Here is a 55,339-nt window from a genome sequence, read left to right on the forward strand (position 1 = left end):
GCAAAAAATTTGTAATTCCTCTTTCAACCAATAAAAATCTCGAAATTCATTTACTTTTAATTTTTCATCTAATTTTGGTCTCACTTTATACATTCCCCCTGTTTTATATGCTATTATAATACCAGATTTATCTAAATAGTAAGCAGCTTTCCTTTATACATTCTATACAAAAAAGACGCAAAGCCCTTCTGCATAGGGATTTGCGTCTTTTGTAAATTACTTATTCATCATTTTCATGAACTCTCGCATCAAGCCTGGCAAATCTGGCCATGCGTGACCTGACACTAGATTGCCTTCTGTGTGAAGATCTTTTTCGATATAAGTAGCACCTGTTGCAGTGACATCCGGCTTGCAAGCGATGTATGCTGTGTACTCTCTGCCTTTCATCAGGTCCGGGATGACGGATAAAACCTGTGCAGCGTGACAGACTGCTGCCACCGGCTTGTTTTCTTCGAAGAAGTGACGTACAATTCCCGGCAGCGATTCATCCAGACGAATATACTCCGGTGCCCGACCGCCCGGGATAATGAGTCCATCGTAATCAGCGGGATTCACATCTGCAAAAGCAATATGTGAATCCAGACCATATGCCGGTTTTTCCACATATGTCTCCATCCCATCAATAAAGTCATGTGTGACCGTGTACAACTTTTTCACAGACGGTGAGGCAATCGCAGTCTCAAATCCTTCTTCTAAACAGCGATAATACGGATAGAAAATCTCCAGCGCTTCTACGGCATCTCCGCCGAGAATCAACACTTTTTTACTCATCCACTTTCCCTCTCTCTCAATTCAGAATAATTTCACTACTTTACCTTTATTCGACATTTCGACGGCGAATCCTCCTTCTTTCAATGAAAACTCTATTGATATACATTTTTTATACAGAATAAGCCATATTACATGCATGAAGGAGGAATCAGCGATGAATAACCAAGTGCGTGAATTATTTCATAAGAATCAGCGAAGTGAGGAAATGGGTTTAGAGTTCGAAGCAAATATTGCAGAAAAGATGCGGGCCCGTGAATATGCGACCGGCAAAGATTATCGGGACGCAATTAAAGAAGCCTATCGTGCATCAGTGAAAAAAAGGAGTGAGTAAAATGGAAAAGAAAAAGTACACGGTGGCAGGTACCGATATCGAGGAAGTGAAACGGCTGAATGCGGAATCAGGGCCGTCTTATAATGAAATCAACGAGATGCTCACCCGGCAGATCATAGAAAAAGAAAAGAACAGCCAGGTAAAACGCCTGAAGTGAATGACTGTAGGCTGCCCGAAAGTCAGTGATATACGGCTTTCGGGCAGCTTTACTTTGTTCTGATTAGCGAATGTTGGGAAAGGTGCGGTGAACGACTGTTTTGGTTCGTTCAATTAACGGTTTGGTGCGATATGGAAATGGTTCGTCGCCTGCTCAGTTACGTTCGGACGCCCTGCTTTTTGGTGCGGCGCAGGATGTTTTTGGCGCGGTACAACGTGACACGGCACTACTCGATGCGGCACATGCAGAACCGATTCCCAGGCTAGTTACTCGCTCGTTTCCTGCTCCGGTATATCATGAACTGTTCAATTAGTATTGCCAGAATAGTACCGGTAATCAAGCCATTGGATAGCGTAGAAGCAACAATGGCGGGAAGCTGCGATAAACTTTCTGCCGGCACGAACATTGTCCCGACTCCGACCATTAAGCCGAATGCAACAGCCTGGCGTGCGCGTTCTTTTTCGGGATCTGCATCCAGTTCATTGAACGCCATAGATACCATCTTGGTGAAAATCGCGAATGTCACCGCATAGGCAACCGGCGCGGGAAGTGCGGCAAATACAGCCATGACACTCGGGAAAAGAGTGATAAGCACTAAAAATGTGCTTCCTATCATAAATGGCTTTATGGAAGGCATCCTCGTCGTGCCGACAAATCCGGCAGAACCCGATATCGGCACCGACCCGATCGCTGAAAACAAACCGGCAATAAGATGGTTTACACCTGACGCAAAGGCCCCCTGCCGCAATCGGTCAGGCGGTGTAATTTGGAAAGAATGCTTCAATAAATGTTCCATCACTCGAATCGAAGCCAGCATATTGGCCACTAATAAAAATGTAATGAAAATAGCGGTCACCAGCACACCGCTGTCCCAAACCGGCGGGCCGTAAACAAACATCTTGGGCAGCTGAATAAATTGATCAGACACTTTGGCGACTGCAGGCGTTTTGCCGAGCAGCAGGAAAATCCCCCAGCCGAGTCCAATCGATATCAGCACGGCATATTTGGACACAGACGGGCGTTTATTGGCCATTGCCGCAAATGTAACCAGCAATACCAGCAGGCTCCCGCCCAAAACGGCAGGATCCAGATAATCTCCTGCATTTTCCACACCGATCATTCCGGTAATGAAAGTTCCGCTCAACTGCAAAATCAGCAGCAATAAATACGTAAAAGTGATGGCCGGGGTGAATAGCGCCTTCATTTTCGTGATGACACCGGTCGCTGCCAAAATAATAAAGAGAATACCGCTGTACAGCATGCCACTCTGCAATGCCTGCAGTGCATCTGCAGCGGTGGAATAAAATATGCCGACCATGCCTGCGTATACTACATAAATTCCCCACCATAATCCGGCGGGTCCTTCATTGATCGGCATGCGGTGGCCGAAGAACGCCTGTATCAGACAGGCTACGCCGAGTACGAAAATCGTCCGCTGCATAAAGAGTGATGTCGCAACGGGATCCATCCCGAATACGTGTGCAATTGCGATAGGTGCGGCAATCGATGAGGCAATGAGGAAAACTGTCCATTGAATGCCGCCTGCTAGATGTTTCATTGGATAATTCCTCCGATAGTTTTGTACCAATTTGATGTCTTTTAGTATACCACGCCAGTTGGCTGAGCATGTAAAAAAACAGACAGCCGCAGCTGTCTGTTCCGATTACTTATTCCCTGTTGCTTTCAAGGTCAGCATTCTGCCGTTTTCCACTTCGTCGGTCAGGACAGTCTCATGGAAATCACCGCGTGCCCAGTCTTCTGCCTGGTCGTGGAACCATTTGGATTTCATATGTCCGCTCTGTCCCGGCCCTACAATATGGTAGGTTTTCGACAAATCATTTAAATCGGCAACGAACCGCCAGGAAGCCCCGTGATTAACGGATCCGTCATCTTTAAACGCGGAAGCCTGGACCGTAATATTCGATCCGCCGATCGCCTGCTTTTTCGGATTGAAAAATTTCTCGAAAATAGGCGAAGCGCTTGCCAGCGGATGCGGGAATGTCAGCTGGTGGAAGTCGCCCCATTTCCACTTCACCTGATTAGAACCAAAGCTGTCTTCCATATCCTTCATTGAATTGACGAATGAAGAATACACCCACTGATCGATGCCTTCCTTTTCATCCAGCCAGACGCTCTTCTTGCCGCTGTATCCAGTACGAAGCAGCTGATCGACCAGCTGCGCCTTACCCGGCATCAGTTCATAGACATCTTTCGGCATTTCTTCCTTAAACATATCGCTCTGCAGCTGCCTGATCCATTTATGGAAAACAAGCGGCGCACCGCTGTCTGGCGAATCATACTGATCCCAGTCTTTCATCGTCTGTATTGTCTTACTGTATTCTTCGTTCTTATCTAATTTTTCTACTGAACCAAGCAGATCATCCAGGAATTCCTCAGCCTGAAGATTTTTCTGATCCATTTGCAATTTCATCATGTCTTCTGCTGTGAAATCATCGCGTTCCCTGAGAACTTCCGCAATCCGTTCAAAACGATACGGCTGTGCCCAGAACTTCGTAATATGATACGGATATTTCTCGTCGATGACTTCATTATTCGCGGTTGCGATGAAGCCTTCATCCGGATTGACGACACGCGGCAGTTCGTCATACGGAATATAGCTTTCCCAGCCGTAGTCCGATGAATCTCCCGGTACCGCCAGCTGTGCGTCTCCTTGCTTTCTGATCGGAATCCGTCCGTTTGCCTTATAGGCAATTGTTCCGTCCTTGGATGCGAACACAAAGTTCTGTGCCGGCGCATGGAAATTTTCAAGCGCCGTTTCAAAACTGTCCCAGTCCGCCGCTTTATTCATCTTCATAATGGCTTCGAGTTCAGTAGTCGGTTCAAGCGCCGTCCACTGCATCGAAAATAATGCTTCAGGATCTTCATCCTTATACATTACATCTGAAATAATCGGGCCATGCCTTGTGACGATCACTTCATACGGCACATCCTCGCCGTCTTTCACTTTAATCGTCTCGTCACGGATTTCCGCTTCTTCCCACTCGCCGTCATAGCGGAATTTCCCTTTTTCACTCGGATGAGGTATTTCAATATAAAGATCCTGCACATCCGGACCAACGTTTGTGACACCCCAGGCAATTTCTTCATTATGCCCTAAAATAATTCCCGGAATGCCTGCAAAAATGACTCCGCCGACATTTTGTTCAGGCGACTGCAGATGCATCTGATACCAGATCGAAGGCGTGCTCAGCCCGAGATGTGGGTCATCAGCGAGGAGCGGCATGCCGGAAGCTGTCTTCTCTCCGGATACCACCCAGTTATTACTTCCGTTAAATTCAGGTGGTGAATACTCAGGCAGAAATTTCCCCGCCACTTCGACCTTGTTTTCTTTATTCGCCGTCATAATCGATTCTGCGTTTTCCGGATAGGTGATGAATAATTCCTTGGCTTTGTCTTCCGGATAGGCATTGAGTGCCCAGTGGCGGAATGCCTGCGGCTGCCATCTGCCGCCCAGATCATAGGCCATATATTTTCCGATGGTCAATGAATCCTGAGGCGTCCATTTTTCCGGCTCATAGCCAAGAAGCTTGAACTCATATGACAGCTTACCGTTGTCTTTTACTTCATCAATGAACGCGTTGACGCCCTGTGCATACCAGTTCAGCACATCTTTCGCCTCATCGCTGTAGCCGTCATAAGAAGCTTCGGCTGCCGTGCGCAGACTGAATGTCCGGAACAGTTTATCCGTATCCACCGCTGCCCCGCCGATTACTTCCGCCAAACGTCCACTCGCCTGTCTGCGCGCTAAATCCATTTGGAATAAGCGGTCCTGCGCTTGCACATAGCCCTGCGCTTTATACAGATCTTCATCGGACTGCGCCTTGATATGCGGCACTCCCTTCTCATCCCTTGTGATGATCACATCACTTTCCAGTATGGAAACTTTCTGCTCGCCGGCGGTCACCGGCTTTGATTTCATTATGTAAGCGTTTGCAAATATCGCCAAAGCGACAGCAATTACAGACAAAATACTTACTGTCCATAACGTAATTTTTCTGCCTCGCCCCATCATTTCTCCCCCTTTGAATATCATTCTATAGTATTCTAGAATTACATAGATATTCCTCTTTTCCATCAAAAAACACACTGCTGACAATAAGCAGTGTGCGTTGAGGTTAACGAATTTCAAATACTTTTTGGATGATTTGATCGTTCTTCATTTTACCGAAGTTCTTATGCTGACAGCTTTCAGGTTTCTCGGAAAGCACCGAAGAAAAACTTTTAGCCAATTCCGCCTCGCCGGCTACATGGATTTCCTTCCAGCCGCGCTTTTTCTTCATTTTCCCTACGACAGAACCCATTTGCTTATAAAATCGGTCCAGGTTCTCTTTCAGTCGCTGGTCAAACTCGTCGGTATGCCCGCCGACGCCACGCTGAATCGAAGACTTTACACCTTTTTGCTCTTTCCAGACATCCAGTCCTGAATCAAATTCATACACTGTTTCATCGCGGACCCTTCCCATCGCAGTGTCCAAGATGCGAACATCGCTGTACCCAGGGAGTATAATTCCGGCTTCCGGGTATGCTTGTAGCATAGACTCCAATTCCTTTGTAACCGGATGATTTTCCCAATGAAAACTTGTCTTGACTGCCACCTGAACATAGTGAACAGACCAGATTTCAGGTTCAGCCGCCGCAAAAATAACAGCACCCTTCGCCAGTTCGTTTTGATTGTGCTCAATTTCTTTCATCACTTTGTCCTTCACCAAGCGATAGGCAGTCAGCTCTTTTTCATCATTTGAGGCAACGATATATTCATCCAGCCGTTTCAGTCCCGACTTCAAATGAATTCTCCAGGCTGCCTGCTGCTGATCCGGATCGGCAGGATTCGTATTCAAGTAAACGGACAGTACGCAACGGTCGTCACAGCGAAATGCCTTCAGCTCTTTTACCTCTTCGCTCATGCTCATCCAATCATCCTCCTCGTCATTCCTCACAAGTAGCATGCCCGTTGAGCAGAAAATTACAAGAGGATGGGAGCTGTGAAATTCTTCAAAAGTGTTTTGAAGCCTAGTGGAAAAAAATTTGACCAACCGCATGGTCACTTCACTTTCATTTTCATGAGCAGTTCTTCTATCTGCTCATTGAGCCCATCAACATCTACTTCCTGATGTAATTCATCATTCAGCTCATATATTTGTTTCAATGTGAGAATTCGTTCCACACTCTGATTTATTCGCTTTTCCGGAAGTTCACCTGACGACACCGCCGCTTTTAACGAAGCCAGCACATCCTTAACAGGCGTATAGCCGTGTCCAATAAGCAGGATATCTCCACCGGCCTGAATGGATTTGACTGCTGCATCACCAATGGGATAATAATTTTCAATCGCTCCCATAATCAGATCATCTGTAATCACCACACCGTCAAAATGCAATTGTTCGCGCAGCAATTCAGTGATCACTGCCTTAGAAAACGATGCCGGCGTCTCCCGGTCATACGCATTCACTATCAAATGGCCGACCATTACAGCATCTGCACCACTTTCAATTGCTTCTTTAAATGGCCTGAGTTCCACTTTCTGCAGCCTTTCTGCACTGTGAGGGATAACCGGCAGATCAATATGCGAATCTACGCTGGTATCACCATGGCCAGGAAAGTGTTTGATGACCGGCACCACATACTTTGATTTCATGCCTTGTATCTGCTGCACACCCATTTCGCCTGCTAGCTGAGCGTCGGGTCCATATGATCTGTCCCCGATTACAGGATTTTTCGGATTGCTGTCCACATCAAGCACGGGCGCAAAATCCATATTGATGCCAAATGAATCGAGCTTCTCACCGAGCAGTTCTCCTATCTGGAATGCAACATCCCCATCTGCCAGGTTGCCGATCTGCCGATTTGAAGGATTCTTCACTAATTCTTCTGGCAGCCTGGTAACGCGTCCGCCTTCCTCGTCCACACCAATCAATAAAGGGGCTTTGCTGCTTTTATTCGCCTGTTTCATTTCATTGATTAAATTCACTGATTGTACGATGTCGATAAAATTTCGCTTAAATAAGATGACGCCGCCTACATGCTGTTCTGCTATAAAAGCTTTTGCCGCTGAATCCAGCTCAGCTCCTTCGACACCCATTATTATAAGCTGTCCCAGTTTTTCTTCCATAGACATGCCAAGCACATCCTTCTGAATCTCAGCACTCGGTTTATGGACAACAGACAGGTGATCTATTGTTGCTGTCTCATCCGAAGACAAAAATACAAATTTCATTTGGAACTCCTCATTCAGTTCATATACAAGGATATCCTGCTCGTCCACATGACGAATTTCAGCTGGAACTCCCACTATTTTTTCAGTCTCTGCACGGGTAATCTTTTGCAACTCAGGCGCAGATGAACGCAGGTCAAACACCCGGTTATTCTCCGTCATTCCAATTGCTGCATCATGATCTTCATATACTGCATACGTCCCGTCGCCTGCCCTATCTTTTCGGTCTGGATCACCTAAGCTTTCGTTTACTTCCTGAAATTTTGTGATGCCCGCAAACCATCGCTCGTCCGGAATTTGTCCGTGCCCGGCCAACTCCTGAACCTCAGCCAGCGTTCTCTCAGCCTGATCTTCTTGTTCTTTATTTGAACATGCAGCCAGCAATAGAAATAACATACTGACAATCAGCAGCCGTATGGCGTTATCTCGTTTCTGCAAAAATTCACCCTCTTCATTTTAAAATAGGTCTCATCGCCATAACATGTGCTTAATATTGTGCATAGAAAGCAGTTTGGAGGTAAAGGTAAGTAGAGAGAAACCGTTCCCCTGCGTTCCAGGCGGACGCGTGTCTTGCGGGCCCGCGGTGAGCCAACTTGGTCGCAAGTTGGCTCACCTGTCGGGCTGATCCTCACAGAGTCGCCTAAAACCAGTGCTCCTAACGCTGCGCTTTTACTCGCAAAAGCCGTTCTTCATGACGGCTTTCACTCCGGTACACTGGCTGGTTTTTCAGGAATTTTTATATGAATAGCAGTCATGAGCATGCTATTTGAGTTTATTACGTAAGGTGTGGTGTTTCATGCAATACTTAGCATTCTGCAAAGGCTTAGATTCTTGTGTTGAATGCATTTGCAAAGTCGAGAAACGGGAACACCACCAACTAAATCCACACTCTGCAAAAAAGCAACATGTTATACTTTCCCCAAATCAGCGAAGGCGCAACTGCGGGGTAGGCCGTTGCTATGAGACAACTGGCACGTTCTTTGCCAGCTGGCTCATAGCGTAAGGCAATCCCCCAGCGCCGAAGCGGGTTTAAACTGCAGCATGATTTTGGCAACACATACATGATAAGTTATCAAGAACAGATTTTGGTGCAGACCCTATATTTTGTTATTGATTCACGCTATCATACCATTCTTCAGATAATGGAAGAACTCACAAGCCGCAGAATAGAATAAAATATGAATTAGCGGCCATAGTAAGTTGCAGGAGGTGTTTCATCATGAGTAATAAAAACAATAAACAAACGATGAATGAAAGAACCCACAATCCATTTGATACTTATCAAAACAAAAGTAAAGATGCCAGCAACAGCAATAATAATAACCCGAACGATAATTTTCAGGAAGAGTTTTCTGCAGAGTTTGATGCAAAAGTGAAAAATAAGAATAATAAAACTAATCACGATAAAGACCAAACTTCCAATAAAAGAAAATAAAAAACAGCCGCTTAGTTCTGACCATCAGAATAAGCGGCTGTTAGTTTACGTTTAATCTTTTATTCCAATTTGGATTCCCCTTACCTTACTCTTCATTTCTTTCGGATCATGGGAAATGATAAACGCCTTGGAAAATTGGTTGTAGTAGTCCGTATCATGTGCTTTTGGAGAGAGAATAATCAATTTTCTCTGCAATTTACTGGCGTACAACTGAAAGACTGTTGCTTTACGGCTTTCATCCAACGCACTGTCGAACTCATCGAGCACAATAAAGCCCGACTGATTTTCCAGATTCTGAAGCAGTGACAGCGCAAATAATAGAGAACTCAGCGACTCTTCGCCGCCTGAAACCCCTTTACCCACACGTCCACCTCGTGCTTTCAAGCTGACATCTTCGAATTTCCCTCGATGGCCTTCTTTCCGCACATAAATAAACAATTTGAAGATGGGCCGATTTTTCTTATCCATAAGTTTTTCAAATTTGATTAGGCCTTCAAACTGAAATTCACCCATATACTGCTGAAAGAGCAAATTGATTTTTTGAACTTGCATTTCAATAGCAGTTTCCAAACGGCGTTCATTTTGGATTGCCCGCTCTTCGTTTTCTTCCAGCAAATTCTTTGCCGAATGAAGCTCTTCTTCTTTACGTTTAACTTCCTGCTCAAGTGTATAAAAGTTTTCAACCGCATTGGAGTCAATATTCTCTTCGTTACGAGCATTTTCAAATCCGACCATCGCCTGATTCTGTCGTATCAATAGATCTTGTCTTGATTGTACTGCTGGCGGTTCCAGCAAAGCCTGCTCTACCAATTGAGGGACAAGCTCCCGAAGATCGTTTACTATTTCTTTTTGTGCTGCTTCATCTTTAGACAGAGCAATTCGTTCATCCTGTTTTTCAGATAGCTGATTCCTAATTTGTATGATCATCCGCTGATTAACTTCCTGTTGATCCGCTGCATCCATAATATCTCGCTGCTGTTTACGTAAGAGATCTTGAATATCATCCAATTCATCTTGCTGCTTATCTATATACCGGCGCAGCGAACTGAGCTCTTGTTTCAGTTGTTTCATGAACAATTGCTGTTGCTGCAGGCGTTCAATTTTTTCAGAGTGCCTGCTGAATTTTTCATATACCTTCAAATAGTCTTGCAAAGCAGCAGCTGTTTTCTCTTCCTGACTTTTCTCTTTCCAAATCTCCTGCGATTCCGTTTCATATTCTTTTTTCTCTACTTTTAATTGAAGCTGCTCCGTCTTCAATTGGACAAGCTGTTCTACGCGATACTGTTGCTCTGCTTTTGAAGAAAGAAAAGCCTCCGCTTCCCTTACCTTTTGTACATCGGCATTCCAAACGCGATAGATTTCATTGTCCTCAGAGACTTGCAGTGTGAGCAACTCAATTTCTTTCTGTAACTTTTCAATTTCCTGAACAAGAAATCTTCTTCGTTCCTCTAAAGCCTGTTTACTCAATATAAACGTATTTTGTTCTTGCGGTCCTCTCACACCTTGCCTATCAACCAACCTTCCTTTTTGAATAGCTGGCTGTTCTTCTGTGAAAAACCGTTCTATCCACCAAAGAACACGAGCGGCATGATTCTGTTCCTGCTGGGAAAGCCCTTCCTGCATTTGCAAACCCATACCGGGCAACTCCGTGATACTTCTATCGGGAATAAGTTTCTTTAACGAAACATGATACAAGTCGTTGAAAGGCCGGCAATTTGAAGCGTCATAAAATATAGTATATTTAATGGCATCAAAAAGGCTTTCATTCTCAATCGGTGTATGATCCATTAACTTAATAAAAGCACGTAATGGATAGGCTTTGATTTGCTGTTCTTTTAAATAAAGAATAGCTTCCCGCTGACGTGAGGATTCAATTTGATTCTTCTCCAGCATAGCCAATTCATTTTTCCATGCAGAACAAGTAACCCGCTTCTTTTCCAGTAAATTTTTTCTGGTTTCCAATGAATGATCTAAATCGGCAATATCTTTTTCTAATTGGTAGCTGGATAAATAACGATTCATCATTTCCGAATGAAAGCGGCTGTTCCTTTCCCACTGGTCAATGGCTGCTTGGACATGTGATTGTTTTTGTTGATATTCTTCAATGGAAATCTCCGCTTTTTCAGCCTTCAGTTTCAGCGTCTCTTCTTGTTTTCCTAAGAGATCGACTTGTTCAGCAGCCGCCGCCAGTCTATTCCTTGTCTCTGTTTCGGGATAAGGCAGCTTCGAATATTCGTTTTGAAGTGCACTCAATTCCTCTTGTAAAGTATTGACTTCACTTTCCACTTCATCTACATCTTTTTCTTTTACCTTTACTTGAACTTCCGATTGTTCAAGTGACTGTTTTATCTCCAGCTGTCTTGCTTTCATTTTCTCTTCTGCTGCTTTTTGAAGCTCCAGTTCAGCTGTTAATTGACGGGCCTGTTCTTCTGCATCATCTAAATCCAATTTACGCGCTTCCATATATTCTTCGACTTCTTCGCGGCCATTCTCTGCAAGCAATTGAAGCCCATAGGTTGTCCGCGCATACTGAATTCCATTATCGGTAAGACGTTTTCGGTTATCTTCAAAGCGAATTTTATTATTCCTTGCAACAGATAAATTAAAATCATGCTGCTTTTGCTGGTTGGTCGCAATTACATACGCTTCACGTGCCTCTTTCACGATTTCCAGACTCGTCTCCCAGTCTTTCTGGATCCTGTCGATGCCATGCATTTCGCTGAAGATGCGGAATCGCTCTTCCGGCGCCATAACGGAAAATTGGTTTACTTCTTGCTGATACCAGATTAAATAGTACAGATCTGGATGAATTTTATATTTGAATTGCAGCTCTCTTTTATAGGCACTTAAATTATTTTTATTGGCATCTCCAGAACGATAGGTTTGACGCAGTTCCAGCTCATCCAGATTATCGCCGTCATGGATTTCATAACGCAATTTAATCGGCTGTTTCGGAGGCTGCTCGCACAGCAGGCGGAACTCGATGAATAGCGGCCCGTCGATGCGGGACTGTCCTTCATTCTTAAATAAAAAATGAATCGCCGCTCTCCATGTTTCATCTTCTGGAAGATTTTGAGACTTCAATCCTTCAATGTCCACTTTACTGGAACGCAGGACTGCTCCCATGCAAAAAGAAATCGTCGACTTTCCCGCGCCGTTAGGTCCAGTAATCAAAATATGTTCATCGGCATGTTCCAAAATCATTTCTTCCGCATCATAATCACGAATACCTGAAAATTGTAATCGCCAAGGGATCACAGGAATCCCTCCTTTTCATACAGATTATAGCGATTGAAAAACTTCATGACGTCTTCTTTTGACAGCTGACTGGAGTGGCTAAATTCGACCATTCGGTGTAAAAATGAATCTGAAAACATATTCACTCCAATGGCTGTCAGGCGGTAGGCATCCTCTGTATCCGAACCAACATGAATTTCAAGCGCGCCTATTTTTCGCAGCGTATCGATTGCCAGTTGTATACGCCGGCTGCCTTTCTTCATCTCATGACCGAATGCTTCGAGCAGCTGGGTCAGCAAGGTATACTCATGTTTCAATACTTCCTGCTGATAAAACATGAACAGCAGGACGGCAAGTGCTTCTTCCGATAATGTATGACGCGCAGACCGGGCGGGGACGCGCAGCATGACGACGACCTGATCACGTTCTTCATCATAGATCAACCGGTAATACCGTCCGACAGCCTGATTGACACGAGATAAAAACGAATGAAAATACGCATCTTCTTTACTTACACCAAGCAATTTTTCCACTTCTTTGCGCGACAATCCAAAGTTATTTGCACGGATGGTAGCGCTTGAAGAAAAGAGAATGGACATAAATGTCTGTTCTTCCCGGTTCGTTAACACACTGCGCAGTGATTGCAGACTATTTAACGAGAAATCTTCACTATTGTCGTTTTCGAATGCTGAATTTTCGGTCGTCATCTTGAATCCACTCCCACTCTTTCTCTATTTCCCTCACGTCTTCTTTCGGCTCTATCTGAATTCTTTTATTCGCTTCCAGTGCCGCAATTCCGAGAAGCTGACGAATCGCGTCCCCCCATTCTGATGAACTTGTTTCAATAATCGTTTCTTCTATTTCTGCTTTACTTTTTCGTTCCAAATATTCCTCAATCTTTTCTGTATCAATGCTCGCCTTCGTCCGCAGCCAGCTCGCTTCATCCACTAAATCATCAATCGATTGAACTTCCAGCGTTTCCTGTCTGAATTCTATATGGTGCGGTGCTTCCATTTCTGCAACCACAGGTTCATAGTTCTCCAGAAATTCGATTCCGCTTTCAATATCAGTATGGGATAGAGGACTTGCATATTTTACTGGCATCCAAATGCCGTCAAGATCCTCTCCATCATACTGTCCTTGATCCATAAAGCTAAAGAGCTGATGTGCATTCGGGATTTCAGATTCCAGAGGAGGATGAAACATTTTGCTAATAAATGTCCGAACTTTTTCAGGAGAAATCACGGTTTTGAGAGGTGTTTGCTGAACATTCATAAACTGCAGATACTTATTAATCATGCCAAGAGATAAGCTTGTCCCTTCCGCAAGTACACCTGCACCGCTTTGCATTAAATTACTGAGTACCAAACTATCCTCAATTGTTTGAAACTCATTAAATCGTTCGTGCAACTTGCGTTCTAAATCTGCCATCAACGTATGGATTACTTCGAGTTGTGGCAGCGCATTTCGATCAGCCAACAGTTCCAATTCGCGTTCCTTCAACGTTTCATTGGCATCTTTCACGTTACGGATCATACTGGCAATGACATTTCCTCCCGAAATCCCTTTATCATCATAGGCTTCGCTGATCTCGGCATCTCTCCTGGCCTGAAACAATGAACGGCCGATATCATCCTCTAAATAATAAGCGAGTGAATCGTTAGCAAGCCGTGTCAGAGAGTGCATCATCCGTTTCCCAACACTCATCATTTTAATTTGATGCGTTTGTTTACTGATCCAATTATTGCTCGAGAGAATCGTAACAACTTGATTTACACGCGCTTTAGATGGCGGATCTTCATCACGATAACGGGCCTGATAGCGATAATACAGTGTATCTGCGCTATCAATCGGTTCAGACAGACCATATGCTTCTTCATGAATCAATTCAATAATACGTAGAAATCGCAGCATCTCTAATGGCGATTGGAAAACTGCTTCTGAAGATAAATCCTTCATCACACCGGCTAATGAAATAATATCGCGCATCGCCCGTGTCATCTCAGGCTGATGTTCATCCATATTGAAGATGGAAATTACTTGTTGATCCACTTTCTCCATTCTTCCGGACCTCCTAACGTCATTTCTTGTTCTGCTTCCGGAACAGTTTCAGACCATTCCAGATATTCTTGATAGGACGTAAAGACATTTCTTTCATTGCCGATAAAACGAACGGAAATCTCTTCGGTCAATTCTGCTAAATCTCTGGCTATAATCCTGCCTGCCGCATCATAATCTACCCAAATCACAATTTGCTGAATGGATGAATTCCGACAGATTTGCTGAATTAATTTTCGATGCGCTCCTCGCACCTGCCCGTCCACTCCGATGATCAGTGAGGAGGTATCTGCTAAAAAATCAAGTTCTCTTGCCATTCTTGTCAGCACCGCACGATTCTCCACCAACCATACAACCTCTGCGTCCGTTACATAGATTTCATCCATCACCGCAATTTCGGTTGTCGCATGGACAGTTCCAGCTGAATAATGCGAAAGCTGTCCCGTTAAGTTTCCCGTAAAAAAGATGGGAACAATAGAACCTGTACTGACAATCCCTATTTCACTGATCGGCGCGTCAATCCATTTTTCAATTCTGCGGATAAAATCATCACGATACGAATCAAACACTTTTGATCCGCCAATCCGCCTAAAATAGGTCGCCCCAATTTCTTTAAACTCCATTTGAGATTGCTGGTTCCTTAACTGAAGATACGCAAGTAAAAACTCCGTAAACTTCCGGACTTTTTCTTTTCCCCAGGATTCTTCATCTTTGGTATCAACAACAAAATCGTTGATATGGCGGATGAACAGCAAGGGAAACTGTATGTTTGATTTTTCAATCTCCTGCAGCAAGGTTTGGCGCAATAGATCATCCGCCTCCATTGCTTCCAGCTTTTTCACCCGTTCATATTCTTCAAGCCCGGGCCCCATGCGAAACACCGTAGAGTGCGGTGTTCGGCCATCAGATTTAAATCGTATCTCTTGAATTAACCAGCCTTTACGCAAAGCTTCTTGTATTAATTTGCTTGAAATAGCCAGTGAGGTTTTCTTGGAATTCGGCTTGAGCTGTAATCTTAGAATATCGCTGGGAGGATGAACATCATACTCGCCAGCCGCCAAGACATTACCCAATACTTTGTACGTGCGCACTGTCCACTTCTGAATTTCCCATTCGCTTTCGCTAATCTGCTGAATTGACTCTCCGGCTTTGCAAATGTATGTTTCCAGAAATTCTTTCACTGTTTTCATGATCACAATCTCCATTTCACCTCTTGACTATAGAAGCCTAAATAGTTAACCTAAAATAGTTAGTTTGCTTTGCTCAATAATCACCTTTAGAAATGTAACTACCGCTAATCTATGTATAGGTACAGGATATCATATTTTTAATGAGCCAATCTGAAAAGAATTGGAAACTGAATAGTTAACAGAAAAAAGCCATCACTCGACAATATGAGTAATGGCTTTTCTAGCAAGTCGCTTTATGTTTATTCTTTTTCGTCTACCTCTTCTTCAATTGCAACAGGTACTTCGCTGGCATCAACATTAGTACGAGTATGGAAATTCGCTATATTCTCTGCTGACATGTCACCGAAATCTTTTACCATCCAACGCATCCAGCCAAAAATCATTACTAGCATGATAAGGATGACAGGAACACCTGTGATTATGGCACTTGTTTTAATTGTATTCAGATCGGCTCCTATAAAAATCATAGTTAACGGAACAATCGCCAACATGACACACCAGAAAAGCCTATGCATTGGATGTGGCTCTTCATTTTCACGAAGACCTGGAGTCGCTGTAGATGCCATTGTGAAAGCAGCCCCGTCCAATGTTGAAGCCAAAAACAATACAGATACTAGAGCAAATAGAATCATAAAAATACTGCTGAATGGCAGCGTCTGAAGAACTTCAATGATCGCAGCATTATCGTTACCTGCAGCAAGCATCCCCACCATATCGACTGCTCCGCTAAGCTGTCTATCAATTGAAAGGCTGCCAATTACACCGAAAAAGAAAAAGCAACCGATACTGCCGCTCACTAAAGTATTCAAAATAACTGAACGAATGGTGCGGCCTTTGGAAACTTTCGCGATGAATATTCCAGTAAATGGTGCATACGTAATCCAATACAGCCAATAAAAAATTGTCCAAGATTGAGGAAATCCTGTTTTCCCAATAGGATCAGTAAACAAACTCATTTGAATAAAGTTCTGAAGCATCTGTCCTAACGCATTTGTGCTATTTGCAATGATAAATAGCCCTGGTCCTACTATAATGATACCTATACAAAATAGTATGGCTAATTTAGTTGTCCAGTCAGAAATCCTGGCCATTCCTTTTTGGAGACCGATATACGAACTTAACGAATAAACAACTGATATTAATAAAATTAATATTAAATTCATCTTAAATGAAGGTGTCAAACCTAGTACTGAACTTAATACACTTGAAACTAGAGGCACTGATACACCTAACGTAATACTGAGACCACCAAAGCAAATGAAGATAAACATGATATCAACAATTCTTCCGATAATCCCTTTCTGCTTAATACCTGTAATCGCACTTACGATAGCGCTTAAGCTTAATCCTTTATTTTTTCGAATATAAAAATGATAACAGATAGGCAAACCGACTAACGCATATAGTGTCCATGCGCTGATGCCCCAGTGAAACATATTATAGGGTAAAGCCATTTCAAATGCTCGCTGGGAATTCGGCTCTATTCCTAAACCTGGTGTGCCAATATAATACGCCCATTCGATAAATGCCCAATAAACAGTCGCGGATCCTAAACCACACGCAATCATCATAGAAACCCATTTAAAATTTGTATACTCAGGAACTGAATTCCCTAAACGAATCTTACCGAATTTGCTTATAGCTACATATGCAAGTAATGCAATACCCAAGAAAGTAAATAGCAATGTACCAGAACCGAACCAATCAGTCATTGAACCGAAGATCTTATTGGCTACTCTTTGTGATTCCTCTGGTTTGAAATATAAGAAACCTACTACGAGTAAAACGAGAGACATACTAAGAGTAATCAGCAACTTATCTATTTTTTTTGTCATATAAATTCCCCATCTATATAAGAGTATTTTACTTTAAGTTTAATTATTGCTTATCGATAATTACCAATTCACAAAGTTCATATAGCTTGCTGTTGAGGTTCATCAATTGACACGATACTTTTTAATCAACTCTTCATCAAGCTCAACGCCAAGTCCGATGCAGTCTGGCACTGAAATGTATCCGTTTTCAAACGGAAGTAAGTTTTTCACTAAATCAGTAAACAGTGGACTATCGCTCTGGGAATATTCCATTAAATCTCCCTCTTGCGTTGCAGCTAAAAACTGTACAGTTGCTGCCAGAAGAATACCTGTACTAAAACCATGCGGGACGAGTTTGGTTCCGTTCATTACGGCTAGATCGAAAATCTTTCGCATTTCACTGATACCACCGCAACGCGTGATGTCTGGCTGAACAATATCAGGTTGTGCGTATTCAAGAAAATCCTTAAATTCGTATCGAGTTGTTAATGATTCTCCGCCAGCAATTTTCGCACCTGTAAGTCCCGATAATTTTGCATAGCCTTTCATATCATCTGCTAAGATTGGTTCTTCAATCCAGTTCAGATTAAACTTTTCGAGACGTTTGAACATCTTCGCAGCTCGTCCATACGTATTCCATTTTGACGCAAGATCGATTTGCAATTCGAATTCATCGCCTACTTCCTCACGAATAGCCTTCACAATTTCATAATCGACATCATCATAATCACCCATCACGCCGCCACCGAATTTCAAGCTTGTAAATCCTTGTTCTTTTAGCTTCTTGGCAATTTTCTTATTTTCAATCGGTTCTTCAACAGGAATGAACGTACCATACGCTTTTATTTTTTCTCGATATTTCCCGCCAAGCAACATATGAATAGGTACTTGGTAAAATTGAGATGCAATGTCCCATAAAGCAATATCAATTGCGCTGATCGCATGGATTCCTGCGCCACGTCGTCCTAGGTAATTGGAACCCCAATACATCTTGTCCCAAAGTTTTTGGATTTCCAAAGGGTTTTCTCCAATCAAAAGTGATTTCAATCCGCTGCAATATAAATTGGAACTTGGCGCTTCAATGACTGCTCTTGCAACCATTGGAGACGTATCACTTTCACCGATGCCGACTAAACCGGTATCCGTAGTGACTTTAACGAGCAGGGCATCTTCTCCCCACGTACATTCTTGATCCATTGGCGGTACTCTGAGTTCAATTACCTCTATGTCTACTATTTTCATTTCAATAAACCGTCCTTTTTACTTTTGAACTTAGTTATTTCCCTTAAAATAACTAGTATAATTTGCTATACTATAGGTTGGCAGAGTCTTCTAAAATATGATGGTTGCCGCCGCATATTCCTCTAGGAGATTCTGTCATTTTATTATTTTAAGCCGCTACAGTCACATACGATTTTATAAATTGCTGATTGCTCTACCAATTTCCAATCCATTTCAATCCCTAAGCCATTACCAATAGGCGCATGAACATATCCATCTGCATCTGTCCGAATTGGATTTTTCACAGCGAATTCCAACGGTTCTACAGGGACTGCTTGTTCGAAAAATAAACAATTGGTATACGCAAGCATTACATGTAGATTCGCAGCTTGGGAAAGTGTATACCCCCATGATTGCAGTTCCACCGTCATTGAATTCGCCTCTGCAAGACCCATTACTTTTCTAGTCTGCGTAATACCGCCTGCTAAGGTTGTATCCACCCTTACACTCGACCAACAACCGTTTTGGATGCCTTGCTCCAGTTGATTCATATGAAGCAATGTATTACCCGCAGCGAGAATAGGAATTTGAACTCTTGATCTCAATTCTTGGTATCCTTTCAAATCGGTATCAGGTAAAGGAGCTTCAAACCACACATAACCAAGCCTTTCCAACTCATTTGCTACATACAATGCTTCTTGCCTTGTATAAGAGCTTTCCACATCCATCATAAATTTCAATCCTGAATTCTTAAAGACATCATGAATGGCATAGGCTAGCGCCAAATCTTCCTCAGCTTTGCACCATGTATGGAATTTAATATATTTATATCCCTGTTCTTTTAATTCATGAACATACTCTATATATTCTTCAATACTTGAAAGAAATGGTGTGCTCGCATAAGATAGAATTTTGTTACGCGCCCCTCCCAAAAATTGATACAATGGCATCTTTGCATACTTTGAAACTAAATCCCATAACGCTATGTCAATTGGTGATTGAGCTTCCGGCGTCATTTGAACACATCTGCTCGCCAACAAGTTATAAAGTTCTTCCCTCTGAAGTGCAGATTTACCGATCAAAAAAGGAATCAAATGTCTAATCGATTCAGCTAAACTTTTATCAGGGCATCCTTCTGTCCATGATATCGCCCCGCCGAATCCTTCATATCCATCAGTTGTTTGTATTTTCACAATCGTATTCGTTATTGTTAGATCAGCATAATGCGAAGAGGTTTTATATTTTGCTTCTGGACCTGCCACTACATTGACTTCTATTTTAGAAATTTCAAGTTTTGTCAAAATACTCTTTCCTCCAAACCCTTCAATAAGAACAACCTGAATTTCAATTCAATAAATAAACGTCAGGTATGTTTGTATCAATGATATGTTTTCGAAGCGCTTCCACAGCATCTTCAACCGAATCCTCTGTAATTAGAATTTCTACTAATTCTTCGTGATCTTTCATCCATTTTTCAAGCGTCCCTGATTTGCTATTCTGATAAACAAAGTGCAATCGAATTCGATGTACAATGCTTTCCCATATTCTAATTACATTTTCTAATTCAGAGGAAGTCACAATCAATTCATGCAGTTGAATATCCAAGTCAATGAATGTCGGCAGATCATCATAGTTTACCGCCTTTTTCATATTTTCCACAATGCCTCTGAATTTCTCTCTATCCGCGTCTTCCCAATTAGCAAATCCTTTTTTCAATGCGTACGTCTCAATTTGAACACGCATTGGAATAAGTAATTCCATTACTTCTTCTTGAGAAATAGTAGCTACCCTAGTGTCTTTGTAAGGAGAAGAAATTAGTAAACCCTCTAATTCCAATAGCAAAATGGCTTCGCGTACAGAAGTACGACTAACTCCCAGATCTTGTGAGAGACGACTCTCCGTGATCTTTTCACCAGCTGATAATTTCCCTTCATAGATCAGACTTCTGATTTCCTGTGCGATCCTATGCTTTAAAGAGAACCTCGATAAATCTTTACTCACGATATTCCTCCTTCCAACATACTTTTTGTCTGATTGTCGACAATGTACACATTCTGATTATACTGACTCACTTGTGTTTTGTAAACATCATTTATAATATTAAGAATGTATTTAACAATCTCATATTAAACAAAAAGCAACCCCAATCCTCAACTTCAGGAATGTGATTGCTTTATAGATATGTTTATGACTCTCATATAAGCGTTTTTTTATACAATATTATTTCACCTACACTATTTCCTCACAATCGACACGGTCAATCCGTCTCCTGTCGGAATAAGCAGCGACTCTAATTTAGGATGGTTTGCCACATAGGTATTGAATTTCTTCATCGTTTCTGTATGGCGTCTTGTTTCAGTTCCGCCAGCCACGCTGCCCCCTGCTAGTACATTATCAGCAACGATTACTGCGCCAAGTTCCGCGAGCTGTAAACAGAGGTCTAAATATTTTTCGTAGTTTTCTTTATCTGCATCGATGAAGAAGAAATCAAAGCGTTTTTGACTATCGATAAGTAATTGAAGATTTTCAAGTGCTTCTCCAGTCATATAAGTCACTTGATCACCAAAACCTGCTTTTGTCAGATTTCGATGAGCCAGCTCTGCGTAAGATTGCTGCAGTTCTAAAGAAGTTACCTTGCCCTCCCCAGTAAATCCTCTAGCCAGACAAATTCCACTGTACCCTCCAAGAGCACCAATTTCCAGAACATTTTTTGCTTTGGACATGGAAACCAGCATCGTCAGCAATTTCCCGGAACTCGGCGATACCGAGATAGACGGCATTCCGTTTTCTTTTATGGACTCCATCACTTCCTTCAGCAACGCATCTTGCGGTGAAAAAATTTCATCTATATATTTATTAACCTCTTTCATTCCGACCCATCCCCTTCTTTTCGTTACTGACTTAATCCTACCTCAGATTGCTTGTTAAAGTGAAGTTAGATGCAGCATTTGCGAATAGAAGTGCTCTATGATCACGAATGGGCCGCATATGATCAAGTGCGGGGGTGACATGAGCGTGAGCGGTTGCTCTATGATCGGCTCGCGGCGGCGTATGAGCATGCAGACAGAGTCTATGATCACAAAGAGAGTTTGTATGATCATTCAGAATGAAATCGCACAGCAGAACTCTGATTTTGCCACATAAAAAAGCAGTTCAAAGTATAAGCTTTGAACTGCCATCCCGTATACTTGCTCACACAACATCCGGCGTTGCAGACTGCTCTGCCGGCACCACCGATTCAGGTGCTTCCACCAATGCATAGCGTTCCCACGCCCTGCTCTTCCAACGCAGCGCCATACTGACTGCACGAATCCATTCATCCGTTGCAATCGCCAGCCATACGCCGATCAATCCTAAATCCATCACAAACACCAGGAAATAACCAAGTGGCAAACTAATGAGCACCATCGAAATCGCACCCATCAGCACAGGAAATTTCGCATCTCCAGCTGCACGCAATGAATTGATGATGACCATATTCACCGTCCTGCCAGTTTCCAGCAGACATGACAGCAATAATACCTTGGCGCCAAGCTCGATGATCGCTTCATTATCTGTAAACAGGCGCATGAGCGGATAGCGGATGGTCATGACAATTACCACCATGACCGCTGTCATGACAAGCGCCCGGCGAAGCGACTTCCACACTTGATGGTAGACTTCTTCCTTCTGTCCGCTGCCGACCATCCGGCCTGTTATAATCGACGTGCCAAGCCCAATCGCCAATGCGAATAAATAACTGAACATCGACACATTCGTCGCATACTGCCGGGCAGCCAGCGCCTCCGTTCCGAGATACGTCACATAATATAAGAACACAATCTGGCATGCCTGATAAAGCACTTGTTCGAATGCAGACGGCAGACCAATGTGAAGGATTTTTCCGATATACTCCTTTGACCATGTAAAATAGAACTTAAAATCTATCCGGTAATCCAGCACCTTGTACAATAGCCATAGAAAGAATACGACTGCCACAAGCCGGCTGCCGACAGACGAAATGGCCGCCCCTTTGACGCCGAGTGCGGGCATACCAAACTTACCGAAAATCAATGCGTAATTCCCGATGACATGAATGATATTCATTCCCAATGAAACAAACATCGTCTGCTTGGTGAAACCGTGCACGCGGATAATTGCCGCCAGCGCGTTAATAATTGCCTGCAGGAAAATCCCTCCGCCGACGATGACTAAATACGCTTCTGCATGGGCAAGCACCTCGCCCTGTAAATTCATAGCCCGCATCATTTGGCTTGTGAACAGCAAGAATACTCCGCTGATGACCAAACCTGCCAATAAATTAAGCGACACGGCGAGTGCCGATATTTTCGCGGCTTCGATATAACGCCGTGAACCGAGATACTGGGCAACCACGATGGCTGCCCCATTCCCTACTACTTCCAATACCAAAATCGCAATCTGTATATATTGATTTGCTGTACCGACGCCGGAAACTGCCTGATCCGACAGCGCACTCAGCATAAAAGTATCCGCCAGACCCATCAGCATAAACAAAAATAACTCAAGAAAAATAGGCCACGTCAAATGAAATAAACTCAGTTTCACCACGGGACCGTTTGCTGCTGCCATCTATTTATCGCCTTCTCTTCATTCAAAATCAAAACAGGAATAGCTTACCACGGAAGAAGGCGTGCCGGATATATACTTTTTCGTTTTATTGTGGATTTTTTATGTCATTTTCTTGCTTCTGTAACATAAAAAAACCCACAGCATATAAGCTGCGGGCGTGAAGACTAATTAATTATCGTGTATAAGAAAGAACTGCGTACTTGCTGAAGTTTTTCATAGCGCTTGTAGCTTCAGCCTTCTCTGCATATTCAAAAATCCGTACGTTTTCCTGTTCGAACAATGTGATAACCCACATGCTGTTCAGTCTCCTTTTTGATTGGCATTTTGATTTCCTTTTTCGGAAATGCATAACCAATTTCTTTTGTTACTCTTATCATACGCTTTATATTGGAGAAAGAAACCATCATGTGAAGGATTTCACAATTCATTCAAACTCAAAACGCTTACATTTGTCAGATTAGTGTCTGCAACCGGTTACTTCACTCTTTCCGTTATCCAGATTCGATATTTATCTGCCACCTTGCTGTATAAAGAAGCCAGCACTTGCTGGAACAGCATACCAAACACAACAGGCATCGCTACTTTGGGAGGGAAATAAGATGTGGCTATGACCACACCGACTGCAATGTTTCGCATGCCGCCCATGAACATAAACGTAGAAGAGATTTCAGGGTTCTTCCAAATGATATGTGATAGAGCCAAAGCGGCAGCATATCCCGAAGCTGCTAGGAAGAAAACCATGCCAACGATACCGACCAGTTCCCACGTAAACTTTTGAACATACGGTGCCACGGCACTCCCGTTAATTGCCACAATCCCGAATAAACTCAGCTTGGAAAAGGGAGCAAGTTTCGGAGAGAGTTTAGACGGAATTTTTCCTTTTGAACCTTCATTCAGCGCAATACCAAGAAGTGTCGGCAGCAGTACCATCCATATTAAATTCATGATTAGTGAACTTGTGTCGATTGTAATCCGCTCACCTGCAACTACATGAAGGATAGCAGGCATTACGATAGGTGCGAGCAGTGTATCCACCAGAATAATTGACAGGCAAAGGGGCAGATTACCTTTCGTCAGCGTTACCCAGATGACGCTAGTAACGCCTGTCGGGACAGCAACCGCCAGCACAAAACCAACCGTCAGCAGTTGATCATTAAAAACCAGGCTGGACAGGAAGTATGCCCATGCCGGCATGAGAATATGGAGGAATGCAATACTGATCAGCACAACGCCAGGATGCCTTACGACCATGCGGGTTTCCCGAATATTCATATTCAGACTGCCGGCAAACGTAATGAAAGCGAGCAGCCAGGAAACGAGGAACAACAGCTGCTCCCCGATTTGATGAAACAAGACACCCAGGATTAAACTGAGAGGGGTCAAAATAGCGATTCTTCTTTGCAGAAACGTATTAACTTTTGTTAGCATACATCGATTACCTTCTTTATGAAATGAGCAGCAAACTGCAACTATTGTTTATCCATTACATTACATGGACGAAATTCTGAACACAAGTCCAACGATTTTTTATAATAGAAAAAAACCTGCAGCTATAAAACGCTGCAGGCACGGTGCACTGTAATTATCTTGTATAAGAAAGAACTGCATATTTGCTGAAATTCTTCATTGCGTTTGTTGCTTCAGCCTTCTCTGCATATTCAAAAATCCGTACGTTTGCCTGTTCGAACAAAGTGATAACCCACATGTTGTTCAGTCTCCTTCTTGGTTTGTATTTTGATTCCCATACAGGAAATGCATAACCAACTTCTTTTGTTACCCCTATCATACTATCTTTTCTGTGCAAAGAAAGTAGCTTGTGAAGGATTTCACAATTCATTCAAACTCGAAACGCTTACATTTGAATAGTCTGTGACAAGTGGATAAACATGGTTTAGCGGTATTCCAGTTTTCCTAACGTAATATTAACCAGTCACAGCCGGATAAACATCACATATACTACTATCAGTAAGCACAATGAAAGGAATGATTCCCTCGAATTATCAAATCCCTTATCTCATGTTCAACTGTTGTATGCCGGTTTATATTCCACTTTGTAACAATATGCATTCTTACCGTTATCCTACGCAGCCGTCATATACAACTAACGCACCCTCTCCGTCAGCAACCATAACTGATTATGGTCCTTCCCCATTTGTCGTCAACATCGAAGAGGCGGCAAAACAAAATAACACATTTCGCACAGCACTATGGACAGGAGAATATCTGCAGCTAACTTTAATGAGCTTAGAAGTTGGCGAAGCCATCGGATTAGAAATGCATCCTGATGTTGATCAATTTATTCGGATCGAAGCAGGTGAAGGACTTGTCCAAATGGGAGATAGAAAGGAGCAGCTGGATTTCAAGCGCAAAGTATATGATGACTTCATTTTCATCATTCCAGCCGGCAAATGGCATAACCTCACGAACACAGGTACACAACCGCTAAAATTATATTCCATTTATGCTCCACCGGAACACCCTTACGGCACTGTACACGCAACGAAAGAAATTGCACAAGCTGCAGAGTATCACAATGGATGAATAAAAAATACACGTCTCCGTTAGTCAAGAGACGTGTATTTTTTATTCATAGTACGTGTTTTTGCTGTTCCTGAAGTAACCCCATCTTCTGCTTGTGCATCACATGGTTCTCTCCCCATTCATGCATCGCTTCCAAAATAGGTCCCAGCGATCTGCCGTAATCTGTCATCGAGTACTCTACTTTCGGCGGCACTTGCGGATAGACGACGCGCTGAATGATGTCTTCCTCTTCCAACTCACGAAGCTGTTTCGTCAGCATTTTTTGTGTAATCCCAGGCATGCTGCGCTTCAGTTCACTAAAACGTTTCGTCCCTTCATGAAGCAAATGAAGCAAGATCACAGGCTTCCACTTTCCCACCACAATCTCCAAGGCTTCTTCTACTTTGCATTGCGATACTTCTATTTTCATTCTGATTCCTCCAATAGTATCTTTTCGTATACTATACAACTTAAAAGTGGGTACTTCTCCATTTCATCATTACATCTTATACTAACAGAGAAGCCAATAAAAATATATGGCTGTATGCAAAATAACGGAGGTTTTGATAATGTCAAAAACATTTACAGAAGCAGTGGAGAGCCGGCGTTCTGTTTACGCAATCAGCGGTGAACCGGTTATTTCCGATGAAAGAATTGAAGAACTCATTGTACATGCAGTTACACATACACCATCCGCATTTAATTCGCAGTCAGGACGTGTAATCGTGCTGCTTGGTAATTCCCATAAAAAGTTATGGAAAATCACGGAGGATACGCTGCGTAAAATAGTTCCTGCCGAAAGATTTCATACCACAGAAGAACGCATAGCGTCGTTCGGCAGCGGATACGGTACGGTCCTGTTCTTTGAAGACATGGCACTGGTCGAATCACTGCAAAACCAGTTCCCAGCGTACAAGGACAACTTCCCCATCTGGTCGCTGCAGTCTTCCGGCATGCTGCAATACGTCATCTGGACATCACTTCAGGAAGAAGGATTTGGTTCCAGCCTGCAGCATTATAATCCATTGATCGATGACGAAGTGAAAAGACAATGGGAAGTTCCTGATTCGTGGAAACTGATCGCACAAATGCCTTTCGGCAAGCCATTAATGGAAGCAGGCGAGAAAGAAATCAAGCCAGTGGAAGACCGGCTGAAAGTATTTAAATGAAGTGAGCTATCCACCACTTAACACCCTTCCTTTCGGGTTGTGTGAAGTGGGGGCTTCTCGACTTATCATCACTTTTAATAGCTGATGAAAACGGATCGAGCTATCCCTCTTGTTCCAAGGATTGTTGTTTAGTTTTATGGTCATGCCAACCTTTAACTTGCCTTCGTTTTTGACGTTGATGACGGCTTTCTAATTCCTGTCGCGTACGAATCCACACCTGCAGAAGAAAGCACCATTCAGAAAGGGCTACCTGTTTTATGTATCTACATCTGGAGCAGGTTTTGTTCAAAGGGAACCACTTGCTGATTATGACAAGTTGCTTCCTTTATTCAACTATATCTATTGCGATAAAGTTGTATAGTTTTGAAAAGCAACTGAATTTTATTTAAAAACGAACAATCAAGAAATTAAATAAGACACTCTATAGAGAGACTGCTTACGAAGTGTCAACTCTATAAAGTGTCTTTTTATTCTATACAAAATCTAAAATAATTAGTTACCGCCTAGTTCTTCTTATTCATCTGTCAACTTATGAACTGACCAAACCGTTCCAGTATCTGTTCCCCCACCAATGTTGAGAGAAATCCCCAAACCACTTGCTTCATAGAAGATAGCAATTTGTTCGCCAGCATTCAGATGCACATCCCCTGTTAAAGTAACGGTTCCATTTCCTAGAATCGCTCGCAATGTTAGCAACAAGGCTATATTGACATTCAAAACCGGGAATAAGCCTGAGAGTAGATCAACCGTTGGGACTGGTGAATACTTTCTAATGACAAACGCTGGATTAATTCCAGCTCCTAAGCTAACGTTCAGCGCTGCAGTTGTAGTATAACTTAATATCGCATTAATCGTATATCTTCCCGTTTCCGGAACGGTGTAAGTGCCGGTCGCAGCATCAAACCCACTTCCAGTATAATTCGGATCTGTAACTACCCAGCCTCCTAGTTGTTGGCTTCCTGTAATAGCGGTCGGTGTTCTTCTGGCCGAGAAACCAACTTCCGCAACGGTAGGACCAGTTGCGCCGGTGGCTCCTGTTGGGCCTGTCGCTCCTGTTGCTCCCGTTGGGCCTGTCGGGCCTGTCGGGCCTGTCGCTCCCGTGGCTCCGGTTGGACCTGTTGCTCCCGTGGCTCCCGTGGCTCCTGTTGGACCTGTTGAGCCTGTCGCTCCTGTTGCTCCTGTTGGACCTGTTGGACCTGTTGCACCTGTCGCTCCTGTTGCACCTGTCGCTCCCGTTGCACCTGTTGGACCTGTTGCACCTGTTGCACCTGTTGGGCCTGTTGCTCCCGTGGCTCCGGTTGCACCTGTCGCTCCCGTTGCACCTGTTGGGCCTGTTGCTCCCGTTGGACCGGTTGCTCCCGTTGGACCGGTTGCTCCGGTCGGACCTGTTGGGCCTGTTGCTCCCGTGGCTCCCGTGGCTCCTGTTGGACCTGTTGAGCCTGTCGCTCCGGTTGCTCCTGTTGCACCTGTCGCTCCTGTTACACCTGTCGCTCCCGTTGCACCGGTTGCACCTGTTGGGCCTGTTGCTCCCGTGGCTCCGGTTGCACCTGTCGCTCCCGTTGCACCTGTTGGGCCTGTTGCTCCCGTTGGACCGGTTGCTCCGGTCGGACCTGTTGCACCTGTTGGACCTGTTGGGCCTGTTGCTCCCGTTGCACCAGTTGGACCTGTTGGGCCTGTCGGGCCTGTCGGGCCTGTTGCTCCCGTGGCTCCGGTTGCACCTGTCGCTCCCGTTGCACCGGTTGGGCCGGTCGGACCTGTTGGACCTGTCGCTCCGGTTGCTCCAGTTGCACCGGTTGGACCGGTTGCTCCGGTCGGACCTGTTGGACCTGTTGGGCCTGTCGCTCCCGTTGCACCGGTTGGACCTGTTGGGCCTGTCGCTCCCGTTGCACCGGTTGGGCCGGTCGGACCTGTTGGACCTGTTGGGCCTGTCGCTCCGGTTGCTCCCGTTGCACCTGTTGGACCTGTTGAGCCTGTCGCTCCGGTTGCTCCCGTTGCACCGGTTGGACCTGGTGGACCTGTTGGACCTGTCGGACCTGTTGGGCCTGTCGCTCCGGTTGCTCCTGTTGCTCCGGTTGGACCGGTAGCTCCCGTCGGACCTGGTGGACCTGTTGGACCAATATCTCCACTAGGAATAATAGATGTGACCCTGCCCAATTTTGTGTCCAAAAGGAGTTCTTTCTTTATGACAGTAGATAGCATTTCTTGTACTGAGTCATTTACAGCGAACAATTCTTCAAGTGTAGCCGTTTGACTAAGACCAGGTATGGTACCTAATGCATACTGAATTTTTTCTCCTTCCGCATTAATAATATGCGCAAGACCCAGTTCCTCCATTGCTATTGATGCTAAAAGCAAATTGATTACATCGTTTCGATCAATGGTGATATTCGGTGTAATATTAGGAATATTCGGTTGTGACATATTAAAACCCCCTTCTCATTTTGTAGAACGCCATGCAGGTTAACCTTTCATGGCGTTCTCATGCATAGTTTATTCTTTGCGGTAGAAAGAGATTGTACAATTGGACCGGCAAAACAGATTTCGCTTATGACACGGCTTTCTAAAGTTAATAAACGCCTTTTGCGTCTCTATTTTAAATAGCACCTTTCCCTCTTAACTTTCCTGACTTTCATTAAATTCGGAGGAATTAGCCTAATAAAGTTGGTAACTACCCTATATAACTTCACATATGATACATGGCATCGCACCTGATTTAGCATGGGACCATTTCAATCAGGTTCAAATAAATGTAATGACTATGAAAAGGAGTGAATAGTATATGTCGATGCCGAATATTCCAAATATCACGCCGGATATTTCATTGGAACGCTGTAAGACTATCGAGCTCTTATTGAATTCAATAGCGCTAGAGGAAATTGCTTTATCTCATGTTATGAATGCGGAGGCGGAGAAGCTCCAACTTTTTTTAGCAAAACATTCGGGTTGTATCGAGGATGTTTGGAAAATGAATAATAGCATTAACAAAACACTGAGAACCATCGTCAAGTCGCAAATGCTTTTACAGTTTAAACTGGAAGATGTATTAGAACTTGATTGTGACAGTTGTAAACCTTGTAGACCTTGTAAACCTAAACCCCGGAATTGCTGTCACAAAGGCACGTCAAATTCAGACTGTCATTGTAACTGCAGCTCTGCAAAAAAAGATGGAAAGCACAACTCTCATTAATACAATCATCCTGTTTTGAAAGAAGGGATAATTATGAAATGCTTGGAATCAGATTCGCAATCTATTTTTTCAGAAAGCGAATCTCATTTTTTACATGCCGTACCTAATTATCTCCAACTCCTGATCACTCATTTGCACTCTTTCGAAGTTTCCACTGACGAGAGTCAATTATCCAATCTAGAAACAACACTCATCTCATCTTTAGCTTTAATTGAACATATTCATGCGTACTATTTTCATCGCAAAGTTCTTATAGGAGGAAAGCAGTTTTTTCTAAATGGAAGAAACATACAATTCGTGATGCAACAGTTCCAGCAAGAGCTATGGAGTTGCACATTTGTTCATCAAAAGTGCAAACAGCATTGTGAAAAAATCCTCAATCAAATTCAATCCTATTATGATTGTGACTTTGTCATTTTTATCAAAAAGGCTCCTTCAGTAAAAACCGCTTGGATATCCGAGAAAATTCTAGATATTCGTTATGTAAAAGGAGATAGATAGATGAAAAAAAATCCAATGATCAGTTTATGTATGATCGTTAAAGACGAAGAAGACCGAATAGAAACATGTTTGAAAAGTGTGAGCGGAATAGCAGACGAAATTATCATTGTTGATACGGGATCAACGGATCAGACAATAAAATTATGCCAGCAATTTGCGAACGTAAAAATTCTTTATTATGATTGGGATCAGCATTTTGCAAACGCCCGAAATTTCGGCATAAATCATGCGAGCGGCGACTGGATTTTATGGTTGGATGCGGATGAAGAATTGGATGTACTTTCTTGGGAAACAGTAAACGATCAACTAGCACAACAAGAAGAAGCAACCGTCATCCAATTGCCTGTTCTTAATTATGTTGGCGACCGTCTGCCGGTCCAACCTGAACTGGTTTTTACCTATTATCAGACACGATTATTTCGGAACTTTAAAGGCTACCAATTTTTTAATCGTATCCATGAAACCCTCAAATTGCCTGCAGATGCCAATATCGCATATTTAACAGCCAAAATTCACCACTACGGATATATCACGGAGATTGAAAGGAAGAAAGATAAAGAAACCCGAAATATTGAATTATTGCAACTTGATGCCGGAGAATTGGAAGAGAATCCATGGAACGCCTACCATCTGGCAAGCGAATATTACCGCAGGCAAGAATATACACAAGCATTTCAGTATTTGAATCTGTCCATCTATTCTTTCTTACAGAAAATGATCAAACCTCCCTCGATTCTTTATCGTTTAAAATATGCTATCTTAATTGAAACAAAAAGCTTAGAAGGAGCCTGGCCAAGTATCGAAAAAGCTATTGACCTCTATCCTGACTATGTCGATCTCCACTTTTTCAAAGGCACCATTCTCTTCGAAAAAGGAAGATATCAAGAGGCGCTGGAGGCTTTCGACAAATGCCTGGAATTAGGGGAGGACCATAAAGAACATTTAATTTGGCAAGGCACCGGCAGCTACTTAGCAATGGAATATAAGAATAAGTGTCAAAAAAAGATAGAAGAAGGATTATACGATAAAGGCGGGGAAACTTGAAAAGGGTACTCTATATTGGTTGGATTGGCTTTGAAAACTTAGGCGATGAATTGATGTATGATCTTTTTAAGGAGCATTTTGCTGTACTCGGCGAAGGATATTCTTTAGATTTTGTCAATGTTGAAATGAAATATTTGAAAAACGTTTCACCCGGCGACTATGATTTAGTTGTTCTTGGCGGAGGATCAATTTTAAACGGACCTGGCGTCACCATCTCGCCATACGTTATTGACTTCTTATATAATGCAGTAATGCTGAATAAAAAGGTGATGATGTGGGGGACGGGAATTGACTGGCTGCCCAAGTCTTCCATCTCTTTATTAGAAAATCCTCAGGAGCGTTTCCTATTAGACATTTCGGATCTCACAATGATGAAAATTCGAACTGTATTCTCTCAAAGTATATGGTCAGGGGTCAGGGGACCACTTACAAAAAAGATTTTCGATCAGATTGATCCAACTAACCAGATTGAGATTTCAGGAGATTCCGCATTTTTATTAAATTTGGAAAGGAAGAAAGTTCCAGAGCAAAAGATCATCGGGGTTAATTGGGGAACGAGCTTCAACAATGTTTACGGACAAAATGAGGAAAGTGTAGAAGACCAATTAGCCTTGGCTTTGCAAACATTAATCGCACAAGGCTATAAAGTACATTTGTATCTTGTCTGGCAGAAAGATATGGAGGCATCCGTCCGGCTGTATCACAAAATAAATGACAGCGATCACGTCACGATGCCAGTATTATATGATCAGAATGAATTAATGGAACGAATGCAGGACTTTGAATATACTATAAATTTCAAACTACATGCTAATTATCTTTCACTCGCAGCCCAAGTCCCGTTTATCGCCCTTGGATATCGTTTTAAAATATATGATTTCATTAAATCTATAGAAGCAGATTCATTAGTAGTCGACATGGATTCCGCAACCATCGCAGAAGATTTATTACAGGTCCATGAACAACTTCTATCCAATAAGGACACTTTTATGAGCAAAATTGAGACAAAGCGAAGTCTGTACGCACAAAGGCTGCTTGAACCCTTTGCAGCTAAACTCTATTTACACTGACAAACAAATTAGCAGGGACAAGATGGATTTCCATCTTGCCCCTGCTTTCTCTCTATTTCTCACGGTATTCTTCAAAAAAACTTTCATTATTCTTGATTACAGGATCCTCCGGACGATATTGCTTAGCAAGAAGATTTTGGTCAATTGCCGCTTGAACATCCCCTGTTTTCCAATAACAAACGCAAAGCTGCAAATGGGGATACCATGTGGAAAAACTTTTATTTGTAAACCCCATGTCCTCCTCTATTTCAATTTCCACTGCTGTTTTATACCAAAAAACCGCCTTTTGAAAAAGACCTTTCTCCTTATATATGTCTCCTATTCTGCATGCTGCTTCGGGACGAGGTATATCATATTTCAGTGTACTGACCAAAGCCTCCATTTCCTCTTTAGGTTGTTTTAAGACACGATAGCAATCGGCCATATACAAACAAGCACGAATGATATCCTCAACCCATCCTTTTTCCGTTGCTAAAAATTCAGCATACTGTTCTAGAGCCTTCTCGAAGCAGCCATGATCCTTTAGTTCATTCGCAAAATAAAAAAGATCTCTAGCTGTAAATTCCTCTCCTGCTTCACGTCTTTTTTCATAAATGCGCAAATTCCTGCCCTTAGATTGATTCTTCTTTTTCTTATTGGATTTCTTATGAGTGACAGAGATGTCAGACGTGAGTGTATTTCCGTTTACAAGCAGCACTTCATGGACAGGTCCGGTCCATTTAAAATTGCGAGCCCTTTTGACCAGCCTATTTCTTCGGAATGAAAAAGATGGATTTCCATACTCATCAAAAGCTACGTCATATAACATGGAGACCACATCAATATTCGGATCTATGCTCTCTTTTAAACGAGCCAGTTTCTCCCCGTCGACATTCAGCAGTACATCATCCGCATCCATCCATAAGATATATTCCTGTGTAGCTCGTTGAAATGCAAAATTCCTAGCAGCTGAAAAATCATCAATCCACTCAAAATCAAAAATTTTGTCTGTAAACTTTCTTGCAATTTCCTTCGTTCTGTCAATGGATCCAGTATCAACTATCACGATTTCCTCACATAAGTGCGCCACGCTATTCAAACACTGCTCTAGCACTTCTTCTTCATCTCTTACGATCATGCACAAACTAATCATACAAGTCTCCTTTTGGGTTATGCTCTCTCCTCATTATATGTGTAATATTAACAGCAGTACTGGGTAATGAATATGAGAGTATGGCGGTTATCTATCCTGTGGTTAGTACTTTTGAAAAAGTCTGAAGTTGTTGATGTGTTTCTCCGCAAAATCCCCAATTGAGCGGGGATTTTCTCTGTCAATCTAATGAAATTGCCGGTAATCTCTTTTGCGGTATCCATCCTAATTGCTATTTTTGACTATATTCTTGACGCCGATATATGTTGCATAAAAATACGCACCATATATGATGAAAAGGAGTAATGAACTTACTATAATGCTTTGGTAGTGAAAGTTGAAAATTTCATTAACTGCACTAATCCCAACTATTGAATGTATTACGGCCAGGCTTAAGGGGACTAAGAAATAAATTAAGCTCTGTCTCAAAATTGCTTTATTTATTAATTTTTCAGTAACACCGATTTTCTTTAAGGACTTATATCGTTCCAAACTATCACTTGCGTCAGATAACTGTTGTAATGCCATGACTGCCGCACTGGATATGATAAATATGAGACCTAAAAATAGACCGATGAATACAATGGTTGCTGCAAAACCATTTTCTTTATCTTCTATTTGTTCTCGTGTACTCCCAATAACTAAAGCAGGGGAAATGTCTCTATATTTGTCTTTCGAGAGATTATTGAAGAGAGTTGAAAATTTCTCTTCCGATTTCTCAAAACTTTTATTATCATACATCACATTAAAACTTGTAAATTCGGTTTGCAGACTTCCATCGAAATTGTCAGGAATTATGAAGTAAAAGAATTTATTACCGCCTGTGCTCTTGACATTCTCCTCTATAGGATAATCATTTTTAATCTTGTAAGCTTTATCTTCTATATGGACGATGTTCTCATTTTCCATATACTCAGGCAAGGCATCATTGACAAGAGCATAATTAGATACGATTAATACCTCATTCTCCTGTAAATCAAGGGGCTCTTGCCCTTTAAGCTGTATAATTGAATTATAATCAGATATTTTTACAGCAGATACAGCACCATCCAAATAATTATTCTGTAAATCAATTCGCTCCTGATTGTTTAAATACTCCGATAGTAATTCTTCTATCGTTAGATTAAGTTTGAATTCACTATAAAACGATTTCTTTTCATGATTACCGAATGTAAAGTTTATTTTATTTAAATATTCTTCTATATCATTTACCTTTGGGTCTTCATTATCATTATTAACCACGAGAAATGCAGACGCATCAAAAGGAGTACTCTCTTCTAAGTTTTTGTCGATAGTTCTTTTTAAATCAAACGCTGCAAATAAAAGGGCAATAGTTATAAACATCATAAGACATATGACAGTCATGGATAGAAAGTTCGTGTTGATCTTGTTGTTTATTTGTCTTAATACAAAAATATTTATATCCTTCAAATAAATTCTTTTGTTCTTTTGCACTATATGGATAAAGAAGTTAGAGAGACTGAAGAAGAATAACAAGGTTCCCATAACTCCCATTACTACAGTAACTGACAGCTCCGCATTGCCGGCAGATAAGCCGGTTTTTAAAATTCTGGCGTACGCAGTGACTAACAACGTCACGGAAGTGGCAAATATAATCAATGATACAAAAGAATTCTTGAGCTTAACTTCTTCGTTTTTCTTTGCCGCATTTAACATGTCAATCAATTTAAATTTCGAAATAGTAAACTGATTAAAAATCATTACCAGAATATATATTAATCCGAAATATATAACCGATTTACCGACTGCGTTCAATGAAATAATAAATTTATATTTATTCAAATCAACTGATAAGATGTTAGCTACCAGCAGCGAAAGACCCTGCGATACGATAATTCCAAGTAAAATCCCCGCCACAAGGGAAAGTGCACCTATTAAAAGGGTCTCAAAAATCAATATTTTCGAGATTTTACTTTTTGGCATCCCTAATGTCATATAAAGACCCAATTCTTTTTTCCGCTTTTTTATCAAGATTTTATTTGCATAAATGATCAGACCGCCAAGAATAAAAGAGACAAATACGGAGGTTCCCGCTATAAGCTTATTTAACGTTGATATAAAGTTGGCATTTTTATTTAATTCTAATATGGAGTTCTGGGAATTAATCGAATTGAAACTGTAAAAAATACATACGGCAAGAGTCAATGTCAGGAAATAAATTGTATAATCCTTAAAACTTCTTTTTACGTTGTTGATTGCAATTTTAAAGAACATTTCCTACATCGCCTCCAAGCAGAGTTACAACTTCAATTATTTTACTGAAGAATTCCTTTCTCGTCTCATTTCCGCGTATTAATTCAGTAAAAATTCGGCCATCTTTTATAAACAGAATTCTATTGGCATAGCTTGCCGTAAAGGAGTCGTGGGTAACCATCAGTATCGTCGAATGAAACTCTTTATTCAGCTTTTCAAATGAATCCAAAAGTAATCTTGAGGATTTCGAATCTAATGCACCAGTAGGTTCATCCGCCAGAATGAGAGAGGGCTCAGTAACGATTGCCCTTGCACATGCAACTCTTTGCTTTTGCCCGCCTGACATTTGAAAAGGAAACTTTCCGAGCATCTCAGTAATTTCTAGTTTTCTTGCCACGTCCTTAATCAATTTATCTATTTCCCTTACTTCTCTTCTTTGAATAGTCAAGGCTAAAGCTATATTTTCATAAGCAGTCAGTGTATCAAGAAGGTTGAAATCTTGGAATATAAAGCCCAGTTCATCACGTCTGAATTCTTCCAAAGCTTTTTTCTTTAGAGCCGTAATATCCTGGGTATTTATAATAATATTGCCCGTTGTAATATTATCAATCGTAGAAATGCAGTTCAAAAGAGTAGTTTTACCGCTGCCAGAAGGACCCATTATTCCTAAAAACTCTCCCTGATTAACCTTGAAACTAATATTGTCAATGGCTTTTGTAATATTACCTTTATTACCATAATACTTTTCAATCTTCTCAACGCTTAATATATTTTGCATGATTTCCCTCCACGGTTGTCGTTTTTTTAACTTCGATTAATCTCTATTCATCGTTATTTATTTCACGTCAAATTCTGCTTTTGCTTCGATAATTTTTGAACCCTTTACATAAATAGTAACACCGTAATGACCTTCTTCCAGACCTTCCGGGATTGTAAGTTTTGCTGAAAAGTATTTTGCTTTGTTACTAGTCACTTTTTCTTCAACTAAAAACCTGTTCTTCTTTGTAATTTCTCCTTTATACCATACAACCTCTGCTTCATTAATCCAGAATCGATTTCTCTTTGCAGAAAAATAAATTGGATCTTCTGGAGCAAATGTGGCAGTTACCTCTGCCGGCCTTCCGTTGTCATCAATATCTTTTGACATTACCCCATCTACAATTTTTGGCTCAGTAACGTATTCATAGGCAAAGAAAGTTCCCACTGATAAGAGAATGACTGCCAAAAGTGTGATTAACGTTTTTTTCATTTTTAATTCCTCCTGAAATTTATTATCTATTTGCATCTTATCAGCAGTGATTAGAGAGACATATTTGTTTAGATTTTATTAAAGTTACATTTTTGAAAGGTTATAAAAAAACGGATTCCCGGCTGCTGTATACTACAGCAGCCGAGAATCCGTCTCTATTGGATGACTCAGTGTATTAAGTTAGCATTTCCTAACGGGAAAATTATGCTGACCTTTGTTCCTTCGCCCGTTTTGGAAGTTAAAGCAAGCCCCAGGCCAAGCTGTTTTGCAAGCTTTTTGCATAAGTACAGTCCAATACCTGTAGACTTCCCGTATTTCCTTCCATTCTCCCCGGTAAATCCTTTTTCGAACACTTTATTTACATCCTTCTCTATAATTCCAATTCCATTATCCTCTATGGTAAGAACAATATTGTTTTTATTTTGGACAGTGAATATTCTCACTTTGCCATTACTTTCTCTAATATATTTAATGGCATTTCCAATCACTTGATTCAAAATAAATTCCAGCCATTTAACGTCGCTGTACACAATACCTTCAACAGCTTCTATATCAATGGCAATACTTTTGCTGATAAAGTCTCTGGAATTTTTCTTTACAGTACTTCTTACCAGGGCCGCTAAAGAAACCTCTTTAATAATATAATCTTTGCTTACATCATTACTTCTTGAGTAATATAATACTTGTTCGATGTATTCTTCAATTTTTTTTATTTCCTGATTAATGTTATTGGTAATCTCATTTTGATTATTTTCTATAATTAACTTTGCTGATGCAATAGGCGTCTTGATCTCATGTACCCACGTTTCAATATACTCTCTATATTCATATCCCGTATCCCTGTATTTTTTCACATGCTCATGCATATCTTTGTTTGCCCGTTTTAATAAATCATACAAGAACTTACCTTCTATAAATTCGGGTTCTTTTATGATCTCAGAGAGCAGATATTTTTTGTCCAGACTCTCCATCAGGCTGTCCAACTCTACGTAAAAGTTTTTTTGTTTAATGAATTCCACAATAATATAAGAAAGAACAGGAAAAAACCAAATGCAGAATATCAGAAGAATTATTTTACTGTCAATGTTAATCAGCATCATACTGCCGCATATGATGAGGAATAATATAAAGTTGATTAACAGAAATACAGTTCTATCTTTTAAATAACTTTTAATACTCATGGCAGTATATAGCCCAATCCGCGTCTGGTTTCTATATTTTCCTTCATCCCTACCCCTTCAAGCTTTTTCCTCAGTCTTGTAATGTTAACGGATAAGTTATTATCATCCACAAATACATCAGAATTCCACATAAAGTCCATTAAATCGTCTCTTGATACGATCTTCCCTTTGTTTTTAATCATGCAGGAGAGTATTTTGAGTTCATTTTTAGTTAACTCTGCTGTCATCCCGTTATACATAACTGAGCCGTTGGATAAATTGAGCTTTAGATCATTATAAAAAATGGAATCTCTAAGGCTCGATCCGCTAACTCTTCTTAATATGGTTTCAATTCTTGCTAACAAAATTTGGGTATTAAATGGTTTTGTAATAAAATCATCAGCACCTAAATTCATACTCATAAGTTCATCCATCTCGTTATCTCTGCTCGTCACAACAATAATAGGCACGTCGGAGGTTTTTCTTATTTCTCTGCATATATAATATCCATCGAATATGGGCAGGTTAATGTCTAGAAGTATTAGATCAGGTTCCACTGTCAATGTATCATGAATAATATTTTCAAAATTCTCAGGTGCGGCAGCCTCATATCCGTATCTGATCAAAAAGGTTTTAAGCTCTTCTCTGATCTTTTCCGTATCCTCTATAATAACAATTTTTGGCATAGACTCACTTCCTTTACGAAAATTGTGGATACCTAAGCTATTTTCGTTCCATGAATGCCACGCACTCCACATGACTACTATGCGGGAACATATCCACCGGCTGCACTTCCTTCGTGCGATAGCCCCCATCCTCCAAAATACGCAAGTCGCGCGCAAGGGTACCTGGATTGCAGGAGACATAGACAACTTTCTTCGGCTTGTACTCCAGAATGGTTTCCAGCAGCTTTTCATCGCAGCCTTTCCTCGGCGGATCTACGACTAGTACATCAAAACGCTTGCCTTCTGCGTACCATTTCGGAATAATGTCTTCCGCGGCGCCTGCTTCAAAATGAGTATTGGTTATTCCATTTACTTCTGCATTGCGCTTGGCATCTTTAATCGCCTGCGGAACAATTTCCACACCGTATACTTCTTTTGCCTGCTTCGCCAGAAACAGTGAAATCGTTCCGATGCCGCAGTACGCATCGATAACTGTTTCATTGCCTGTAAGCCCTGCATAATCCAACGCCTGCTGATACAACACTTCTGTCTGTACTGGATTCACTTGATAGAACGACCGAGCGGAAATCTCGAATTCGATATCACCGATCCGGTCGATAATGATATCTTTGCCATATAAATTAACCGTTTCATTGCCCATAATGACGTTAGTATTGGCAAAGTTGATATTCTGCATGATCGACGTAACTTCCGGGACCTCTTGCCGAATTAAATCCACGACTGCCTGCTTTTGTGGAAACTTCTTTTGCCGGGTCACGAGGACTGCCATCACCTGCCCAGTCTGGCGGGCTTTCCTGACGATCAGATGGCGCAACATGCCTTGATGAGTTTTCTCATTATATGTCTCAATCCCAAGCTGCTGAATTTTACGTTTCAGCAAGGCCATCAATTCATCTGCTTCTGTCGTCTGGATCAGACAGACGTCTGTATCAACGATTTGATGCGTGCGGGACTTATAGAAGCCGGTGATCACACGGCCGTTTTCCGTGTCGAACGGGATTTGCGATTTATTGCGGTAGCGCCACGGATCGTCCATTCCTTTTACTTCATGCACCGGAACATCCGGCAGCTTGGCGATCCGGTCGATCACACTGCGGACGGTTTTCCGTTTTTGTGTCAGCTGCGCTTCATAGGATAAGTGCTGGATCTGGCAGCCGCCGCATGTTGGGAACACATGGCAGGGCGGGATAACGCGGTCTTCTGACGGTTCAATCAAGTCCAGCATTTTGGCGAACCCGTAGTTTTTCAGTGTTTTCAACACCTGGATGCTGACCGTCTCGCCGGACAGCGCTCCCGGTATGAACAGCGGATAGCCGTCAACCTTCGCCACCCCCGCTCCGTCATGTGTCAGATCCTCTATTTTCACTTCTATTCGATCGTTTTTATTTACTGCAAAGCTCATGATTTTTCCTCCATCTTTCAGATACTCCTAGTGTACCATGCGGAGCAAAGAAAAAAACAGACGCACTTAGACGTCTGTCTTCCTCGTTTCCTTATACTCACTTTTCGTAACTGCATCATCTTTTAACACGACAAAAAATGACAGGGCAATTCCGGTGATGATCACGAGAAATGGTGCGTAGAAAATTAAAAACTCCTGCATAAATCTGCCTCCTTACGCATGATAATCTTCCTTGCCTTTGACATAGTCCTTATTGAACAAGAACAGCCTCAGCAGCAAGTACAATGACGGGATCAGCATCAACAGGCCAAAAATAAAGGCTGTAATGAGCGCAATCGCCATCGCGTGATTCGTAAAACTGTCGTATATGGTCAAATATGGATAGAGCAGATACGGATAATGGGACGCACCGTAGCCGAAGAAGGCGAAGACAAACTGTCCCGCCAGCAAACCGAACGCGACTCCGTAACGGCGTCCTTTCCACAGCAGACCCAAAGTACCGAGAAACATAATGAACGACAGCAGGAACAGCGGCCAGAAGCGCTGGATATTTTCATAATGAAGCGAATTATGTTTGCGCAGTTCGAAGATGATACCGCCTGCCGCTATCATTGTCGGCAGCGCCCAGATAAGCGCATACTTTCGTAATAATTGCGTCGCTTCTTGATCTTTGGCCTTATTGGCATACCACGTCAGGAATGTGGCGGAAATATAGAGCGTCGCCGCCAGACTAAGTACGACAATCGACCAGGTCAGCGGACTTGTGAACAAGAGCCAGTAATCGAGAACCGGCTGGCCGTCTATCATTTCAATAAACCCGCCTTCTGATATCGTCAGTACGATAGACAGCGACGCAGGCAGCAGCAGTCCCGCAGCTCCGTAAACAAATGAATAACCTTTATGCCCGCGTGCCCCGTACGTTTCAAACGCATAGTAGGAACCCCGGACTGCCAGCAGAATAATCCCGAAACTGACGGGCACCAGCAGCGTCGTCCCATAGTAAAACGCAGTTTTCGGGAAGAAACCGATGATCCCGACGAAGAAAAATACCAGAAAGACATTGGTGACTTCCCAGACCGGCGACAGATAGCGCTGGATCACATGAGTCAGAATACGCTGCCTGCCAGTCAACAGAGTATAGGCATTGAAAAATCCTGCACCAAAATCGATGGCTCCGACCATAATATATCCGAATAAAAACACCCAAAGAACTGTAATCCCCAAAATCTCAATATTCATCGGATGTCACCGCCCTTCTCTTGCTGCCGATCCATGATTTCCTGCTCAACAGGGTTACGGACAAACATTCTTCGGAGAACAACGACACTGCCGATGCCGAGCACTAAGTACAGCAAGGCAAAGAGGGCGAGCATAGTCGGTACCTGTCCGCTGCTCGTTGCGCCTTCTGCCGTGCGCATGATGTTCCGTAAAATCCATGGCTGCCGTCCGACTTCTGCCAGCCACCACCCCGCTTCAAGTGAAATAAACACGAGTGGCCCCCCGAGGACGATCAGCCAGCGGAACCAGCGGGACTCGACGAATCTCCATTTTCTCCACATGCCGACCCAAAAGACTAAAGATAGAGCGAGCAGCGTCATACCGATCGTCACCATAATATCGAATAGATAATGGATATATAGAGGCGGAGTATCTTCTTCCGGGAACTGATCCAGTCCGATAACTTCCGCTTTCGGTGACCCGTGTGCCAGAATCGACAGGGCGTACGGAATCTTGATCGCATACTTTACTTCTCCGTCATCCAGTACGCCATACAGCATTAAGGGTGCATTTTCTTCCGTTTCAAAATGCCATTCCGCAGCCGCCAGCTTTTCGGGCTGGTATTCCGCTAAGTATTTTCCTGATAAGTCGCCGACAAGCGCAGCACTTACACTGAATATGAATCCAACTTTCAATGTCAGATATAATGCCTTCTTATGATAGATGTGATTGGATCCGCGCAGCAATCTGAACGCCGCAATAGCTGCCAATAAAAATGCCGATGTCATATATGCCGTGCCGACCACATGCGCCACTTTCGTCGGCATCGCCGGATTAAACATCGCGACAAGCGGGTTAACATTGATTAGTTCCCCATTGACCAAATCAAATCCTTGCGGCGCATTCATAAACGCATTAACAATGGTAATAAACACAGCTGAAAAAGAAGCACCGAGCGCCACCGGAATAAGCAGTAGAAAATGTTTCTTTTGATTTTCGAACCGATCCCATGTATATAAGTAAATACCCAGGAAAATGGCTTCAAAAAAGAAGGCGAAAGTCTCCATGAATAATGGGAGTGCGATCACGTTACCGGCCAGTTCCATAAAGTTCGGCCATAACAGTGACAGCTGCAGGCCGATGGCGGTTCCTGTCACTACTCCTACCGCTACGGTGATGACAAAACCTCGTGCCCAGCGCCTCGCAAGTAATATATAATGTTCATCATTCTTCTTAATCCCCACCCACTGTGCGAGCATAATCATCAGCGGAACCCCGACTCCGATTGTCGCATAGATGATATGGAAAGACAGCGTCAGTTCTGTTAATACTCTGGAATAGAAAACCGAATCCACTCCGTACACCCCCATTTATGAAAATAATCTTCCCACGATAGAAAGCAGCATGATGCCTGCCACAATAAATGCCAGCCACATCAGCCGTTTTTCCTGCTTTTTGTACATACATCATCACTTCCTTTGACGGTCCTTTTTTAATGTTTCCCTATTTCATTGTATATTTAACCTATTTGTTGAAATTTCGATGAAAGTTTTTGTTTACTGTCCATTAAATTGTTGTATAATAATTGATTAAAACTTTTTACTTGTCAATAGTTAAAATTTACAGTATAATGGGTTAACTATAGAGAGGTGAAATAAAGTGAAAAGGATAAAGAGAAAAGTACTGGCTTATATTACAAAAGGGGAAGGAAGACACCGCAAGCTGTTAGTTTACGAACAAACTGATCAGCCTGAAGCAGGTCTGCAGGTACCCGGTGGCACGATTGAACGTAATGAACTTTTATTAGATGCATTATATCGGGAAATCGAAGAAGAATCCGGTATACTTCGCGATGAACTTATACTCGAAGGTAAAGTAAAATCATCGAAATTCTTTCCAGAAGACAAGAATGTAATTTACGAACGGACTATTTTCCATTTTTCTTATGTAGGTACAAAAGATGAAAACGAGTGGGAATATCGTGTAGAAGGTGAAGGTAAAGACGCAGGTCTATTATTCAGCTATCGGTGGATGCCATTGAATGCAGTACCGAAGTTAGCTGCAAAACAAGGAGAAGCGATTGAATACATCTGATATCGACCTGTGGCTGTGCTTCCCGCATTGTCCCCATCATACTAATTTCAAACAATAAAAGACTATTCCATCCGAACTTATCGCGTCGATTGGAATAGTCTTTTGTTTTGCTTTTATTGAATTTCTTCTACTTTGTCCTGCAATCGCAACTTCTGCAGCGGGACGAACATTTCTACATGCCTGTACAGGTTTTCGAATGTCGCCGGCAGGACACCGCCATACTCCCCGTCCAAATTCAGCAGTACTTCATCATTTGAAGTAACTACTACTTTCTCCGCTTTCGCTTGAATAACAAGTGGATCATCTAAATGTTCCCCTCTGGAAGCGAGAGTAACGATACGAATAAACTCAGCAATATTACATTTCTTCAAAATGAGCAGCGTAAAGTATCCATCGTTAATACTGGAATCAGGTGCCAGCTTTTCAAATCCGCCGACTGAATTGGTCAATCCAATCAGGAACATCATTGCTTCATCGTCGAAAACTTCTCCATCATATTCAATTCGCATATGACTGGAATGGATGGACGGCAGCATCTCAATGCCTTTCAGGTAATATGCAAGCTGACCGAGTACAGTTTTTAGACGGCTTGGCACTTCATACGTCAATTCCGTCATTCTGCCCCCGCCGGCAATATTAATGAAATAGCGATCATTCATCAGGCCGACATCGACAGGCGTTGTTTCACCTCTACAGATGATATCAACTGCACCGTCGATATCTCTTGGAATACGCAGCGCTCTGGCGAAGTCGTTTGTCGTACCCATAGGAATCAGACCGATTTTTGGACGTTCTTCGAAGTGCCCTACACCTTCCACTACCTCATTCAGCGTTCCATCGCCGCCTGCAGCAATTACTACATCAAATCCTCTGCGCACCGCTTCTTTTGCTGCGTCAGTCGCGTCACCTTCACACGTTGTTGCGTGAGCGGAAGTTTCATAACCGGCTTTCTCGAGCTTTTCGAGGACTTCTGCCAAATGCTTGCGGAATGCTTCTTTTCCTGCAGTCGGATTATAAATTATACGTGCACGTTTCATACACTTTCCCCTCGATCCTTTCGTGTCTGAAATGACAATTCAGACCTTTACCATCATCATATGAATTCTTGAAACTCGTTAATTCGTTTGTTGCAGCACCGGCAGCCATTCAGAACGGATATCACCATACACCGCAAGCCAGTTAGCAGGCTTTGCCGTATATTCCGACATCAACTTTGAATAGAATGCTTTCTGCTTTTCTTCAAAGTCCGGATGATCTTGTTCCGGCAGCTCGGCACGGCCCGCCATTACGTATTTTTGTAAAATTGGAGCACGCGGACCCCATTTAGCCAGCACTTCACCTTCTGAATCCAATAAGATATATATTGGAATTGAACGTCCGCCATTCGTCAGATGACGATCGATCAAATCAGGATTTTCATCTCGCAATACGGTACGTACGTCAACGAACGCCGCCTCTGCAATTCGTCTCAAAATCGGGTTATTCAACATTGCGTCGCCGCACCAGTCTTCTGTAATGACGAGAATATGGGGTTGTTTATCTTTCAGTATTTCAATAAATTCATCGTCCTTCGGCACTTCAAACTCATTATAGATCAAAAAACTGTTTTCTTTATGCGTTCCCATATTGTCCATATAATCCTGAAGTGTTTGGCCCTCTTCAAAATATTGCTGTTCTGTTTTCATGACAATCCCCTCCTGTTTGATGTAAATCATTAAGTCGAAAAAACGCCCAGGCTGGACTGTTTCGGTCTCTTCCTGGAACGTTTTTACACAACGAGTCATGCTGCGGTATTATCTTTTCTTGATTTCTTCCATTAAGAGCTTATTCACTAATGGCGGGTTTGCCTGTCCTTTTGTCGCTTTCATTACTTGCCCCACTAAGAAGCCGACTGCACGGTCTTTCCCGTTCTTGAAGTCTTCAATGGACTGCTCATTTGAATCCAGAATTTCTGTAATGACAGTACGGAGTGTACCTTCATCAGAAATTTGGACGAGGCCTTTTTCCTTGACGATATCTGCAGGATTTCCGCCATTTTTCGCAAGGTCAGCAAACACCTTCTTTGCAATTTTGGATGAAATCGTACCGTCTGTAATCAATTTCACCAGCTGAGCCAGATTTTCAGGAGTCAGCGGCGTGTCATGCAATTCTTTCGATTCTGCGTTCAAGTAAGCTGATACGTCGCCCATCAGCCAGTTGGAAGCAAGTTTCGCATCTGCTCCGGCTTTCACTGTTGCATCGAAAAAGTCAGACATTTCCTTTGTTAATGTCAATACGTGAGCATCATACTCAGGAAGATCCAATTCAGAAACATAGCGTGCTTTACGAGCATCCGGCAATTCGGGAATTTCCGCACGTACACGGTCCATCCACTCTTGCTCAATATGAACTTCCGGCAGATCCGGATCATTGATAAAGCGGTAATCATTCGCGCTTCCTTTGATCCGCATTAATACTGTTTCGCCTGTTGCTTCGTCGTAACGACGGGTTTCCTGTTGAATCGTTCCGCCAGACAGCAGGATTTTTTCCTGACGTGCCACTTCATTCGCAATACCGCGGCGGATAAAGTTGAATGAGTTCAAGTTCTTCAATTCAGTCTTCGTACCGAATTTCTCCTGGCCGAACGGACGGAGTGAAATGTTCGCGTCACAGCGAAGTGAACCCTCTTCCATCCGAACGTCAGAAACACCTGTATATTGAATAATGGCTTTCAATTTTTCCAGGAATGCATACGCCTCTTCGGGAGAACGCACGTCTGCTTCTGTGACAATCTCAATCAAAGGAGTTCCCTGACGATTCAAGTCGACCAGTGAATAGCCGTTTTCGGTATGCGTCAGTTTTCCTGCATCTTCTTCTAAATGAACGCGCTCGATGCGGATCTTTTTCTTCTTGCCTTCCACTTCGATTTCAATCCAGCCGTTTGAACCGACAGGACGCTTATCCTGTGAAATCTGATACGCTTTTGGATTATCCGGGTAGAAGTAGTGTTTACGATCAAAGTTCATGACGGGTGCAACATCACAGTTCAATGCCATGGATGCCTTCATACCGAATTCGATAGCTTTTTTATTCAATGTAGGCAGTACACCCGGGTAGGCGATATCTGTTACATGGATGTTTTTATTCGGCTCGGCGCCAAAATGAGCAGGTGCCGGCGACATGATTTTCGTATCTGTCTTTAATTCTACGTGGATTTCTAATCCGACAATGGTTTCGAAGTTCATGATCAGTTCCCCTCCTGAATCGCTGGAGTCCGCTTATGGAAATCAGTTGCCTGTTCATACGCGTGTGCTACTTTATAAACTGTTTCTTCATCAAAGTGTTTACCCATAATCTGCAGTCCGATCGGCAGTTCATTCACAAATCCGCAAGGCAAGGAAATTGCCGGACGTCCTGTTAAGTTGGCTGGAGTTGCCAGTATATCATTTGCATAATATACCGCTTTATCTGTCAGTGTGTCTCCCAGTGGAAGTGCAGGACATGCAGCAGATGGCCCGATAACGACATCATAGTCTTCGAAGACTTTATTGAAATCCTCAGCAATCAGCGCACGGACTTTTTGTGCGCGCACATACACTTCTTCATGGTGATCCGCACTCATAGCGTATGTTCCAAAAATAAGACGTTTTTTCACTTCCCGGCCGAATCCTTCCTGACGTGTACGGAAGTAGGCCTGTTCCAGATTTTCCGGATTTTCCGTATGGAAACCGTAACGCAATCCATCGAAACGGGAATAGTTGGAAGAGGCTTCAGATGAAGATATTACATAGTACACTGTCGGCGCATATTGGACATGCGGCAATTCGACTTCTTCCCAAGAAGCTCCCTGCGATTCTAGTACTTGCAATGCCGCCTTCACTGCTTCCGCAACTTCCGGCTGCACACCTTCACCTAAATATGCAGAAGGCACAGCAATTTTCAGGCCTTTAATATCACCTGTCAAAGCTGCTGTGTAATCTGGAACTACTTTTGCAGAGGATGAACTGTCGTTATCGTCTTCTCCTGCCAGCACATTCAATAGTAAGGCATTATCTTCCACCGTACGGGAAATCGGGCCGACCTGGTCGAGTGAAGAACCGAAAGCCGTCAGACCGAAACGGGAAATACGTCCGTATGTAGGTTTCATTCCAACGACACCACAAAATGCAGCCGGCTGACGAACAGAACCGCCTGTATCTGATCCCAATGAAAGCGGAACTTCACCTGCTGCAACTGCTGCTGCAGAACCGCCTGAAGAACCGCCGGGCACGTGATTCAAATTCCACGGGTTTAAGGTATTTCCAAAGTAAGAAGTTTCCGTCGTGGAACCCATGGCGAACTCGTCCATGTTTAATTTGCCGACAGAGACCGCACCGGCCGCACGAAGTTTTTCAACTACTGTTGCATCGTAAACAGGGACAAAGTTTTCGAGCATTTTGCTGGAACATGTTGTCACGATATCTTTTGTAACGATATTGTCTTTGATCCCGACAGGCACGCCATAAAGCGGTCCGCGTTCATTTGCAGCCTGCTTGTCCAGCTGCTCCGCATGCTTCAAAGCTTCTTCTTTTGTCAGGTGAACGAATGCGTGGATTTTTTCATCTGTCTGTTCGATTGTTTTAAATGTCTCTTCTGTTACTTCTTTGACCGTAACTTCTCCCTTTTGAAAAAGCTCCCGAAGTTCTGCGGCTGTTTTACTTGTTAACGTCATCACTTTTCCTCCTAAAAATCATGGTAGCGCAAAGCAGTTATTTTACGGATCTGCCTGACTCGTTTACAGGATATCCGGCACTTTAATCAGACCGTCTTCATGGTCTTCCGCAGTTGCCAGCATTTTTTCGCGGTCCAGGATATCTTTTGGCGTATCCTCGCGCAATACGTTGATCATGGGAATCGGATGTGTCATCGGTTTGACGCCGGAAACGTCCACTTCATTTAAATTTTCAACACTTGCAATTAAATCTGCAATTTTTGCAGCATAGTATTCTTTGTCCTCTTCAGAAACGCCGATACGGACGAAATCCGCAAAGTACTTGACGTCATCTTTTGAAAATGTTGTCATACATCGTTCCTCCTCATTTTACCATCGGTTAAATCAATTACGCCTCCGCGTAATTGCGCCCGGACTGAATTCAAGCAAGCTCAAATTCAGTCTGTGACATCCGCCGGAGGCTAAACTGTTTTCAGTTCATCATACCATTTTATCAGTTCATTGGAAAGTTTGTTATGTCAGGAACTGTCACGTTAATAGCCATAGACATGCACAAATGGTTCTTTGCTGTTTCCTTCATTCACGATCAATACTTCAGGACCGTTGACCGACGTAACACTAATCTCCACGGGTATATTTTTAAAATGTGTTTTTACCAATGACGTCAAATACTGCGAAAACGCAATCAGCTCACTCTTGCCAAAAAACTGGATCGGTATTTCAATATGCAGGGAATTAAGCTTTTGATCCTTAAAGTATGCTGTCCCCACAGCATTTACGAAGCTTTCGAAATAATCGTCAATATCCTGTTTAAAGTTCTTGAACGTGGTATTTAATTCGCGATAATTGCCTGTCGGAGAGGATGCCGGCAGCAAAACATAAGTTTCGTTTACTTCTTTCCATCCTGTGAATTCATTTTTTCCTTTTTGTGCAATCGCTGTGGCAAAGTATGTACCCGGAACGATATCATTCCGGCTCTTTTGCTTGAACAGACCGACAGCAATCGGTATATCTGCCAGTTCCGGCTTCGCACGCAGACGCTGCAAAATAATGTCCGCCATCTGCTTGCCTTTTTCCTCAATGGTCTTATCGTCAATCGGACGCTCATTACCTTCACGCGGATAATAAAGTGAATTCATCGCCAGACCGATCGTCATCCCCGCCAGCTTCACTTTCTTTTCATCTGTCATCTGCAAATAGTTCTGTTCGACGATATGGGCTAGGTAAATCGGCGCTTTCTCTGCAATCTGTTCCGGTGTCATATCGTCTTTAATGGCTGGATTCAATCCGGCTTCGTAATTGGATTTCCGTGACAGCCATTCCTTTGCAGTATCTCGATCAATATACTGACCTTCCTGGAAATAATAATTGGCCGGATCGAAATACTGTGTAGAAAGCCGCAGCAGTCCTTCTTCTGTTTCCTGCATATCATATTTCGTATTCAAATTACTGACGACCAGTCCCCTGCTCGCGCTTTTTTTGAAAGGAACAGGGGTACGATAATACTCATCTTTGACCTGATCTTCAGGTATAAGCACCATCTCTTGTTCGCTCTCATCTGTTTCCTGAACCGCTTTCTCCTGATCATCACCCGGTGTCGGCAGGCATCCCGTCAGCAATACAGCCGACAGAACACTTGGTACCAACCATTTAGTTCTACTTTTCATTCATATCCACTCCAAGGGCATCAAGCATTGCTTGTTCATCCCAAATTTCAATTTCTAACTCTTGTGCTTTCGTTAACTTGGAGCCTGCGTCTTCACCTGCAATAACAAGATCTGTTTTTTTGCTGACACTGCCGCTGACTGTACCGCCGAACGCTTCAATCTGCGCTTTGGCATCCGAGCGAGTCAGCTGTGACAGTTTCCCAGTCAAAACCACCGTTTTTCCTGCAAACGGACCGGTAGTCGGCAATTCTTCACGCGTGACACCTTTATATATAGTATTGACGCCGTACGAACGCAATTTGTTCATTACTTCCTGAACTTCTTCTGTACTAAAATACGTCACTACCGCATCCGCCACAATATCGCCAATCTCAAACACATGGATCAGCTGCTCTTCTGTCACTTGCTCCAGCGCATCAAGCGTACGGAATTCCTCTGCTAAAATACGTGCCACTTTTTCCCCGACATGACGGATTCCAAGACCGAATAATAACTTCTCCAACGAATTCTCCTTGGACTGCTCAATTGCAGAAATAATATTATTCGCTGACTTTTCTCCAATCCGCTCAAGAGTAAGCAGTGATTCTTCTGTCAGTGTATAAAGGTCTGATACATCCTGCACGAGATTGGCCATATAGAGCTGCTCCACCAGTTTTTCGCCGATTCCTTCAATGTTCATGGCTTTTCGTGAGACGAAGTGAATAAGCGCTTCTTTCATTTGGGCAGGGCATTTCGGATTCATACAGCGCAGGGCAACTTCCCCTTCAATACGTACCAGTTCAGAGCTGCATACGGGACATTCGGCAGGCATCTCAAACGGTTCTTCACTGCCTGTCCGTTCAGCTGTAACCGCCATGACGATTTCCGGAATGATGTCTCCGGCTTTGCGAAGTACAACCAGATCACCGATTCGGATATCTTTTTCCCGGATTAAATCTTCATTATGCAGTGAAGCCCGTCCCACTGTCGTGCCCGCCACCCTTACAGGTTCCAGTATCGCCGTCGGTGTGACAACTCCAGTCCTGCCGACACTCAGTTCGATATCCATTAATTTAGTGCGGACCTCTTCAGCGGGAAACTTGTAAGCAATTGCCCAGCGCGGACTTTTTGCCGTATAGCCTAGCTGTTCCTGTGACTCGAAATTATCGACTTTAATGACGATGCCGTCTATTTCGTAATCGAGTGACTGACGGTTTTCGGTCCAGTATGCCACGTATTCAAATACTTCTTCGATCGAAGAACAGCGCTTACGCTCATGATTCGTCGTCAGGCCGATTGCATCCAACTGATCCAGCGCTTCTGAATGACTGTCCAAATTATATACTTCTGCATCTCCGCCGACCGCATAAATAAATGTTGCCAAGTTGCGGCTTGCTGCGATTTGCGGATCGAGCTGGCGCAACGATCCGGCGGCTGCGTTACGCGGATTCGCAAACGGCGCTTCTCCCGCTTCGTCACGGGCTTCATTCAGATCGGCAAACGAGCGCTTCGGCATATAGGCTTCTCCGCGTACCTCAATGGTCAGCGGTTCTTTCAGTTTCAGCGGTACCGTACGGATTGTTTTCAGATTCGCCGTAATATCTTCACCGACTGCACCGTCACCCCGTGTAGAGCCTTGTACAAGCTGTCCATTTTCATATTGAAGCGAGACTGCAAGACCGTCGATTTTCAATTCACAGACATACACGGCACTGCCTGCAGACTCCCGCACACGCCGGTCAAACTCACGCAGATCTTCTTCATTGAATGCATTGGCTAAACTGAGCATCGGATGGCGATGAACGACTTTACTGAACACTTCAAGCGGCTTTCCGCCCACTCGCTGGGTGGGTGAATCAGGATAGATCAAATCCGGATGTTCCGCTTCAATTGCCAGCAATTCTTGCATTTTCTCATCATATTCTGAATCAGGTACGACCGGAGCATCCAAGTCATAATAGGCATGTCCGTACGCGTGAAGGATTTTATTCAGCTCAGCAACCCGTTTTTCCAGTTCCAGTACATCATCCATCGTTAGTCCACACTCCTCAGAAACACATTATTCTTTTTCGATTGGTGCAAATTTAGCCAGCAGTCTTTTGATGCCGACAGGATTAGGGAAAGCGATGTCGAGTTCCAGATCATCTGCAGCTCCTTTTACACTGACGACAGTGCCAGTTCCCCATTTCTTGTGGGTGGCTTTATCGCCAGGCGTCCACTGCAATTTCTCTCCGCCGCTTTCATTATAGAGCGGACGTTTGACAGCAGTGCGCGGAACACCCGGCTTTTGTGGTGCTCTGTCGAATGGCACACTCATGCCGTTGCCGTCAGCGAGCATTTCGATCAGTTCTTCTGAAATTTCATTAAGGAAACGGGAAGGTGAATTAAAGTTCGAACGTCCGAACAGCATCCGGTAGCCTGCACAGGTCATATATAGACGCTGCTCCGCACGTGTAATTGCCACGTAAGCCAGTCTGCGCTCTTCTTCCATTTCTTCCGGATCATCCAGCGCACGGATATGCGGGAAGATGTTCTCTTCCAGGCCGATTACGAAGACGACAGGGAATTCCAGTCCTTTTGCAGCGTGCATCGTCATCAGGACGATTTTTTCCGTGGAAGAATTTTCTTCTTTATCGAGCGTATCAATATCTGCAACTAACGCAAGATCAGTCAGAAACGCAACAAGTGAACGTTCACTCTCTTCTTCCTCTGCACGCTTTTCAAAGGCTTCGGTAACGGACAGGAATTCTTCAATATTCTCAAGACGGCTCTCCGCTTCAATCGTCTTTTCTTTTTCCAGCATGCTGCGGTAGCCTGATTTATCAATGACTTCCTTTACTAATTCTGTGATGGACAGGAATTCCTGCATTTGCGAAAAGCCATCGATCATTTCACGAAATTTCATAGCTTCATTGGCTGCTCTCGCGGGAAGACCCATGAAATCCACTTCCTGCAGTGAGTCAAAGATGGAGCGGTCATTTTCGAGCGCAAACATCGCCATCCGTTCAAATGACGTGGTGCCTATACTGCGTTTCGGTTCATTGATGACACGGGCAAATGCCAGATCATCGTCATTATTGGCGATCAGCCGCAAGTAAGCCAGCAAGTCCTTAATCTCTTTTCGGTCATAGAATTTTGTACCGCCGACAATTGTATAGTCCAGATTGGATTTTAATAAATATTCCTCAATTACACGTGACTGCGCATTCGTTCGGTAAAGAACTGCGAACTGGTCAAGCGACAGGCCCTGCTGTTCTTTCAGCTCGATAATCTGCTGCACGACGAATTGTGATTCATCTTTTTCATCACGTGCTTTATAAATAGAAATCAATTCACCTTCCGCATTATCGGTACGCAGCTTTTTGTCATAGCGGCTTTTATTATTATTGATCACTTCATTGGCAGCCTGCAGAATTCGTTTGGTTGACCGGTAATTCTGCTCCAATAAAATAACCTTTGCTTCTTTATAATCTTTTTCGAACGACAGGATATTGCCGATATCAGCGCCTCGCCAGCGATAGATGGACTGATCGGAATCTCCGACTACACAGATGTTGCGGAATTTTGAAGCAAGCATTTTGACGAGCCGGTACTGGGCGTTGTTCGTATCTTGGTACTCATCGACGTGAATATACTGAAATTTATTCTGATAAAATTCCAATACATCCGGCACGCGTTCGAAAAGCACAAGCGTCATCATGATCAGATCATCGAAATCCATCGACTGATTCTGGCGGAGTTTTTTCGTATAGCGTTCATAGATATCCGCCACTGTGCGTTCATACGGATTTTGAGGATTGCAGTTTTTGCGAAATTCCTCTGCATCTATGCATTCATTTTTCGCATTGCTGATTGTGCCGAGCATAGCGCGTGGATCATGCTGTTTCGGATCGAGATTCAATTCTTTCAGCACACGTTTGACTGCTGTCAGCTGATCGGCACTGTCTAAAATGGTAAAGTTCTTCGATAGCCCGATACGGTCGACGTTTCTCCGAAGGATCCGTACACACATGGAGTGAAATGTGGAAACCCACATGCGTTCACCGGACCCCGCACCCAAAAGGCCGTCAATCCGGTCACGCATTTCACGTGCTGCTTTATTTGTAAAAGTGATCGCAAGAATATTGGAAGGATACACCTGTTTTTCAACAACGAGATAGGCAATGCGGTGTGTCAGCACACGCGTCTTTCCCGATCCGGCTCCCGCCATTATCAGCAGCGGGCCTTCCGTTGCCTTAACAGCTCTTGCCTGTTCAGGATTCATGCCTTTCAGTAAGTCTTCTGATAGTTTATTCATGTAAGTACCGCCTTTTCGGAACGTTTGTTCTGATTATATATGATTCACACAGATAAAGGAACAGATTTCACTGCTTTTACTGTGGCCAGAGCGCTTTTCAAGTTTTCGTAGATAATATTTCCAACGACAACCGTATCCGCGATTGCTGCCATTTCTTTAGCCTGCTCAGCTGTGCGGATTCCTCCGCCATAGAAAAGCCGGGTTTTTTCAAGAAGTTCTTTGGCTGAACGCACAATGGCGGGATCGCCGTACTGTCCGCTGTATTCCAAGTAAAAAATAGGCAGCGAGAATAGATGTTCCGCCATGCGCGCATAAGCCTGTACATCTTCCTCGTCAGGCACCTGACTGACACCCGTCAGTTGAGCCGCTGTGCAATCAGGATTTAAGATGCAGTAGCCTTCGGTGATGATTTCATCAAAATTCATCATGTGCCCGTATTCCCGGAGCGCTTCATGATGCAGTCCATTGAGCCATTTTGTATTTGTTGTGTTCAGAACGGTTGGAATGAAATAATAATCGAATCCGGGCGTGACGGATTCCACGGTGGATACTTCTAATGCGAGGGGCACTGAAAACCGGCGGAAACGCGCCAGCAAGTCAAGTACATTTTCAATGGTGACACCGTCAGACCCTCCAATAATGACGCCGTCTGTTCCTGATTCTGCGATTGCTTCAAGATTTTCATCCGATATTTCTTTTGCCGGATCAATCTTGAAAGCGTGCCGCCATGTTTTGTAATCCATGTTTGTTCTCCTTTCAGGCTATTTATGGTTTTGTATGTAATGCAGGTTTTGATATGATTTAGTATCGAGACCAGGGCAAAGAACGCCTTTTGCGATAAGACCTCCAACGTCTGTCGAGTCTAAACGGCCGTCTCCGCTTTAGGTGGCTTCCAGCTCCATGCGCCAGCCTCTCGGGTCACTTCGGTCTGACTTCAGCAGGCAAAAGACGCCCACTGCTGCCAGCCCTCCAGTGCCTGTCGAGGCTAAGCGGCGCATTCCGCTTTAGGTGGCTTCCAGCTGCGACG

At 43.1% G+C, this 55,339-nt stretch carries 49 protein-coding genes (1 of these 49 only partly in view); 9 read left to right on the plus strand and 40 right to left on the minus strand.

Annotated features, from left to right (window positions below; genetic code table 11):
• Window positions 1-84, minus strand: partial view of a DUF6434 domain-containing protein gene (locus GDZ68_RS10235; RefSeq protein WP_153722200.1) — the 5' portion only. Its footprint begins 480 nt before the window's first position; 84 of the gene's 564 nt are visible here — the first part of the coding sequence; the start codon lies at window positions 82-84; the stop codon falls past the left edge of the window.
• A gap of 132 nt (window positions 85-216) precedes the next feature.
• Window positions 217-771: a DJ-1/PfpI family protein gene (locus GDZ68_RS10240; RefSeq protein WP_153722201.1), complete on the minus strand. Its 555-nt coding sequence runs from the start codon at window positions 769-771 to the stop codon at window positions 217-219.
• 154 nt (window positions 772-925) lie between these two features.
• Here GDZ68_RS10240 and GDZ68_RS10245 point away from each other — a divergent pair, with 154 nt between their 5' ends.
• Together GDZ68_RS10245 and GDZ68_RS18090 are read left to right on the plus strand one after the other, a co-directional pair.
• Window positions 926-1,102 (plus strand): hypothetical protein, encoded by a 177-nt coding sequence (locus GDZ68_RS10245; protein WP_153722202.1) that lies wholly within the window; start codon window positions 926-928, stop codon window positions 1,100-1,102.
• Window position 1,103: 1 nt separating this feature from the next.
• A complete protein-coding gene (locus GDZ68_RS18090; RefSeq protein WP_194841089.1) occupies window positions 1,104-1,259 on the plus strand; it encodes a hypothetical protein in 156 nt (51 codons plus the stop codon).
• A 262-nt stretch (window positions 1,260-1,521) separates the two neighbouring features.
• Here GDZ68_RS18090 and GDZ68_RS10250 read toward each other — a convergent pair whose 3' ends face one another.
• From GDZ68_RS10250 to nagZ, 4 genes are all read right to left on the minus strand, one after another.
• Window positions 1,522-2,817 carry a purine/pyrimidine permease gene (locus GDZ68_RS10250; RefSeq protein WP_153722203.1) on the minus strand — a complete coding sequence of 432 codons (1,296 nt, stop codon included), beginning with the start codon at window positions 2,815-2,817 and terminating at the stop codon, window positions 1,522-1,524.
• A 105-nt stretch (window positions 2,818-2,922) separates the two neighbouring features.
• Entirely contained in the window at window positions 2,923-5,289 is a 2,367-nt protein-coding gene (locus tag GDZ68_RS10255) for a penicillin acylase family protein (RefSeq protein WP_153722204.1), read from the minus strand.
• A gap of 106 nt (window positions 5,290-5,395) precedes the next feature.
• A complete protein-coding gene (locus GDZ68_RS10260) occupies window positions 5,396-6,190 on the minus strand; it encodes a VLRF1 family aeRF1-type release factor (protein ID WP_153722205.1) in 795 nt (264 codons plus the stop codon).
• A gap of 131 nt (window positions 6,191-6,321) precedes the next feature.
• The gene (gene nagZ / locus GDZ68_RS10265; protein WP_153722206.1) at window positions 6,322-7,929 is read right to left on the minus strand and encodes a beta-N-acetylhexosaminidase; all 1,608 of its coding nucleotides are present in this window, start codon (window positions 7,927-7,929) and stop codon (window positions 6,322-6,324) included.
• Between the two features lie 781 nt (window positions 7,930-8,710).
• Here nagZ and GDZ68_RS10270 point away from each other — a divergent pair.
• On the plus strand, window positions 8,711-8,926 hold the full coding sequence (locus GDZ68_RS10270; protein WP_153722207.1) for a hypothetical protein: 216 nt from the start codon (window positions 8,711-8,713) through the stop codon (window positions 8,924-8,926).
• A 51-nt stretch (window positions 8,927-8,977) separates the two neighbouring features.
• Here GDZ68_RS10270 and GDZ68_RS10275 read toward each other — a convergent pair whose 3' ends face one another.
• From GDZ68_RS10275 to GDZ68_RS18305, 13 genes are all read right to left on the minus strand, one after another.
• Window positions 8,978-12,184 carry a chromosome segregation protein SMC gene (locus GDZ68_RS10275; protein WP_153722208.1) on the minus strand — a complete coding sequence of 1,069 codons (3,207 nt, stop codon included), beginning with the start codon at window positions 12,182-12,184 and terminating at the stop codon, window positions 8,978-8,980.
• Complete coding sequence (locus tag GDZ68_RS10280; protein WP_153722209.1) at window positions 12,181-12,870, minus strand: hypothetical protein; 690 nt, start codon at window positions 12,868-12,870, stop codon at window positions 12,181-12,183. Before GDZ68_RS10280 ends, GDZ68_RS10275 begins: the two co-directional genes overlap by 4 nt.
• The gene (locus GDZ68_RS10285; protein WP_153722210.1) at window positions 12,833-14,224 is read right to left on the minus strand and encodes a hypothetical protein; all 1,392 of its coding nucleotides are present in this window, start codon (window positions 14,222-14,224) and stop codon (window positions 12,833-12,835) included. The genes GDZ68_RS10280 and GDZ68_RS10285 overlap by 38 nt, the downstream gene beginning before the upstream one ends.
• On the minus strand, window positions 14,200-15,411 hold the full coding sequence (locus GDZ68_RS10290) for a DUF2399 domain-containing protein (protein ID WP_194841125.1): 1,212 nt from the start codon (window positions 15,409-15,411) through the stop codon (window positions 14,200-14,202). Before GDZ68_RS10290 ends, GDZ68_RS10285 begins: the two co-directional genes overlap by 25 nt.
• Before the next feature lie 239 nt (window positions 15,412-15,650).
• Window positions 15,651-17,246: a BCCT family transporter gene (locus GDZ68_RS10295; RefSeq protein ID WP_153722212.1), complete on the minus strand. Its 1,596-nt coding sequence runs from the start codon at window positions 17,244-17,246 to the stop codon at window positions 15,651-15,653.
• A 102-nt stretch (window positions 17,247-17,348) separates the two neighbouring features.
• Window positions 17,349-18,467, minus strand: a complete 1,119-nt coding sequence (locus GDZ68_RS10300) for a mandelate racemase/muconate lactonizing enzyme family protein (protein WP_153722213.1) — start codon at window positions 18,465-18,467, stop codon at window positions 17,349-17,351.
• 143 nt (window positions 18,468-18,610) lie between these two features.
• Complete coding sequence (locus GDZ68_RS10305; protein WP_153722214.1) at window positions 18,611-19,747, minus strand: enolase C-terminal domain-like protein; 1,137 nt, start codon at window positions 19,745-19,747, stop codon at window positions 18,611-18,613.
• 43 nt (window positions 19,748-19,790) lie between these two features.
• On the minus strand, window positions 19,791-20,447 hold the full coding sequence (locus tag GDZ68_RS10310) for a GntR family transcriptional regulator (RefSeq protein ID WP_153722215.1): 657 nt from the start codon (window positions 20,445-20,447) through the stop codon (window positions 19,791-19,793).
• Between the two features lie 233 nt (window positions 20,448-20,680).
• Window positions 20,681-21,316 (minus strand): O-methyltransferase, encoded by a 636-nt coding sequence (locus GDZ68_RS10315; RefSeq protein WP_153722216.1) that lies wholly within the window; start codon window positions 21,314-21,316, stop codon window positions 20,681-20,683.
• 322 nt (window positions 21,317-21,638) lie between these two features.
• Window positions 21,639-23,036: an MATE family efflux transporter gene (locus GDZ68_RS10320; protein WP_153722217.1), complete on the minus strand. Its 1,398-nt coding sequence runs from the start codon at window positions 23,034-23,036 to the stop codon at window positions 21,639-21,641.
• Window positions 23,037-23,208: 172 nt separating this feature from the next.
• A complete protein-coding gene (locus GDZ68_RS18300) occupies window positions 23,209-23,331 on the minus strand; it encodes a hypothetical protein (RefSeq protein ID WP_255425142.1) in 123 nt (40 codons plus the stop codon).
• A 179-nt stretch (window positions 23,332-23,510) separates the two neighbouring features.
• On the minus strand, window positions 23,511-24,464 hold the full coding sequence (locus GDZ68_RS10325) for a bile acid:sodium symporter family protein (RefSeq protein WP_153722218.1): 954 nt from the start codon (window positions 24,462-24,464) through the stop codon (window positions 23,511-23,513).
• 154 nt (window positions 24,465-24,618) lie between these two features.
• Complete coding sequence (locus GDZ68_RS18305) at window positions 24,619-24,741, minus strand: hypothetical protein (RefSeq protein ID WP_255425143.1); 123 nt, start codon at window positions 24,739-24,741, stop codon at window positions 24,619-24,621.
• Window positions 24,742-25,010: 269 nt separating this feature from the next.
• Between GDZ68_RS18305 and GDZ68_RS10330 the strand changes: the two genes are divergently transcribed.
• Entirely contained in the window at window positions 25,011-25,577 is a 567-nt protein-coding gene (locus tag GDZ68_RS10330) for a cupin domain-containing protein (RefSeq protein ID WP_153722219.1), read from the plus strand.
• A gap of 46 nt (window positions 25,578-25,623) precedes the next feature.
• Here the strand turns inward: GDZ68_RS10330 and GDZ68_RS10335 are convergent, their stop codons facing one another.
• Complete coding sequence (locus tag GDZ68_RS10335; protein ID WP_153722220.1) at window positions 25,624-25,986, minus strand: winged helix-turn-helix transcriptional regulator; 363 nt, start codon at window positions 25,984-25,986, stop codon at window positions 25,624-25,626.
• 139 nt (window positions 25,987-26,125) lie between these two features.
• Between GDZ68_RS10335 and GDZ68_RS10340 the strand changes: the two genes are divergently transcribed.
• A complete protein-coding gene (locus GDZ68_RS10340; RefSeq protein WP_153722221.1) occupies window positions 26,126-26,725 on the plus strand; it encodes a nitroreductase family protein in 600 nt (199 codons plus the stop codon).
• Between the two features lie 513 nt (window positions 26,726-27,238).
• Here GDZ68_RS10340 and GDZ68_RS10345 read toward each other — a convergent pair.
• Window positions 27,239-29,146 carry a hypothetical protein gene (locus GDZ68_RS10345; protein WP_153722222.1) on the minus strand — a complete coding sequence of 636 codons (1,908 nt, stop codon included), beginning with the start codon at window positions 29,144-29,146 and terminating at the stop codon, window positions 27,239-27,241.
• 799 nt (window positions 29,147-29,945) lie between these two features.
• On the opposite strand from GDZ68_RS10345, the gene GDZ68_RS10350 reads away from it, so the two are divergent.
• From GDZ68_RS10350 to GDZ68_RS10360, 3 genes are read left to right on the plus strand one after another with little or no spacing between them, the layout of a single operon-like run.
• Window positions 29,946-30,413: a hypothetical protein gene (locus GDZ68_RS10350; RefSeq protein ID WP_153722223.1), complete on the plus strand. Its 468-nt coding sequence runs from the start codon at window positions 29,946-29,948 to the stop codon at window positions 30,411-30,413.
• Window positions 30,414-31,457 carry a glycosyltransferase family 2 protein gene (locus GDZ68_RS10355; protein WP_228551076.1) on the plus strand — a complete coding sequence of 348 codons (1,044 nt, stop codon included), beginning with the start codon at window positions 30,414-30,416 and terminating at the stop codon, window positions 31,455-31,457.
• Window positions 31,454-32,527 (plus strand): polysaccharide pyruvyl transferase family protein, encoded by a 1,074-nt coding sequence (locus tag GDZ68_RS10360; RefSeq protein WP_153722224.1) that lies wholly within the window; start codon window positions 31,454-31,456, stop codon window positions 32,525-32,527. Before GDZ68_RS10355 ends, GDZ68_RS10360 begins: the two co-directional genes overlap by 4 nt.
• Before the next feature lie 52 nt (window positions 32,528-32,579).
• Here GDZ68_RS10360 and GDZ68_RS10365 read toward each other — a convergent pair whose 3' ends face one another.
• From GDZ68_RS10365 to GDZ68_RS10405, 10 genes are all read right to left on the minus strand, one after another.
• On the minus strand, window positions 32,580-33,644 hold the full coding sequence (locus GDZ68_RS10365) for a glycosyltransferase (RefSeq protein ID WP_153722225.1): 1,065 nt from the start codon (window positions 33,642-33,644) through the stop codon (window positions 32,580-32,582).
• A gap of 237 nt (window positions 33,645-33,881) precedes the next feature.
• A complete protein-coding gene (locus GDZ68_RS10370) occupies window positions 33,882-35,891 on the minus strand; it encodes an FtsX-like permease family protein (protein ID WP_153722226.1) in 2,010 nt (669 codons plus the stop codon).
• On the minus strand, window positions 35,881-36,648 hold the full coding sequence (locus GDZ68_RS10375; protein ID WP_153722227.1) for an ABC transporter ATP-binding protein: 768 nt from the start codon (window positions 36,646-36,648) through the stop codon (window positions 35,881-35,883). Before GDZ68_RS10375 ends, GDZ68_RS10370 begins: the two co-directional genes overlap by 11 nt.
• Before the next feature lie 57 nt (window positions 36,649-36,705).
• Window positions 36,706-37,119 carry a hypothetical protein gene (locus tag GDZ68_RS10380; protein ID WP_153722228.1) on the minus strand — a complete coding sequence of 138 codons (414 nt, stop codon included), beginning with the start codon at window positions 37,117-37,119 and terminating at the stop codon, window positions 36,706-36,708.
• 167 nt (window positions 37,120-37,286) lie between these two features.
• Window positions 37,287-38,300 (minus strand): sensor histidine kinase, encoded by a 1,014-nt coding sequence (locus GDZ68_RS10385; RefSeq protein WP_153722229.1) that lies wholly within the window; start codon window positions 38,298-38,300, stop codon window positions 37,287-37,289.
• The gene (locus tag GDZ68_RS10390) at window positions 38,297-38,965 is read right to left on the minus strand and encodes a response regulator transcription factor (protein WP_153722230.1); all 669 of its coding nucleotides are present in this window, start codon (window positions 38,963-38,965) and stop codon (window positions 38,297-38,299) included. Before GDZ68_RS10390 ends, GDZ68_RS10385 begins: the two co-directional genes overlap by 4 nt.
• Before the next feature lie 37 nt (window positions 38,966-39,002).
• On the minus strand, window positions 39,003-40,367 hold the full coding sequence (gene rlmD, locus GDZ68_RS10395) for a 23S rRNA (uracil(1939)-C(5))-methyltransferase RlmD (protein WP_153722231.1): 1,365 nt from the start codon (window positions 40,365-40,367) through the stop codon (window positions 39,003-39,005).
• A 66-nt stretch (window positions 40,368-40,433) separates the two neighbouring features.
• Window positions 40,434-40,568, minus strand: a complete 135-nt coding sequence (gene cydS, locus GDZ68_RS18310; protein WP_255425144.1) for a cytochrome bd oxidase small subunit CydS — start codon at window positions 40,566-40,568, stop codon at window positions 40,434-40,436.
• Between the two features lie 12 nt (window positions 40,569-40,580).
• Window positions 40,581-41,606, minus strand: a complete 1,026-nt coding sequence (locus GDZ68_RS10400) for a cytochrome d ubiquinol oxidase subunit II (protein WP_153722232.1) — start codon at window positions 41,604-41,606, stop codon at window positions 40,581-40,583.
• Entirely contained in the window at window positions 41,603-42,940 is a 1,338-nt protein-coding gene (locus GDZ68_RS10405; RefSeq protein ID WP_408020119.1) for a cytochrome ubiquinol oxidase subunit I, read from the minus strand. The genes GDZ68_RS10400 and GDZ68_RS10405 overlap by 4 nt, the downstream gene beginning before the upstream one ends.
• 304 nt (window positions 42,941-43,244) lie before the next feature.
• Here GDZ68_RS10405 and GDZ68_RS10410 point away from each other — a divergent pair, with 304 nt between their 5' ends.
• A complete protein-coding gene (locus GDZ68_RS10410) occupies window positions 43,245-43,679 on the plus strand; it encodes an NUDIX hydrolase (protein WP_153722234.1) in 435 nt (144 codons plus the stop codon).
• Between the two features lie 113 nt (window positions 43,680-43,792).
• Here GDZ68_RS10410 and GDZ68_RS10415 read toward each other — a convergent pair whose 3' ends face one another.
• From GDZ68_RS10415 to pcrB, 9 genes are all read right to left on the minus strand, one after another.
• On the minus strand, window positions 43,793-44,716 hold the full coding sequence (locus tag GDZ68_RS10415) for a diacylglycerol kinase (RefSeq protein WP_153722235.1): 924 nt from the start codon (window positions 44,714-44,716) through the stop codon (window positions 43,793-43,795).
• Window positions 44,717-44,794: 78 nt separating this feature from the next.
• Window positions 44,795-45,364 (minus strand): thioredoxin family protein, encoded by a 570-nt coding sequence (locus GDZ68_RS10420; RefSeq protein ID WP_153722236.1) that lies wholly within the window; start codon window positions 45,362-45,364, stop codon window positions 44,795-44,797.
• Window positions 45,365-45,472: 108 nt separating this feature from the next.
• Window positions 45,473-46,903, minus strand: coding sequence for an Asp-tRNA(Asn)/Glu-tRNA(Gln) amidotransferase subunit GatB (gene gatB / locus GDZ68_RS10425; RefSeq protein WP_153722237.1), 1,431 nt, complete (start codon window positions 46,901-46,903; stop codon window positions 45,473-45,475).
• Between the two features lie 2 nt (window positions 46,904-46,905).
• Complete coding sequence (gatA, locus tag GDZ68_RS10430; RefSeq protein ID WP_153722238.1) at window positions 46,906-48,369, minus strand: Asp-tRNA(Asn)/Glu-tRNA(Gln) amidotransferase subunit GatA; 1,464 nt, start codon at window positions 48,367-48,369, stop codon at window positions 46,906-46,908.
• Window positions 48,370-48,432: 63 nt separating this feature from the next.
• Window positions 48,433-48,720, minus strand: a complete 288-nt coding sequence (gatC, locus tag GDZ68_RS10435; RefSeq protein WP_153722239.1) for an Asp-tRNA(Asn)/Glu-tRNA(Gln) amidotransferase subunit GatC — start codon at window positions 48,718-48,720, stop codon at window positions 48,433-48,435.
• A 182-nt stretch (window positions 48,721-48,902) separates the two neighbouring features.
• Complete coding sequence (locus tag GDZ68_RS10440) at window positions 48,903-50,036, minus strand: CamS family sex pheromone protein (RefSeq protein ID WP_153722240.1); 1,134 nt, start codon at window positions 50,034-50,036, stop codon at window positions 48,903-48,905.
• Window positions 50,026-52,047 carry an NAD-dependent DNA ligase LigA gene (gene ligA / locus GDZ68_RS10445; RefSeq protein ID WP_153722241.1) on the minus strand — a complete coding sequence of 674 codons (2,022 nt, stop codon included), beginning with the start codon at window positions 52,045-52,047 and terminating at the stop codon, window positions 50,026-50,028. Before ligA ends, GDZ68_RS10440 begins: the two co-directional genes overlap by 11 nt.
• A 27-nt stretch (window positions 52,048-52,074) precedes the next feature.
• The gene (pcrA, locus tag GDZ68_RS10450) at window positions 52,075-54,312 is read right to left on the minus strand and encodes a DNA helicase PcrA (protein ID WP_153722242.1); all 2,238 of its coding nucleotides are present in this window, start codon (window positions 54,310-54,312) and stop codon (window positions 52,075-52,077) included.
• 44 nt (window positions 54,313-54,356) lie between these two features.
• Window positions 54,357-55,055 (minus strand): heptaprenylglyceryl phosphate synthase, encoded by a 699-nt coding sequence (gene pcrB / locus GDZ68_RS10455; protein WP_153722243.1) that lies wholly within the window; start codon window positions 55,053-55,055, stop codon window positions 54,357-54,359.
• Between the last annotated feature and the right edge of the window lie 284 nt (window positions 55,056-55,339).

Origin of the sequence: Sporosarcina cascadiensis, assembly GCF_009650995.1 — a bacterium.
GTDB lineage: Bacteria > Bacillota > Bacilli > Bacillales_A > Planococcaceae > Sporosarcina > Sporosarcina cascadiensis.

Excerpts from the sequence above, each read along its gene's own strand:
- GDZ68_RS10240 (WP_153722201.1), bottom strand. The coding sequence starts at position 771 with ATGAGTAAAAAAGTGTTGATTCTCGGCGGAGATGCCGTAGAAGCGCTG.
- GDZ68_RS10245 (WP_153722202.1), top strand. The coding sequence starts at position 926 with ATGAATAACCAAGTGCGTGAATTATTTCATAAGAATCAGCGAAGTGAG.
- GDZ68_RS18090 (WP_194841089.1), top strand. The coding sequence starts at position 1,104 with ATGGAAAAGAAAAAGTACACGGTGGCAGGTACCGATATCGAGGAAGTG.
- GDZ68_RS10250 (WP_153722203.1), bottom strand. The coding sequence starts at position 2,817 with ATGAAACATCTAGCAGGCGGCATTCAATGGACAGTTTTCCTCATTGCC.
- GDZ68_RS10255 (WP_153722204.1), bottom strand. The coding sequence starts at position 5,289 with ATGGGGCGAGGCAGAAAAATTACGTTATGGACAGTAAGTATTTTGTCT.
- GDZ68_RS10260 (WP_153722205.1), bottom strand. The coding sequence starts at position 6,190 with ATGAGCATGAGCGAAGAGGTAAAAGAGCTGAAGGCATTTCGCTGTGAC.
- GDZ68_RS10270 (WP_153722207.1), top strand. The coding sequence starts at position 8,711 with ATGAGTAATAAAAACAATAAACAAACGATGAATGAAAGAACCCACAAT.
- GDZ68_RS10280 (WP_153722209.1), bottom strand. The coding sequence starts at position 12,870 with ATGACGACCGAAAATTCAGCATTCGAAAACGACAATAGTGAAGATTTC.
- GDZ68_RS10285 (WP_153722210.1), bottom strand. The coding sequence starts at position 14,224 with ATGGAGAAAGTGGATCAACAAGTAATTTCCATCTTCAATATGGATGAA.
- GDZ68_RS10290 (WP_194841125.1), bottom strand. The coding sequence starts at position 15,411 with ATGAAAACAGTGAAAGAATTTCTGGAAACATACATTTGCAAAGCCGGA.
- GDZ68_RS10295 (WP_153722212.1), bottom strand. The coding sequence starts at position 17,246 with ATGACAAAAAAAATAGATAAGTTGCTGATTACTCTTAGTATGTCTCTC.
- GDZ68_RS10300 (WP_153722213.1), bottom strand. The coding sequence starts at position 18,467 with ATGAAAATAGTAGACATAGAGGTAATTGAACTCAGAGTACCGCCAATG.
- GDZ68_RS10315 (WP_153722216.1), bottom strand. The coding sequence starts at position 21,316 with ATGAAAGAGGTTAATAAATATATAGATGAAATTTTTTCACCGCAAGAT.
- GDZ68_RS10320 (WP_153722217.1), bottom strand. The coding sequence starts at position 23,036 with ATGGCAGCAGCAAACGGTCCCGTGGTGAAACTGAGTTTATTTCATTTG.
- GDZ68_RS18300 (WP_255425142.1), bottom strand. The coding sequence starts at position 23,331 with ATGTGGGTTATCACATTGTTCGAACAGGAAAACGTACGGATTTTTGAA.
- GDZ68_RS10325 (WP_153722218.1), bottom strand. The coding sequence starts at position 24,464 with ATGCTAACAAAAGTTAATACGTTTCTGCAAAGAAGAATCGCTATTTTG.
- GDZ68_RS18305 (WP_255425143.1), bottom strand. The coding sequence starts at position 24,741 with ATGTGGGTTATCACTTTGTTCGAACAGGCAAACGTACGGATTTTTGAA.
- GDZ68_RS10330 (WP_153722219.1), top strand. The coding sequence starts at position 25,011 with ATGAAAGGAATGATTCCCTCGAATTATCAAATCCCTTATCTCATGTTC.
- GDZ68_RS10335 (WP_153722220.1), bottom strand. The coding sequence starts at position 25,986 with ATGAAAATAGAAGTATCGCAATGCAAAGTAGAAGAAGCCTTGGAGATT.
- GDZ68_RS10340 (WP_153722221.1), top strand. The coding sequence starts at position 26,126 with ATGTCAAAAACATTTACAGAAGCAGTGGAGAGCCGGCGTTCTGTTTAC.
- GDZ68_RS10345 (WP_153722222.1), bottom strand. The coding sequence starts at position 29,146 with ATGTCACAACCGAATATTCCTAATATTACACCGAATATCACCATTGAT.
- GDZ68_RS10350 (WP_153722223.1), top strand. The coding sequence starts at position 29,946 with ATGAAATGCTTGGAATCAGATTCGCAATCTATTTTTTCAGAAAGCGAA.
- GDZ68_RS10355 (WP_228551076.1), top strand. The coding sequence starts at position 30,414 with ATGAAAAAAAATCCAATGATCAGTTTATGTATGATCGTTAAAGACGAA.
- GDZ68_RS10365 (WP_153722225.1), bottom strand. The coding sequence starts at position 33,644 with ATGATCGTAAGAGATGAAGAAGAAGTGCTAGAGCAGTGTTTGAATAGC.
- GDZ68_RS10370 (WP_153722226.1), bottom strand. The coding sequence starts at position 35,891 with ATGTTCTTTAAAATTGCAATCAACAACGTAAAAAGAAGTTTTAAGGAT.
- GDZ68_RS10375 (WP_153722227.1), bottom strand. The coding sequence starts at position 36,648 with ATGCAAAATATATTAAGCGTTGAGAAGATTGAAAAGTATTATGGTAAT.
- GDZ68_RS10380 (WP_153722228.1), bottom strand. The coding sequence starts at position 37,119 with ATGAAAAAAACGTTAATCACACTTTTGGCAGTCATTCTCTTATCAGTG.
- GDZ68_RS10385 (WP_153722229.1), bottom strand. The coding sequence starts at position 38,300 with ATGAGTATTAAAAGTTATTTAAAAGATAGAACTGTATTTCTGTTAATC.
- GDZ68_RS10390 (WP_153722230.1), bottom strand. The coding sequence starts at position 38,965 with ATGCCAAAAATTGTTATTATAGAGGATACGGAAAAGATCAGAGAAGAG.
- rlmD (WP_153722231.1), bottom strand. The coding sequence starts at position 40,367 with ATGAGCTTTGCAGTAAATAAAAACGATCGAATAGAAGTGAAAATAGAG.
- cydS (WP_255425144.1), bottom strand. The coding sequence starts at position 40,568 with ATGCAGGAGTTTTTAATTTTCTACGCACCATTTCTCGTGATCATCACC.
- GDZ68_RS10400 (WP_153722232.1), bottom strand. The coding sequence starts at position 41,606 with ATGAATATTGAGATTTTGGGGATTACAGTTCTTTGGGTGTTTTTATTC.
- GDZ68_RS10415 (WP_153722235.1), bottom strand. The coding sequence starts at position 44,716 with ATGAAACGTGCACGTATAATTTATAATCCGACTGCAGGAAAAGAAGCA.
- GDZ68_RS10420 (WP_153722236.1), bottom strand. The coding sequence starts at position 45,364 with ATGAAAACAGAACAGCAATATTTTGAAGAGGGCCAAACACTTCAGGAT.
- gatB (WP_153722237.1), bottom strand. The coding sequence starts at position 46,903 with ATGAACTTCGAAACCATTGTCGGATTAGAAATCCACGTAGAATTAAAG.
- gatA (WP_153722238.1), bottom strand. The coding sequence starts at position 48,369 with ATGACGTTAACAAGTAAAACAGCCGCAGAACTTCGGGAGCTTTTTCAA.
- gatC (WP_153722239.1), bottom strand. The coding sequence starts at position 48,720 with ATGACAACATTTTCAAAAGATGACGTCAAGTACTTTGCGGATTTCGTC.
- GDZ68_RS10440 (WP_153722240.1), bottom strand. The coding sequence starts at position 50,036 with ATGAAAAGTAGAACTAAATGGTTGGTACCAAGTGTTCTGTCGGCTGTA.
- ligA (WP_153722241.1), bottom strand. The coding sequence starts at position 52,047 with ATGGATGATGTACTGGAACTGGAAAAACGGGTTGCTGAGCTGAATAAA.
- pcrA (WP_153722242.1), bottom strand. The coding sequence starts at position 54,312 with ATGAATAAACTATCAGAAGACTTACTGAAAGGCATGAATCCTGAACAG.
- pcrB (WP_153722243.1), bottom strand. The coding sequence starts at position 55,055 with ATGGATTACAAAACATGGCGGCACGCTTTCAAGATTGATCCGGCAAAA.